51 protein-coding genes (2 of these 51 cut by a window edge) are annotated in these 56939 nt (G+C 70.5%); 30 read left to right on the top strand and 21 right to left on the bottom strand.

The genetic code is table 11. The features are described from left to right. From ALI22I_RS29355 to ALI22I_RS29375, 5 genes are all read left to right on the top strand, one after another. Positions 1–35 carry the 3' portion of an EthD domain-containing protein gene (locus tag ALI22I_RS29355; protein ID WP_077008802.1) on the top strand. It extends 658 nt beyond the left edge of the window, so only the last 35 of its 693 coding nucleotides appear in the window; the start codon falls outside the window, past its left edge; it ends in the stop codon at positions 33–35. 76 nt (positions 36–111) lie between these two features. Then, entirely contained in the window at positions 112–534 is a 423-nt protein-coding gene (locus ALI22I_RS29360) for a nuclear transport factor 2 family protein (protein ID WP_083752098.1), read from the top strand. Positions 535–554: 20 nt separating this feature from the next. Continuing rightward, a complete protein-coding gene (locus tag ALI22I_RS29365; RefSeq protein WP_238598628.1) occupies positions 555–911 on the top strand; it encodes a bifunctional 3-phenylpropionate/cinnamic acid dioxygenase ferredoxin subunit in 357 nt (118 codons plus the stop codon). Further along, positions 908–2143 (top strand): NAD(P)/FAD-dependent oxidoreductase, encoded by a 1236-nt coding sequence (locus ALI22I_RS29370; RefSeq protein ID WP_077008804.1) that lies wholly within the window; start codon positions 908–910, stop codon positions 2141–2143. Before ALI22I_RS29365 ends, ALI22I_RS29370 begins: the two co-directional genes overlap by 4 nt. Positions 2144–2175: 32 nt before the next feature. Continuing rightward, positions 2176–3552 carry an FAD-binding oxidoreductase gene (locus tag ALI22I_RS29375; RefSeq protein ID WP_077008805.1) on the top strand — a complete coding sequence of 459 codons (1377 nt, stop codon included), beginning with the start codon at positions 2176–2178 and terminating at the stop codon, positions 3550–3552. 133 nt (positions 3553–3685) lie between these two features. Here ALI22I_RS29375 and ALI22I_RS29380 read toward each other — a convergent pair whose 3' ends face one another. Further along, positions 3686–4498 (bottom strand): SDR family NAD(P)-dependent oxidoreductase, encoded by an 813-nt coding sequence (locus ALI22I_RS29380; protein WP_238598629.1) that lies wholly within the window; start codon positions 4496–4498, stop codon positions 3686–3688. Between the two features lie 214 nt (positions 4499–4712). Here ALI22I_RS29380 and ALI22I_RS29385 point away from each other — a divergent pair, with 214 nt between their 5' ends. After that, positions 4713–5201: a cupin domain-containing protein gene (locus ALI22I_RS29385; protein ID WP_077008806.1), complete on the top strand. Its 489-nt coding sequence runs from the start codon at positions 4713–4715 to the stop codon at positions 5199–5201. Between the two features lie 152 nt (positions 5202–5353). Here the strand turns inward: ALI22I_RS29385 and ALI22I_RS29390 are convergent, their stop codons facing one another. After that, complete coding sequence (locus ALI22I_RS29390; RefSeq protein WP_077008807.1) at positions 5354–5956, bottom strand: TetR/AcrR family transcriptional regulator; 603 nt, start codon at positions 5954–5956, stop codon at positions 5354–5356. 147 nt (positions 5957–6103) lie between these two features. Between ALI22I_RS29390 and ALI22I_RS29395 the strand changes: the two genes are divergently transcribed. Together ALI22I_RS29395 and ALI22I_RS29400 are read left to right on the top strand one after the other, a co-directional pair. Then, positions 6104–7342: an MFS transporter gene (locus tag ALI22I_RS29395; RefSeq protein WP_077008808.1), complete on the top strand. Its 1239-nt coding sequence runs from the start codon at positions 6104–6106 to the stop codon at positions 7340–7342. Between the two features lie 95 nt (positions 7343–7437). Then, entirely contained in the window at positions 7438–8310 is an 873-nt protein-coding gene (locus tag ALI22I_RS29400) for an LLM class F420-dependent oxidoreductase (RefSeq protein ID WP_077008809.1), read from the top strand. Positions 8311–8377: 67 nt separating this feature from the next. On the opposite strand, the gene ALI22I_RS29405 is transcribed toward ALI22I_RS29400, so the two are convergent. Together ALI22I_RS29405 and ALI22I_RS51280 are read right to left on the bottom strand one after the other, a co-directional pair. Further along, the gene (locus tag ALI22I_RS29405) at positions 8378–9145 is read right to left on the bottom strand and encodes a DUF2306 domain-containing protein (RefSeq protein WP_077008810.1); all 768 of its coding nucleotides are present in this window, start codon (positions 9143–9145) and stop codon (positions 8378–8380) included. A gap of 128 nt (positions 9146–9273) precedes the next feature. Then, on the bottom strand, positions 9274–9573 hold the full coding sequence (locus tag ALI22I_RS51280; protein WP_077008811.1) for an antibiotic biosynthesis monooxygenase family protein: 300 nt from the start codon (positions 9571–9573) through the stop codon (positions 9274–9276). A gap of 256 nt (positions 9574–9829) precedes the next feature. Between ALI22I_RS51280 and ALI22I_RS51285 the strand changes: the two genes are divergently transcribed. Beyond that, positions 9830–10243 carry a GlcG/HbpS family heme-binding protein gene (locus ALI22I_RS51285; protein ID WP_179118407.1) on the top strand — a complete coding sequence of 138 codons (414 nt, stop codon included), beginning with the start codon at positions 9830–9832 and terminating at the stop codon, positions 10241–10243. A gap of 38 nt (positions 10244–10281) precedes the next feature. On the opposite strand, the gene ALI22I_RS29420 is transcribed toward ALI22I_RS51285, so the two are convergent. The 8 genes from ALI22I_RS29420 to ALI22I_RS29455 form a co-directional block, all read right to left on the bottom strand. Then, positions 10282–11475, bottom strand: coding sequence for a PP2C family protein-serine/threonine phosphatase (locus ALI22I_RS29420; RefSeq protein ID WP_077008813.1), 1194 nt, complete (start codon positions 11473–11475; stop codon positions 10282–10284). 14 nt (positions 11476–11489) lie between these two features. Continuing rightward, positions 11490–11924 (bottom strand): ATP-binding protein, encoded by a 435-nt coding sequence (locus tag ALI22I_RS29425; protein WP_077008814.1) that lies wholly within the window; start codon positions 11922–11924, stop codon positions 11490–11492. Continuing rightward, positions 11921–12241 carry an STAS domain-containing protein gene (locus tag ALI22I_RS29430; protein ID WP_077008815.1) on the bottom strand — a complete coding sequence of 107 codons (321 nt, stop codon included), beginning with the start codon at positions 12239–12241 and terminating at the stop codon, positions 11921–11923. The genes ALI22I_RS29425 and ALI22I_RS29430 overlap by 4 nt, the downstream gene beginning before the upstream one ends. Positions 12242–12247: 6 nt before the next feature. After that, positions 12248–14296 (bottom strand): glycogen debranching protein GlgX, encoded by a 2049-nt coding sequence (glgX, locus tag ALI22I_RS29435; RefSeq protein WP_077008816.1) that lies wholly within the window; start codon positions 14294–14296, stop codon positions 12248–12250. Positions 14297–14299: 3 nt separating this feature from the next. After that, complete coding sequence (locus ALI22I_RS29440) at positions 14300–16108, bottom strand: AGE family epimerase/isomerase (protein WP_202971095.1); 1809 nt, start codon at positions 16106–16108, stop codon at positions 14300–14302. A 170-nt stretch (positions 16109–16278) separates the two neighbouring features. After that, entirely contained in the window at positions 16279–16965 is a 687-nt protein-coding gene (locus ALI22I_RS29445) for a DJ-1/PfpI family protein (RefSeq protein WP_083752100.1), read from the bottom strand. Positions 16966–16975: 10 nt separating this feature from the next. Further along, entirely contained in the window at positions 16976–18586 is a 1611-nt protein-coding gene (locus tag ALI22I_RS29450; RefSeq protein WP_077008818.1) for a thiamine pyrophosphate-binding protein, read from the bottom strand. A gap of 36 nt (positions 18587–18622) precedes the next feature. Further along, the gene (locus ALI22I_RS29455) at positions 18623–19447 is read right to left on the bottom strand and encodes a type 1 glutamine amidotransferase domain-containing protein (protein WP_077008819.1); all 825 of its coding nucleotides are present in this window, start codon (positions 19445–19447) and stop codon (positions 18623–18625) included. Positions 19448–19738: 291 nt separating this feature from the next. Between ALI22I_RS29455 and ALI22I_RS29460 the strand changes: the two genes are divergently transcribed. The 7 genes from ALI22I_RS29460 (at position 19739) to ALI22I_RS29485 (ending at position 29598) form a co-directional block, all read left to right on the top strand. Further along, entirely contained in the window at positions 19739–21724 is a 1986-nt protein-coding gene (locus ALI22I_RS29460) for a maltotransferase domain-containing protein (protein ID WP_077008820.1), read from the top strand. Between the two features lie 4 nt (positions 21725–21728). Continuing rightward, on the top strand, positions 21729–23414 hold the full coding sequence (gene treS, locus ALI22I_RS29465; RefSeq protein WP_083752101.1) for a maltose alpha-D-glucosyltransferase: 1686 nt from the start codon (positions 21729–21731) through the stop codon (positions 23412–23414). Further along, positions 23411–24679 carry a maltokinase N-terminal cap-like domain-containing protein gene (locus ALI22I_RS29470; protein ID WP_077008821.1) on the top strand — a complete coding sequence of 423 codons (1269 nt, stop codon included), beginning with the start codon at positions 23411–23413 and terminating at the stop codon, positions 24677–24679. Before treS ends, ALI22I_RS29470 begins: the two co-directional genes overlap by 4 nt. Next, positions 24676–26811, top strand: a complete 2136-nt coding sequence (gene glgB / locus ALI22I_RS29475) for a 1,4-alpha-glucan branching protein GlgB (RefSeq protein ID WP_077008822.1) — start codon at positions 24676–24678, stop codon at positions 26809–26811. Before ALI22I_RS29470 ends, glgB begins: the two co-directional genes overlap by 4 nt. A gap of 182 nt (positions 26812–26993) precedes the next feature. Then, positions 26994–27161: a hypothetical protein gene (locus ALI22I_RS51290; RefSeq protein WP_179118408.1), complete on the top strand. Its 168-nt coding sequence runs from the start codon at positions 26994–26996 to the stop codon at positions 27159–27161. Positions 27162–27237: 76 nt separating this feature from the next. Continuing rightward, a complete protein-coding gene (locus tag ALI22I_RS29480) occupies positions 27238–27855 on the top strand; it encodes an alpha-ketoglutarate-dependent dioxygenase AlkB (RefSeq protein ID WP_077008823.1) in 618 nt (205 codons plus the stop codon). A gap of 159 nt (positions 27856–28014) precedes the next feature. Then, positions 28015–29598, top strand: coding sequence for a cellulase family glycosylhydrolase (locus ALI22I_RS29485; RefSeq protein WP_083752102.1), 1584 nt, complete (start codon positions 28015–28017; stop codon positions 29596–29598). 55 nt (positions 29599–29653) lie between these two features. On the opposite strand, the gene ALI22I_RS29490 is transcribed toward ALI22I_RS29485, so the two are convergent. Continuing rightward, positions 29654–30481: an ATP-grasp domain-containing protein gene (locus tag ALI22I_RS29490; RefSeq protein WP_077009288.1), complete on the bottom strand. Its 828-nt coding sequence runs from the start codon at positions 30479–30481 to the stop codon at positions 29654–29656. A 140-nt stretch (positions 30482–30621) separates the two neighbouring features. Between ALI22I_RS29490 and ALI22I_RS29495 the strand changes: the two genes are divergently transcribed. The 4 genes from ALI22I_RS29495 (at position 30622) to ALI22I_RS29510 (ending at position 34102) form a co-directional block, all read left to right on the top strand. Continuing rightward, positions 30622–31260 (top strand): phosphatase PAP2 family protein, encoded by a 639-nt coding sequence (locus tag ALI22I_RS29495; RefSeq protein WP_083752103.1) that lies wholly within the window; start codon positions 30622–30624, stop codon positions 31258–31260. 233 nt (positions 31261–31493) lie between these two features. Next, the gene (locus ALI22I_RS54830; protein WP_083752104.1) at positions 31494–32945 is read left to right on the top strand and encodes a sensor histidine kinase; all 1452 of its coding nucleotides are present in this window, start codon (positions 31494–31496) and stop codon (positions 32943–32945) included. A gap of 14 nt (positions 32946–32959) precedes the next feature. Beyond that, a complete protein-coding gene (locus ALI22I_RS29505; protein WP_077008824.1) occupies positions 32960–33613 on the top strand; it encodes a response regulator transcription factor in 654 nt (217 codons plus the stop codon). A 117-nt stretch (positions 33614–33730) separates the two neighbouring features. After that, positions 33731–34102: a DUF4345 domain-containing protein gene (locus tag ALI22I_RS29510; protein ID WP_077008825.1), complete on the top strand. Its 372-nt coding sequence runs from the start codon at positions 33731–33733 to the stop codon at positions 34100–34102. Here ALI22I_RS29510 and ALI22I_RS29515 read toward each other — a convergent pair. Further along, the gene (locus tag ALI22I_RS29515; protein ID WP_077008826.1) at positions 34053–34526 is read right to left on the bottom strand and encodes a winged helix-turn-helix transcriptional regulator; all 474 of its coding nucleotides are present in this window, start codon (positions 34524–34526) and stop codon (positions 34053–34055) included. The genes ALI22I_RS29510 and ALI22I_RS29515 overlap by 50 nt on opposite strands. A gap of 261 nt (positions 34527–34787) precedes the next feature. Continuing rightward, complete coding sequence (locus ALI22I_RS29520) at positions 34788–35966, bottom strand: AI-2E family transporter (RefSeq protein ID WP_077008827.1); 1179 nt, start codon at positions 35964–35966, stop codon at positions 34788–34790. A gap of 211 nt (positions 35967–36177) precedes the next feature. Between ALI22I_RS29520 and ALI22I_RS29525 the strand changes: the two genes are divergently transcribed. Then, on the top strand, positions 36178–38817 hold the full coding sequence (locus ALI22I_RS29525; RefSeq protein WP_077008828.1) for a glycoside hydrolase family 97 catalytic domain-containing protein: 2640 nt from the start codon (positions 36178–36180) through the stop codon (positions 38815–38817). A gap of 192 nt (positions 38818–39009) precedes the next feature. On the opposite strand, the gene ALI22I_RS29530 is transcribed toward ALI22I_RS29525, so the two are convergent. Then, entirely contained in the window at positions 39010–39615 is a 606-nt protein-coding gene (locus ALI22I_RS29530; RefSeq protein WP_077008829.1) for a maltokinase N-terminal cap-like domain-containing protein, read from the bottom strand. A 387-nt stretch (positions 39616–40002) separates the two neighbouring features. Here ALI22I_RS29530 and ALI22I_RS53990 point away from each other — a divergent pair, with 387 nt between their 5' ends. Beyond that, a complete protein-coding gene (locus ALI22I_RS53990; RefSeq protein ID WP_077008830.1) occupies positions 40003–40353 on the top strand; it encodes a hypothetical protein in 351 nt (116 codons plus the stop codon). Between the two features lie 294 nt (positions 40354–40647). Here the strand turns inward: ALI22I_RS53990 and ALI22I_RS51295 are convergent, their stop codons facing one another. Both ALI22I_RS51295 and ALI22I_RS54835 read right to left on the bottom strand, forming a co-directional pair. Next, positions 40648–40788 carry a hypothetical protein gene (locus ALI22I_RS51295; protein WP_179118409.1) on the bottom strand — a complete coding sequence of 47 codons (141 nt, stop codon included), beginning with the start codon at positions 40786–40788 and terminating at the stop codon, positions 40648–40650. Positions 40789–41186: 398 nt separating this feature from the next. After that, positions 41187–41309, bottom strand: coding sequence for a hypothetical protein (locus tag ALI22I_RS54835; RefSeq protein ID WP_274523003.1), 123 nt, complete (start codon positions 41307–41309; stop codon positions 41187–41189). Positions 41310–41491: 182 nt separating this feature from the next. Here ALI22I_RS54835 and ALI22I_RS29540 point away from each other — a divergent pair, with 182 nt between their 5' ends. Then, positions 41492–42451, top strand: coding sequence for a glutathione S-transferase family protein (locus ALI22I_RS29540; RefSeq protein ID WP_238598690.1), 960 nt, complete (start codon positions 41492–41494; stop codon positions 42449–42451). Here the strand turns inward: ALI22I_RS29540 and ALI22I_RS29545 are convergent. Further along, entirely contained in the window at positions 42448–43506 is a 1059-nt protein-coding gene (locus ALI22I_RS29545) for a LacI family DNA-binding transcriptional regulator (protein ID WP_077008832.1), read from the bottom strand. The genes ALI22I_RS29540 and ALI22I_RS29545 overlap by 4 nt on opposite strands. Positions 43507–43814: 308 nt before the next feature. Here ALI22I_RS29545 and ALI22I_RS29550 point away from each other — a divergent pair, with 308 nt between their 5' ends. From ALI22I_RS29550 to ALI22I_RS29580, 7 genes are all read left to right on the top strand, one after another. Next, a complete protein-coding gene (locus tag ALI22I_RS29550; protein WP_083752107.1) occupies positions 43815–46208 on the top strand; it encodes a glycoside hydrolase family 3 N-terminal domain-containing protein in 2394 nt (797 codons plus the stop codon). Continuing rightward, positions 46205–47194, top strand: coding sequence for an ABC transporter permease (locus ALI22I_RS29555; protein ID WP_083752108.1), 990 nt, complete (start codon positions 46205–46207; stop codon positions 47192–47194). The genes ALI22I_RS29550 and ALI22I_RS29555 overlap by 4 nt, the downstream gene beginning before the upstream one ends. Next, positions 47191–48126: a carbohydrate ABC transporter permease gene (locus tag ALI22I_RS29560; protein WP_238598630.1), complete on the top strand. Its 936-nt coding sequence runs from the start codon at positions 47191–47193 to the stop codon at positions 48124–48126. The genes ALI22I_RS29555 and ALI22I_RS29560 overlap by 4 nt, the downstream gene beginning before the upstream one ends. A 48-nt stretch (positions 48127–48174) precedes the next feature. Further along, positions 48175–49803 carry an ABC transporter substrate-binding protein gene (locus ALI22I_RS29565; protein ID WP_077008833.1) on the top strand — a complete coding sequence of 543 codons (1629 nt, stop codon included), beginning with the start codon at positions 48175–48177 and terminating at the stop codon, positions 49801–49803. A gap of 75 nt (positions 49804–49878) precedes the next feature. After that, the gene (locus ALI22I_RS29570) at positions 49879–51423 is read left to right on the top strand and encodes a GH39 family glycosyl hydrolase (RefSeq protein ID WP_238598631.1); all 1545 of its coding nucleotides are present in this window, start codon (positions 49879–49881) and stop codon (positions 51421–51423) included. Beyond that, positions 51420–52130 (top strand): DUF624 domain-containing protein, encoded by a 711-nt coding sequence (locus tag ALI22I_RS29575; protein WP_238598632.1) that lies wholly within the window; start codon positions 51420–51422, stop codon positions 52128–52130. The genes ALI22I_RS29570 and ALI22I_RS29575 overlap by 4 nt, the downstream gene beginning before the upstream one ends. After that, entirely contained in the window at positions 52127–54160 is a 2034-nt protein-coding gene (locus ALI22I_RS29580; protein WP_077008834.1) for a beta-galactosidase, read from the top strand. Before ALI22I_RS29575 ends, ALI22I_RS29580 begins: the two co-directional genes overlap by 4 nt. Before the next feature lie 91 nt (positions 54161–54251). Here the strand turns inward: ALI22I_RS29580 and ALI22I_RS29590 are convergent, their stop codons facing one another. Continuing rightward, positions 54252–56282 (bottom strand): alpha-glucuronidase, encoded by a 2031-nt coding sequence (locus ALI22I_RS29590; protein ID WP_077008835.1) that lies wholly within the window; start codon positions 56280–56282, stop codon positions 54252–54254. 158 nt (positions 56283–56440) lie between these two features. Next, a protein-coding gene (locus ALI22I_RS29595; RefSeq protein ID WP_077008836.1) for an SGNH/GDSL hydrolase family protein crosses the window boundary here: on the bottom strand, positions 56441–56939 show its 3' end. The gene runs 719 nt beyond the window's last position; only the last 499 of its 1218 coding nucleotides appear in the window; the start codon falls outside the window, past its right edge; the stop codon is at positions 56441–56443.

Below are 56939 nucleotides of genomic sequence, written 5' to 3' on the forward strand. Positions count from 1 at the left end.
GCGAGCACTGGATCATCGGGCCCGAGGCCCGGTAGCTCATCGGAACGGGCGCGGCCTCGTCCGGTGTCCCCGGCGAGGCCGCGTCCACTGTGGACTTTCAGGGAGTTCCCCATGCCAGGCTTGAGCCGCAACGTGCAGACGGTGCACGACTTCCTCCGACTGCTGGAGGAGAAGGACATCGACGCGTGGATAGAGCTGTGGGCCGAGGGCGCCGACCACTACTACCCGTTCGGCACCAAGATGTTCCCGCGCCACATCGTCGGCAAGACCGCCGTGTACTCGCGGTGGAAGGGCACCCCGGACCTGTTCGAGAGCTGGGAGTTCCCGATCACCGACGCCTGGGAGGACGGCGACACCGTCATCGCCCGGTTCGACGGCAACTGCCTGCTCAAAGGCGGGAAGCGGTACCGCAACACCTACCTGTCGATCTTCAAGTTCACCCCGTCCGGCCAGATCCACGAGTACCACGAGTTCTTCGACCCGATCATCGCGGCCGAGGAGTTCGGGCTCGCGGAGATCAACTACACCAGCTGACTTGCGAGGAGGAGCGGACCGTGGTGGACCAGCGGGATCAGCCGCAGAGCACAGGACACCGCGTCCTGGTGTGCGACGTGGACAACCTGCCCGACGGCGAGGTGATCCGCGTGCCGAGGGAGGAGACCGGCGCCGACGACGCCATCGCCGTGTTCAACGACGGCGGGCGTTTCCACGCTGTGAACGACACCTGCACGCATTCGAGCGCGTCGCTGTCGGAGGGGTGGGTGGAGGACGGGCACGTCGAGTGCCCCTTGCACGGCGGAACGTTCTGCCTGCGCACGGGCCGTGCGACGGGCGCGCCCGCCACCGTGGACGCCATCACGCACGGCGTGGAGGTGCACGAGGGCGCCGTCTGGCTGCTCCCCCGCCGATGAGCGGCGACGGGGCGTTGCGCAGCGTCGTCGTGGTGGGCGCCGGGCTGGCCGGCGTCACCGCGGCCGACGAGCTGCGGGCCAACGGCTACGACGGGCGCCTGGTGGTGGTCGGCGCGGAAGCCGAGCTGCCCTACGACCGGCCGCCGCTGAGCAAGGACGTGCTGCTGGGCAAGGCGACCCTCGCCGACGTCCGGCTGCGCCCGGAGTCCTGGTACGCCGACCGCGCCGTCGAGCTGCGGCTCGGCGTCGCCGTGCAGGATGTGCGGCCCGCCGAGCGGCGGGTGTTCCTGGGCGACGGGACCGCCGAGCACGCCGACGCGGTCGTGCTCGCCACCGGCGGCACACCGCGTGCGCTGACCGTGCCCGGCGCGGACCACCCGGCCGTGCTCACCCTGCGCACCGCGCACGACGTGGAACGGCTGAAGTCCCGACTCGCGCCCGGCGCGCGGGTCGCGGTGATCGGCGCGGGGCTGATCGGCGCGGAGGTCACCGCCTCGGCGGTGGCGCTGGGTTGCGACGTGACGCTGCTCGACCCGGTCGCGCCGCCGTTGGCCGCGGTCGTGGGCCCGGAGATCGCCCGGGTGCTGCACGCACAGCACGGGCAGCACGGCGTGCGGCTGGTGCACGGCGCGGTCGACCGCATCGACGGCCGCGGCGACCGGGTGCTGCTGCACCTGGGCGCCGTGGTCGTCGAGGCCGACGTGGTGCTGGTCGGCATCGGCATCGAGCTCGACCTGGCCCTGGCCGACGCGGCCGGTCTGGCCACCGACCGCGGGGTGCTGGTGGACGAGGTGGGACGCACGTCCAACCCGCGCGTCTTCGCGGCGGGCGACGTGGCGCGGGCGGTGGGGCCGGGCGGGCCGCTGCCGCGGGTCGAGCACTGGGACGCCGCGCTGCGGGAAGGACAGGCGGCCGCGGCCGGCGTGCTCGGTCTCCCCGCGCCCGCGCCGAGGCCGCCGTGGTTCTGGTCCGACCGCTACGGCACGCACCTGGAGGGCGTGGGCGAGTTCGACCCGGTGGACCTCTCGGTCGTGCGCGGCGACATCGCGGCCCTGGACTTCACCGCCATCGCGGTGCGCGGTGGACGCCCGACGGGCGCCGTCGCGATCAACCGCCCCAACGAGATCAAGGCGTTGCGCAGGCTGATCGAGCGCGGCACGCCGGTCGACCCCGGTCGACTCGCGGACCCGTCGGTCGACCTGCGGTCGCTGGCCCGCGGCGCGAGTGCCTGAGGGCCGACCCACCACTGCTGGAGGAAACCCGAATGACATCCACGACATCGGTGTCCGCCCAGGCCGCCGCCGCGCTCAGCGAGCTGCGGGCGGCGCTGATCGGCGACGTGCTCGTGTCCACCGATCCCAACTACGACACCGTGCGCCGGGTGTGGAACGGCGCGGCCGACCACCACCCGGCCATGATCGCCCGGTGCGCGACCGAGCAGGACGTCGCGCTGGCCGTGCGGATCGCCCGGGAGAACGGCCTGCCGATCTCCGTGCGCGGCGGCGGCCACGACTGGGCCGGCCGCGCGGTGCGCGACGGCGGCGTGGTCATCGACCTGCGTTTCCTGCGCGCGGTGACCGTCGACCCGTACTCGTCGTCCATCGACGCCCAGGGCGGCACGACCGCGGGCATCGTCGGCGCGGCGGCCGACCGGCACGGGCTGGTCGCGGTGACCGGCACGGTCAAGGCCGTCGGCATCACCGGCCTGACCCTGGGCGGCGGGTACGGCCTGCTGGCGGGCAAGCACGGTCTGGCGCTGGACAACCTGCTGTCCGCGCGGGTGGTGCTGGCCGACGGCTCCCAGGTCACCGCGAGCCAGGTGGAGAACCCGGACCTGTTCTGGGGACTGCGCGGCGGTGGCGGCAACTTCGGCGTGGTCACCCGCGCCACCTACCGGCTGCACCCGTTGCGGCGGGTGCTGTCGGGCATGGTGCTGTTCGGGCTGGACCAGGCCAGGACGGTGCTGCGGGGGTACCGCGAGCTGATCGCCGCCGCGCCCGACGAGCTGACCGTGATGACCGGGTTCTTCGCCGGTCCCGACGGTCAGGCGCTGCTGTACCTGCTGCCGTCGTGGAGCGGCGACCCCGGGCGGGCGCAGGGCCACGCCACGCGGATCAGCTCGCTGGGCAAGCCCATCTCGGCGCAACTGGGCCCGATGACGCCGTTCGAGGCGCTGGGGCTGCTCGACGCGGTCGTGGTGGACGGCCGGCACACCACCGCGGCCAACCGGCAGGTGACCGAGGTGACCGACGAGGTGGCCGAGGTGCTGGTGGACGCGGCGGCCCGGATCACCTCGCCGTTCTCCGGCGTGTTCGTGCACCACTTCCACGGCGCCGCGGCACGGGTGCCGGTCACCTCCACCGCGTTCGGCCTGCGTCGCGACCACAACCTGATCGAGGTCGTCGGGACGTGGCAGGACCGGCCCTCGGACGACGGCTCGGCGCACCGCGCGTGGACCGCGGCCCTGGACGGGGCTCTCGCGCCGCACGCGCTGCCCGGCGGCTACCCGAACCTGCTCGGCCCCGAGGAGCACGACCGGGTGCTCACCGCGTACGGCCCCAACGCTTCCCGGCTGATGGCTCTGAAGCGCCAGTACGACCCGGAGAACGTCTTCCGCGCGGTGCCCACGTTGACGCCCTGACCGGCACGGATGTGGTGATGGGCCAGGAGCTCGGTGCTCCTGGCCCATCAGCGCACCCGTGCCGACCGACACCGCACACGCCAAAGGGGGCACGCCCGGCAGGACCGGGCGTGCCCCCCATCACCGCGGGGTGTCACATGTTGGTCATCAGGCCGCCGTCGACGTAGTAGTCGGCGCCGACCACGTTGCCGGCCCGCTCGCTGGCCAGCAGCAGCACGACGTCGGCGACCTCCTCGGGCTTGCTGAACCGCCCGCTGGCCGCCCGACTCGCGACCTCCTTCATGAACGCGTCACCGTCGACGCCGGTGGCCCTGGTGAACGCCGAGGCGATGCCTTCCTCGCTGGTCCACATGTCGGTGACGGTGGGACCGGGGCTGACCGTGTTGACCCGGATGTTGCGCGGGCCGAACTCCTTGGACAGCGCCTTGGAGAAGTTGGTCAGCGCGGCCTTGGACGCGGTGTAGTCGTAGACGTCCGGGTCGGGCAGGTAGGCCATCACCGAGCTGACGTTGACGATCGAGCCCTTGCCCCGCTCCAGCAGGTGCGGCACGGCCGCGCGGCACACCCGCACCGCGGCCATCAGGTTCATGGTCAGGCTCCAGTCCCAGTCGGCGTCGGTGATGGACAGGAAGCCCTCGTTGCGCCGGACCACGCCGCCGAGGTTGTTCACCACGACGTCCAGGCCGCCGAAGCGCGCCACCGCGGCGTCGACCAGCTTGGCCGGGCCCTCGGGCGTGCTCAGGTCCACCGCGACCGGGTGCACCGTGGGGTGGGTGGCGGCCAGGTCGGCGAGGGCGCCGGAAGTCCCCCGCGCGCCCGCCGCGACGTGCACCCCCTCGTCGGCGAGCGCCCTGGTCACCGCGAGCCCGATACCGCGGCTCGCCCCGGTCACCACGGCGACTTTCCCGGACAGGTGCAGGTCCATGTTCTTCTCCTTCTTCGTCAACGGGTGCCGGACGGTGCCCAACGTATTGTCAAAGAATTCCGCTGCGTTTCCCGAGCCTACTGACCACCTCGGCTGCCAACCCTCCGACCAGGGCGGAACGCCCGCACTTCGTGCGATGCGGGCCGCACTTAACGTTGCTCCGGACGGTGGCCGGAATCGCTTCTCCGGAATTCGTCGCGGCGCTAGTCTCGGCGGCGGACGAAAGGAGTTATCCATGCCGGAAGTCATTCACCATTCCGCTGGAAAAGGCCCCTCGGTGTGGTTCGGCGACGCCGTCTACACGTTCAAGGCGACCACCGCGACCACGGGCGGCTCGTTGACCTTCGCCGAGGCGACCGTGCCGCCCGGCGGCGGTCCGCCCCCGCACGTGCACCCGTCCACCGACGAGGCGTTCTTCATCCTCGGTGGTGAGCTGGAGTTCCTGAAGGGCGAGGAGACGTTCCTCGCGGGCGAGGGCGATTTCGTGTGGGTGCCGCGCGGCACCCGCCACCGCTTCCGCAACGTGGGGCTGCACAACTCGCGGATGCTGTTCCTGTTCACGCCCGCCGCGGGTATGGAGGGGTTCTTCAACGCCATCGGCACGGAGGCCAAGCCGGGCGTGGCGCCCGCGCCGCTGACCCCCGAGCAGATGCGGCAGATCGTCGAGCTGGCCCCGCAGTACGGGATCATGCTGTCGCCGCCTCCTCCCGGTCGCGCCGCCTGAGCACCCGGCACAGCCGGGTGTGCCCCGAAGCGGTCAGGGCGGGACCCGACCGCGGGGCGATTCCGGAGGGCACCGACGCGACTTCGCGTCGGTGCCCTCCGACTTTCCCGGCACAGGCACGGGCACCGCAGGCCGCGGCGTACCGGACGCCGTCACGGCCCGGTCGACTTCGGAGCCACCGACTTCGGAGCCACGGCCGACAGGACCGCCTCGGCCAGCCGCCGGGCGTGCTTCGCCGGACCTTGCGCGCCGAGCGACTGGCTCGACGCGTGCAGCCCTTCGAAGATCAGCGTGAGCTGGTCGGCGAGCGCGGCCGGGTCGTCGACGCCGAGCCGCGCGGTCAGCTCACCGAGGCGGTCCCGGATCCAGACCTTCGCCGCCACCGCGTTGCGGTGCGCGGACAGTTCCGGGTCGGGGAACTCGGCCAGCGTCATCAGGAAGGCGCAGCCGCGGCACTGGTCCGACGCGACCTGGGCGAAGATCTCGTCGAACAGCGCCAGGATCTGGTCGCGCGGGTCGTTCCCGGCGGCGGTGACCACCGACCGGAACAGTGCGCGGAACTCGTCGTCCGCCTGTTGGACGTACGCGCCGACCAGCTCGTCCTTGGAGGCGAACAGCCGGTAGAGGGTCGTCGGGGCGACGCCCGCCTCGGTCGCCACGAGATCGACACCGGTGGCCCTGATACCCCGCCAGTAGAACAACTGCTGAGCCACCCGCAGCACGTGCGACCGGGTCTCAGCTGCGGTGCGTTGCACAAAGCCCCCTCGCGGTTGCGATGTTAGGGAAGGTTCCCTATAGTCTAACTCGGCGACGGCACCCTTGGCCACAACGGGTTGGGGCGAGCCAGTAGCCGACGGTCGGTTCGTTGGCGGAAAACCAAGCAAGACCTAAGGAAGGTGCACATGAGTACCCAGCAACCGGCGTTGAGCCCGGGCCGGACCAACCTGGCCCTCGCGACGCTGTTCCTCGGCACGTTCGTGCTGGGCAGCGCCGAGCTCCTCGTCGTCGGCGTTCTCAACTTGATCGCCAACGACCTACAGGTCTCCATCCCCGCCGCCGGTTACCTCGTGACCGCGTACGCGCTGGGCCTGACGATCGGCGGTCCCATCCTGACCGCGCTCACCATCAAGCTGAACAAGCGGACCATCCTGCTCGGCGCACTGGTCCTGTACATCCTGGGGAACCTGATCCCGGTGTTCAGCGCGAGCTACGGGCTGTTCATCGTGGCCCGTGCGTTCACCGGCTCGATCCAGGGCCTGTTCGTCGGCGTCGCGATCGTCGCGGGCATCTCGATCGTCCCGCCGGAGCGCATGGGTCGCGCGATCTCCGTGGTCATCGCCGGTTTCGCGGTGTCGGCCGCGCTGGGCGTGCCACTGGGCACGCTGGTCGGCCAGGCGCTGGGCTGGCGCGGTTCGTTCGTCGCGGTGGTCGCCCTCGGTGTGATCGCGCTCGTCGCCACGCTCGCGCTGGTTCCGTCCGTGCCGAGCATGGGCGGCGGCGCGGGCAACCAGGCCAAGTACGCGTTCGCCCCGCGGGTGCTCGCCGTGCTGTTCCTGGTCTTCCTGGTGATGGCGGCGCAGTACTCGGCGCTGACCTACATCGTGCCGTTCCTGGAGAACGTCACCGGCGTCTCCGGCTCGATGCTCAGCGTGTTCCTGCTCGCCTACGGCGTGGCCACCGCGGTGGGCACGCTCGGCGGCGGCCGGTTCGCCGACAAGAACGCCGGGCGCACCCTGATCGTCGCCTCGATCGGCGTCGTCATCGCACTGGGCGCGCTCTACCTGATCGGCGCGTGGGCGATCCTGGTCATCGTGGCGCTGCTGGTCTGGGGCGTCTTCGGGTTCGGCATGGTGCCCTCGTTCCAGTACCGGGTGGTCAGCCTCGCCGGTCCGGGTGGCGCGCTGGCGTCCTCGCTGCCCGCTTCGGCGGTCAACGCGGGCATCGCGTTCGGCTCGATCGCGGGCGGCGTGGCGATCGGCAGCTTCAGCGCATCGTCCGCGGTGCTCACCGGCGTGATCATCGCGGTGATCGCGGTCCCGGTCGCCTGGGCCACCAGCTTCATCAAGCCGCCGGTGATCGACGAGGCGCCCGCCGAGGCTCCCGTCACCGCCGCCGCCACGCCCGCTCCCGAGCCCGCGTAGCGGTTCGTCCCGGCACCACACTCACGGCGGTGGCAGCGTTGGCGCTGCCACCGCCGTGACCCGTTCAAGCGACCCGTTCAAGCGATCGGAGCGACATGCGTATCGGAGCGGTGTTCCCGCACACCGAGATCGGTGACGACCCCGGTGTCGTCCGGGCCTGGGCACAGTCGGTCGAGGAGTTCGGCTACCACCACGTGCTCGCCTTCGACCACGTGCTCGGCGTCGGTGCCGGCACCCGCCCGGGGTGGCAGGGCTACACCAACGACGCGGCGTTCCACGAGCCGCTGGTGCTGTTCGGCTTCCTCGCCGGCGTCACCACGACGTTGGAGCTGACCACCGGCGTGCTGGTGCTGCCGCAGCGGCAGACGGCGCTGGTGGCCAAGCAGGCCGCGCAGGTCCACCTGCTCAGCGGCGGCAGGCTCCGCCTGGGCGTGGGCATCGGCTGGAACGAGGTGGAGTACGAGGCCCTGGGCCAGACGTTCGGCAACCGCGGGGTGCGCAGCGAGGAGCAGGTCGCACTGATGCGCGCGCTGTGGGCGCAGTCCACTGTGGACTTCGAAGGGCGGTGGCACCGGGTGGACGGCGCGGGGATCAACCCGCGGCCGGGTCCCGGCGCCATCCCGGTCTGGTTCGGCGGCTACAGCGAGCGGACCCTGCGGCGGGTCGGCAGGCTCGGCGACGGCTGGATGCCGCGCCGGTGGCCCGACGAGACCGCCCACGACATGCTGGAGCGCGTGCGGGCGTACGCGCGCGAGGCGGGCCGCGACCCGGCGACGATCGGCTTCGAGACCCGACTGACCCTGGCCCAGGTGCCGGAGGGCAACCGGGCCGAGTTCGTCCGCGGGTGGCGCGACATCGGGGCGACCCACCTGTGCGTCGACACCATGTCGATGGGTCTGTCCTCCCCCGAGCAGCACCTGGAAGTCCTGCGCGACACGCTCAAGCTCATCGAGTCGGCCCTCACCTGACGACAGCACGGGGATGCCCCCTTCGTCACCGGTGGGCCGGGACGAAGGGGGCATCCCCGTCGGGGTGTCAGCCGGTCGGTTCGGCGGCGACCGGCGTGCGCGCCTGGCTCGCCCGACGCGCGCGCCGCTTGGGGCGCAGCAGGTACCACTCGACGAAGACCAGGTGGATCATCATCGCGATGAACAGACCCATCGCCTCGGACAACACGAAGGTGTCGCGGCTGGCGGGGTAGGTGTCGGGCAGCAGCCAGCCGAGCAGCGCGACCTGGCCGTACACGAACGGGCGTGCGGTGGCGATGCAGGTGGTCAGCGCGACGCTGCGCAGCATCCAGCGGCGGTGGTCGTCGAACCGGCGCCCGCGCGCGGCCCGCAGGCCGGCCACCGAGCTGATCATCCACAGCACGCCCATCACACCCAGGACCATGCGCGGACCGTGGCCGGAGGTGGCCAGGAACGCCACCGGGAACGCCAGGATGCCCGACGGGAACACGCCCAGCCCGAAGTAGACGTAGCCGATTCTGCGGTGCCAGCGGGGATGGTTGTTGCGGAACCAGGGCCAGACCTGGACCCACGCGGTCGAGATGGCGATGGCACCGAAGATCACGTGCAACGCGATGATCGGGTACTGCCAGGGCAGCTCCGGGCGGGCTGGCGAGGCCAGCGAGATGGACTCGTCGAAGATGACGTAGCGCCAGCCGCCGGTGACCGCGAAACCGATGCAGTAGATGGCGAGCAGCAGCACCCACCACTGGCTGCGCCAGGCGGACCGGGTGCGCCCGCCACCCGACGCGGTGGCCGCGGGGCGGACGTCTTCCTGTTCGTCGAGGGTTGTCATGAATTCTCCGATCCGGCGCGGCCGGTAGTGCCGAGCGGTCAGTGGGGAAGACGGTGTTCAGGGCGGATCTCCGCGGGCGCGGAGATCCGCCGGGAATCGAGCGCGAGCCGCGCGGACGAGGCAGGTGGTCAGGACTGGTTGACCAGGGTGTAGCTGCCGGCGGCCACCGTGGTCTTGTCGACCGCGGCCAGGAACTCCTGCGTCTCCGGCGCGCCGAAGAAGCCGTTGATGGTGGCCTGGGCGTCCTCCGGGGTGGCCCAGAGCACGACCACGAACCACTCGCCTTCGGCGCTCACCGAGGACCAGCGGGACACGAAGCCGGGCTGCTGTGCCATGTACTCGAAGTGGACCTTCTTGTCGCGTTCCCGGAAATCGGCCTCGGTAACGCCGTCGATCAGCCGGAACCTGATGTTCTCGACAACACTCATCTGTTCTCGCACCTCAATTTCTAACCGGCATTGCAACTCTTTCGATGGCAGTCTTGAGCCGTGCCCAACGCTACCGATCGAGTGCCTTGTCGGATATTTATCGAGAATGCGAGGACTTCACTTCGTGAGGTTCTGCGCGGTAATTGACCGAATACCTCCCGGCGGCTCGCTTGCCCTTGCGCCGGGACGGTACTACGGTGGGCACCGGAACGGTAGGGATCGTTCCGTAACATTTTCTGGACGAACGAGGTTGCCCGTGACCACCACCCCGACCGTGTCCTTCCGACAAGCCCGCCGAGCGCTCGACGCGGCCGTCTCCCACGCGGAGGGCGTCGGTGCCCAGGTGGGCATCGCGATCGTCGACCAGGGCGGCCACGTCCGCGTGCTGGTGCGCCTGGACGGCGCGAACCTGATGGCCGCCGACTGGGCGCTGGGCAAGGCGCTGACCGCCGCGTACACCGGCATGGGCACCGACGACTTCGGCCGGTTCGCCGCGGGCAACCCCGCGGTGCTGGCCGCGGTGCACTCCAAGCCCGGGCTCAACGTGCTGCCCGGCGGCGTGCCGATCGTCGTCGACGGCGTCACGGCGGGCGCGGTCGGCATCGCGGGCGCACCCGGCCCGGTGGAACGCGCCATCGCCGAAGCCGCCATCGCCGCCCTGGGCGACTGACCTCGCCGCTCGGGTTCGCAGAGGTTCGCCCCCGCGGCTCAGGCGGCGAGGCGGTGCACGCCGAGCATGGTGATGTCGTCGGACTGCTCGGCGCCGTCGACGTGACGCCGCAGGGCGTCGTCCACGGTGTCGAGCAGGGCCTCGGCCGAGCGCGCGGGGCGGACCGCAGCGAGCATCGCGTCCGACCCGAAGCGCCGGCCGGCCACGTCCCGCGCCTCCACCACGCCGTCGGTGTAGACGAACAGCGAGTCGCCGGGGTTGAGGAACACCTTGCCGAGCTGGTAGCTGCTGTCGGCGAGCATGCCGATGGCCGGTCCGGTGGGCCGCAGGGACGTTCGGGTGCCGTCGGCGCGGACGACGACGGGCGGGTTGTGCCCGCAGTTGATGTAGACCAGGCCGCCCGACAGCGGGTCGAGCACGCCGAAGAAGACGGTCGCGAAGTAGCCCTGGCGCAGGTGGTTGTGCGCCAGGTAGCGGTTGGTGTCCTCGACTGCGTGCAGGAGCGGGCCAGCGCCGAAGGTCAGCCGCGGTGACAGGTCCGACGCGCCGTCGGCCGCACGGGTGGCGGGTGTGTGCTCGGCGCTGTGCCGCAGCAGGGTCCGGATCAGCGCCATGAACAGCGCCGCGCCGAACCCCTTGTCGCACACGTCGGCCACCACGAAACCCAGCCGGCGGCCGTCCAGCAGCTCGAACCCGTCGTAGAAGTCGCCGGACACCATGCGGGCCGGGCGGAAGCGGGCGGCGAGTTCCCAGCCCAACGGCTTGGGCAGCACGTCGGGCAGGAAACCCGCCTGGAGCTCGCCCGCCGCGGACAGGTCGCGCTCGTACTCGCTCACGGTCGCGTCGACCGCCCGCCGCTGCCCGGCGCTGGTCACCCGGCTGCGCTCCCACGACGAGCTCAGCCGCGTGCGCAACAGGACCGGCGAGTACGGCGGCGAGACGAAGTCGAATCCGGCGCGCACGCACGACTCCAGCGCGCTCAGGTCACCGTCGTCGAACACGAGCGGGCTGTGCCGCGCGTCGAGCTCGGCCAGCCGCCGGCTCAGCTGCGACACCCGGCGCAGCCCGAGCGACGCCGCCAGCAGCACCACGTCGGCGCGGTCATCGTCACCGCTCTCCCCCACCTCCCCCGGTTCCCGCAAACGGACCACGAACCCGGCCGCCACCAGCGCGTCGACCAGCGGCGGCCGTCCCCTGGCGACCACGAGCACCTCCAGGGTCCACTCAGACACCGCGAGTCGCCCGTTCAGACGTCCTGAGTCCCACGTTCGGTCTCCCCCGGTTCCCGGCGCACGACCATGGTGTTGCGGTTGCGCCCGGCGACGTGCTCGTAGTGGAACTCGTCCAGCCCGGCCATCGCCACGTACAGGCCGAGGCCCCCGGGGTCGCGGTCGGCCGGGTGCGTGGCCAGCACGGCGCCGGCGCAGTGGGTGCGCGGGTCGAATGGCGGCGCGCGGTCCTCCGTGCGCACCCACACGCGGTCGTCGTCGACGCCGCCGCACACGGCCACGACACCCGTGCCGCCGTAGCCGTGCTCCACGATGTTGGTCGCGATCTCGTCGGCGGCCAACCGCAGCCGGTAGGCCTGCCCGCGGGTCAGCTCGGCGCACTCGGCCAGGCCGCGCACCAGGTCCGCGACCCGCGGGCCCACCGCGTCCGGTGTGGACACCTCATCGGTCATGCCCCGGTCGGCTCCTGCATCACCACGCTGCGGTCGAACCCGGTGAGCCGGATCGTCTCGGCCACCTCGGGCAGGGCGCCGACCAGCACGATCTCCACGCCCCGGCCCAGCTTCTGGTGCGCGTACACCAGGCTGCGCAGGCCCGCGGACGACAGGTAGGTCAGCTGGTCCATCAGCAGCACCATCCGGTGCAGCTCCTGCGTCGCCACCTCCTCGATCACCCGGTTGAGACGGCCGGCGGACTTGGACTCCAGCTCGCCGCGCAACCGGATCGTGGCGATGCCGTCCCACACGTGGCTCTTGGCTTCGAAACTCATCGTCCCTCACTCCTGTAACGTCGGACGGGAGGTCAGCACCACCACCGACCGCGGTCCCGCCCACAGCCGCGACCGGTCGGCCAACGGCGGTTCGTGCCCCGGTTCGGCCACCACGCCCGCGCCCGTGTCGGCGAACAGGCGCCAGTCGATCCCCTCCGGCAGCGCCAGTTCCACGCCCTCCCAGTGCGCGTTCGCCGCCACGTACACGTGGTCGTCACCGAAGACCACCGACGCGGCGAGCAGCCTGCTGTCCGGCGACCAGTCGGGTTCGCCGACCCGCGTGCCGTGCCACGTCACGTCGTGCCCGCCGACCAGGTGGCCACGGCGGCGCAGCGCCGGGTGCGCGGCCCGGAACGCGATCACCCGGCGGGTGAACTCGAACAGCTCCTCGTTGCGCTTGACCAGGTCCCAGTCGAACCACGACAGCTCGCTGTCGTGGCAGTAGGCGTTGTTGTTGCCGCGCTGGGTGCGGCCGACCTCGTCGCCCGCGAGCAGCATCGGCACGCCCTGGCTGGTGAGCAACAGCAACAACGCGTTGCGCACCTGCCGGTCGCGCAGCGCCAGGACGTCCGGGTCGTCGGTGGGTCCTTCGACGCCGCTGTTCCACGAGTGGTTGCCGGAGTCGCCGTCGCGCCCGCCCTCGCCGTTGGCCTCGTTGTGCTTGTCGTTGTAGGCGACGAGGTCGGCGAGGGTGAACCCGTCGTGCGCGGTGACGAAGTTGACCGACGCGGCGGGCTCACGGTCGCCGTACAGGTCGGGCGAGCCGACGAACCGGGTGGCCATCTCCCCCACGACGTCGTCGTCACCCTTGACGAACCGGCGCAGCGCGTCGCGGTAGCGGCCGTTCCACTCGGCGAACCGCCGGTAGCCGGGGAAGCTGCCGACCTGGTAGAGCCCGGCGGCGTCCCAGGCCTCGGCTATCAGCTTGCAGTCGCGCAGCACAGGGTCGCCGGCCAGCGCCTCCACCAGCGGCGGGTTGGCCAGCACCGAGCCGTCCGGACCCCGGGAGAGGATCGCGGCCAGGTCGAACCGGAACCCGTCGACGTGGAACTCCGAGGCCCAGTACCGCAGGCAGTCCAGCAGGAACCCGCGCACGACCGGGTCGTTGCAGTTGACCGTGTTCCCGGTGCCGCTGAAGTTGAGGTAGTCGCCGTCCGGGGTGAGCATGTAGAACGTGCGGTTGTCCAGGCCGCGGAAGGAGATCGTCGGCCCCCACTCGTTGCCCTCGGCGGTGTGGTTGAACACCACGTCGAGCACGACCTCGATACCGGCCTTGTGCAGTTCCCGCACCAGCGCCTTGAGTTCGTCCACAGCGGACGGTCCGGCCGCGAAGGACGCCTTGGGGGCGAAGAACCCCACCGTGCTGTAGCCCCAGTAGTTGTACCACCAGGTGTCGGTGGCCGGGTCGTGGCGGGAGTTGGTGAACTCGTCGAACTCGAACACCGGCATCAGCTCGACGCAGTTGACGCCCAACCGTTGCAGGTAGGGGATCTTCTCCACCAGGCCCGCGTACGTGCCGGGCCGGTCGACGCCGGAGTTCGGGTGCCGGGTGAAGCCGCGCACGTGCGCCTCGTAGACGACCAGGTCCTCCTGCGCGATGCCGGGCCGCCGGTCGTCCTGCCAGTCGAACTCGTCGCGCACCACGCGGGAGCGCCACGCGGTCTGCTCGTACAGCCCCGGCCGCACACCCCACTCCTCCGCGCCCGCCAACGCCTTCGCGTACGGGTCGGCGATCACCACCGTCGGGTCGAACCGGTGCCCGGCGTCCGGGTCGAACGGCCCGTCCACCCGGTAGCCGTAGTCCACGTCGTCGGCGTCCACGCCGAGCACGGTCATCGCCCACGCGCCGCCGACCCGGAAGTCCTCCGGGAACGGCAGCTCGGCCAGCATCTCCGGCTCACCGCGCCGGAACAGCACCAGGGTCACGGCGGTGGCGTGGTTGGACGACACCGCGAAGTTCACGCCGCCGGGGACCGGGGTGGCGCCGAACGGCAGCTGCCGCCCGGCACGCACCTCGAAACCGGCGATCCACCGGGTGGACAGGTCCGCGGTCACCGCTCACCCCTCGGCGGGCGCCAAGTGGGCCCGCACGGTCAGGTCGTGATCGGAGTCGGGCAGGTTCACCGTCATCGCGACCGGGTCGAAATCGGCGTAGGGCCGTCCGTCGACCTCCACCCACTCCAGCTGCGCCGAACCCGGGGGCAGCGCGTCCGGCGCCACCCGCAGCACGCGGTCCTTGAACCCGTCCGCGCGCGGCTTGAACCACAGCGACAACGGTCCGCCGCCCAGCAGCAGCCGGCCGTACACAGTGGACAGGAACGCCAGCTCCGCCGCGTGGTACATGGACATCGAGTGGCTGCCCTTCAGCCGTTCGGTGCCCAGCAGGTACGGGTGGCCGTCGGCGAGGACGTTGAAGTACACGCCGCCCTCGTCGTGGTCGAGGAAGAAGGCGTTGTAGAACGCCTGCGCCTCGCGGCCGTGCTTCAGGAACTCCTGGTCGCCGGTGGTGCCGGCGAGGATCAGGTAGGCCAGGATGGCCTGCTCCTGCTGCCACCACGCCTTGCGGTCGTGCCACACCAGCCGGTGCCGGTCCTGGCCCACGCCCAGCACCCGCTGCACCACGTCGTACCAGCCGCCGCGCTGCCGGTCCGCGCCGAACGCGGGCAGCGACCGGGCGATCCGGTCGGCCAGCACCGAGTACGAGTCCTTGGCCTTGATCGCGTTCATCCTGGTCAGGTTCCACGCGATCTTGAGGTTGTGGCCGACCACCGCGCGGTCCTGCTGCCAGCCGTGGGTGCGGTCGGGTGACCAGTCGCCGTGGAACCGCTCCTGCACGAACGGGCTCGTCGCGTCCGGGAAGTGGTCGACGATCATGTCGAACGTCTCCTCCAGCATCCGCGCGTGCCGCTCTTCACCGGTGGCCAGGTAGAGGTTGATCAGGTACGCGGGGGCGTGGTCGCCGATGGAGTTCCAGTTCTTGCGCGACCGGTTCGGGCCGAGGGACTCGTGGTGCGGGCTGAGCAGGATCGGGTCGATGTGCGAGTAGTAGCCGCCGCGCACCGGGTCCTTGAAGAACCGGTCGAACAGCCGCAGCGTGCCGTCGATGTCGGAGGCGATGCGCGGGTCGCCGGTGATCCGGTAGGTCTGGGTCGGCCCGACCAGGGCGTAGATCTGCTCGTAGGCCGGGATGGACTGCGAGTCGTCGCTGAACTCCGACGCGAAGCACCGCGACTGGATGCCGTCGCGCACGTCGATGCCGTGGTACCAGTACACGACGTTCTCGTCGCGGTCCACGAACCGCATGTTCTCGCGCAGGTACTCGGTGCCGCGCTCGGCGACGCCGAGGAAGTCCTCGTCACCGGTGAGCATGTACGCGCTGGCCATGCCGTACACCAGGCGGGAGACGGTGTCGGTCTCCTGGACGTGGTCGTCCGCCTTGTCGCCGCCCAGGCGCAGCACGGTGCGGTAGTCGGCGAAGTCGACCGGGTTGGTGGCGCCGAACTGGGCGTGCCGGTAGAACCGGGCGAGCTCGGCCAACTGCCGGGGCCACCAGTCGGTCTCCTCGAACCGGTAGCCCTCACCCGGCCCGACCAGCACGACCCGCTTGGCGTCGAACGTGGTGGCGCCGCGCTCCGGGTAGAACAGGCCGTGCACGAACACGTGCCGTCCGGGGCGGAGCAGCTCGACCATCGGCTCCGACACGCCGACGGGCCGTTCACCGAGGTTGCGGATCATCTCCGCGTAGGTGTCGCGGGTGATCTTCGCCCGCACCGGGCGGCCGTCGCTGGTGCGCAGGTCGAGCGCGCCCCGAGTGGGGTCGTACCCGACCACGTACCCCGCCACCAGGTCGGAGAACACGAAATCCATAGCGTTGTCCATTCTGAATTGCCGCTGCTCCGCAGACGGCGGCGAGGTCGCCTGGAAGTCGGTCGTTCGCGCCTGATTTTCCGACGATCGAAAAGCGTGATCGCCGGAAAATCAGGCACGAACGACCGACGCGACCTCGCGGGGCGGGCGTTCGGTTCAGCGGCGTCCCGCTACGCCCGGTCTTCTGCGGCGTGGCGAGGGGAGGGGGGCATTCCGATGCCGCGGAGCATCCGCTGGCGGCTGCGCATGGTGCCGACTGGGGTGCGGGCGGCGATGAGGTCGATCAGGGTGCGGGCGAAGAGGTGCGCGGCGTCGGCGCTGCGGCCGGTGACCAGGTCGCCGTCCACCACCACGTCCTGGTCGGTGTAGACCGCGCCCATGTTGCGCACGTCCCCGATCAGGTTGTTGTGGCAGGTGACCCGGCGACCGGCCACCACCTCGGGGATCGGCGCGACCAGCCACATGCCGTGGCAGATGATGCCCTTGAGCACGCCGGGTGTGGCGAACGCGCGTTCCAGCAGCCGCACCGCGGGCGCGTTGGTGTTGACGTCCTCGCTGTAGCGCAACCGGTCCGACACCATCCCCGAGGGCACGATGATCGCGTCGTAGCTCTTCAGCCTGGCGTCGTCCACCGCCTCCAGGTCACCGGTGACGGTCATCGGCACCTGGTACTCGTGGCCGGTGAAGGTGATCGACTCCTGACCCCACAGCCGGGTCAGGTAGTCGATCGTGGCGCCCTCCTCGGCGAACCTCCGCTCGTAGTAGGCGATTTCCGGTTCGACGTAATCGGTTTCCATCAGGATCGCGATGGTGCGGCCGGCCAACTGGCCACTCTCGCGACGCGCGAGGGTCGGCATGTCTCCCCCGCTACTTCGTGACCAGGTCGACCAGGAACGGACCGGTGGCGGTGAGCATGCGGCGCACCGCGCCCGCCACCTGGCTCGGCTTCTCCACCCGCATGCCGTCCACGCCCAGCGCTCGGGCCAGCTCGACGAACCCGATCTCCGGCTTGCCCAGGTCGAACCCGGACGGGTACTCGTGCCGGTCGATGCCGCGTTCGCGCCAGTACTGCTCGATGTTGAGGTCCAGCAGCTCGTAGCGGTGGTTGTTGCAGATGACGAACTTGGCGTTGACGCCTTCCCGGGCCGCGGTCCACAGCGCCTGGATGGTGTACATGCTGCCGCCGTCGCCGGTGAAGCCGATGACCTCGGCGTCGGGCCGGGCCATCTTGGCGCCGATGGCGCCGGGGATGCCGATGCCCAGCGAGCCGCCGCGGGTGGAGAAGTAGTTGCCGGCCACGCGCGGCGGCAGGTACTTGGTCAGGCCCGGCGAGGCGGTGAGCGCCTCGTCGAACACGACCAGGTCGCTGCCGCCCTGCTCGGCGAGTTCGGCCGCGAACAGCTCCATCATCGGCGCGTTCTGCTCCGGCCGGGGTCTGCGCCACACGGCGGAGGATCGGGCGGTGGGCCTGCGGCCGGCGGCGAAGAGCCGTTCGGCCAGGGCCGCCAGGGTGTGCTTGGGATCGGCGGCCAGGGCCACGTCCACCGGGTGGTTCTTGGCGATCTCGTAGGTGTCCAGGTCGACGTGGACGATCTTGGCGTCGGCCCGGAACGGGTTGTGCAGCGAGGGGAACACCTCGGGGAACACGTAGGTGCCCACGATCAGCACGGCGTCCGCGTCGGCGACTTGCCGTTCGCTGTTGGCGCCGAACATGTGCCCGAGTTGCCCCTGCCACAGCGGGTGGGTGTTGTCCATGTTGAGTTCGGAGGAGTCCAGGCCCCACACCGGCGCGTCGAGCAGTTCCGCGACGCGGGTCAGCTCCTCCTGGGCGCCGGAGACCGACACGCCGTCACCCATGAGGATCACGGGGTGGTACGCGCCGGTCAGCGCGGCGGTCGCCCTGTCCAGGTCCTGTGGGACAGGGACGACCGCCTGGCTGGGGATGGTGCTGGGCCACACCGGCTCGGTGTTCTCCGCGTCGAGCACGTCCATCGGCAGCGCGACGAAGACCGGGCCGCGTGGCGCGGTCATGGCGGTCTTCACCGCGCGGCGCAGGGTGCGCAGCAGCGACGAGGGGTGGGTGACCCGGGTGGCCCACTTGGTCACCGGCGTCGCCATCGCGACGAGGTCGGTGGCCATCTGCGAGTCCATCGCGTCGTACCGCACCCCGGCCTCGCCCGCGATGACCACCAGCGGTGAATGACCGCGCATGGCCTGGTACAGCATGCCGATGCCGTTGCCGAGCCCCACTCCGGTGTGCAACTGGACCAGTGCGGGGCCCGCCGTCGCCCTGGCGTAGCCGTCGGCCATCGCGATCGCGACGGTCTCCTGCAACGCCAGGACGTACTCGAAGCCCGGCACGCCCTCCAGGATGTCCAGGAATCCTTCTTCGACGGTTCCCGGATTCCCGAACATCCGGGTAAAGCCATCCGCGACGAACTGCTCGAAGATGGCTACCTTTCCCGGCCTTGCGGTCATGACCGATTTCCTTCCCGGTTGGTAGTGGCTAGCGGGTCACCAGCCGAATCGGCGCAGACCCGACTCCAGGACTTCGACGAGCTTTTCGCCGGCCGGGAACGAGTCCGGCGTGGAACGCGCGGTGATGAACGGGAAGTCCACGATCACCGACACTTCCTTGCCCACGTTGCCGTGGTAGCCGCCGTCCGGGCCGGTGGCGTCGCGGAGGATGTACTCCAGCGGGTACGGCGGCGGACCCATGTTGAAGTCGACGCCGATGAATCCGGTGCCGTCCTTGTAGTCGTACTCCTTGCAGTGGCCGGTGACGTGCTTGCCCCAGATGATCGACTTGCGGTCCTCCCAGTCGCGGGCGAAGGCCAGCGGCGCGACGCCGTAGCACTCGCCGACGACAGGCTTGTCCGCGCGGATGAACGCCAGGATCAGCTCGTGCAGCCGCTCGTTGTTGGCCAGATCCACGATCGGGCCCGAGCCGCCGACGATCACCAGCGCGTCGAACTGCCTGATGTCGTCGTCGAGGTTGCCCAGCTCACGGTTGTAGGCCTCGATCTTGCGCAGGAAGTCCGGCTCGCTGAAGTACGGGCGGTCGGGAATCCACTCGGACAGGCTGATGGGGTTGTCGAGCCGGGACGACTCGTCCAGTTCCTTGGCCGCGACCGCGACCTCGGGCGTGGTCACCGACCGGCCCAGGGGCGGGTCGATGTAGCCGGGGTCCAGGCTCGGCGGGAGGGCGCGGGCCCGCGCGCCGGTGGGCGTCGCGAAGACCGACTGGTAGCCCTGCTCGTCGAACGTGGCGACCGGGCCGAGCAGTTCCTCGCCCCAGTAGCCGTATTCCGAGAGGACGATCAGAATCTTCTTCGTCATCGTTTCTCCGTCACTGGTGTCGGCAGTGTTGAATTCGTCTGCCGGGAGCAAGTTGACCAGCGCGGCCGGTTGACGACAAGGAGCCGGGTGACCTGCGGCGTCACTCCGTGCAGTGCGCCGAGGAGTTAACGCGAAAGCCCGGCCGGACGGTCCGCGCACACTTCGTCAGCTCACCCCTGGACAAGGCCGTCGTCGCTGGTCACGAACTTTCCGAACCGATCGAGCAACGCTTATCGCGGCGTTGGCGGTGCGGCATCCTTTTGTTTGATCCACCGAGAAAGGACGGCAGCGATGTCCGGCCGAATCTATGTCGAAGATGTTATGCCGGTGGTCGCCGCAGGACGTTATCCCGCGAAAGCTGTGGTGGGAGAGCACGTACCGGTGACGGCGGCGATCTGGCGAGAAGGGCACGACGCGGCGGGCGCGACCGTGGTGTGGCGCGGACCGGGCGACCGGCTGGCGCGGCAGACCCGCATGGTGCTGGTCGACCCGGGCGCGGACCGCTGGGCGGCCTCGATAGCGCCGGACGTGCCCGGCGCGTGGACCTTCCGCGTGGACGCGTGGTCCGATCCGTGGGCCACCTGGGTGCACGCGGTGCGGGCCAAGCTCGACGCGGGCCAGGGAGCGGCGGAGCTGGCGAACGACCTGGCCGCGGGCGTGGACCTGCTGCGGCGGGCGACGCTGGTGAAACGGCCGCGCGAGGAGCGGACGGCGCTGCTGGACGCGGCGCGCGTGCTCGCCGACCCGTCGTTCCCGCCGGGCAGGCGGGTCTCGGCGGCGCTGGCCGACGTGGTCGCGCGGGCGATGCGGGAACGCCCGGTGCGCGAGCTCGTCAGCCGCGGCGAGACCCACCAGCTGTGGGTGGACCGGACCCGTGCGGTGTTCGGCTCCTGGTACGAGTTCTTCCCCCGGTCCACCGGGGGGTGGGACGCGGAAGGCAGGCCCGTGCACGGCACGCTCGCCACCGCCGCCGACGCGTTGGAGCGCATCGCCCGGATGGGGTTCGACGTGGTGTACCTGCCGCCGATCCACCCGATCGGTGTGGTGAACCGCAAGGGCCGCAACAACTCCCTGACCCCCGGCCCTGACGACGTCGGCTCGCCGTGGGCGATCGGGTCGCGCGACGGCGGCCACGACACCGTGCACCCCGACCTGGGCACGCTGGTCGACTTCAAGGCGTTCGCGGACCGGGCGCACGAGCTGGGGCTGGAGATCGCGCTGGACCTGGCCCTGCAATGCGCGCCGGACCACCCGTGGGTCACCGAGCACCCCGAGTGGTTCACCACGCTCGCCGACGGCACCATCGCCTACGCGGAGAACCCGCCGAAGAAGTACCAGGACATCTACCCGCTCAACTTCGACAACGACCCCGAGGGGTTGCGCGCCGAGGTCCTGCGGGTCGTGCTGCACTGGGTCGGCCACGGCGTGAAGATCTTCCGGGTCGACAACCCGCACACCAAGCCGCCGGACTTCTGGCACTGGCTGATCTGGCGGGTCAAGCACCAACACCCGGACGTGCTGTTCCTGGCCGAGGCGTTCACCCGGCCCGCGCGGCTGTACGGGTTGGCGCGCCTGGGTTTCGACCAGAGCTACACCTACTTCACCTGGCGCGACACCAAGGCCGAGCTGACCGAGTTCGGCGCCGAGATCGCCGCGCACGGCCACGAGGCCCGCCCGAACCTGTTCGTGACCACGCCGGACATCCTGCCGACGAGCCTTCAACTCGGTCTGCCCGCGATGTCCGCGCTGCGCGCGACCCTGGCCGCCACCCTCGCCCCGACCTGGGGCGTCTACTCCGGTTTCGAGCTGCACGAGCACGAGGTGCTGCGCGAGGGCGGCGAGGAGTTCCTGGACTCCGAGAAGTACGAGCTGCGCCCGCGCGACTTCGAGGGCGCTCTGCGTCAGGGCCGCTCCCTGGAGCCGTGGCTGACCAGGCTCAACGAGCTGCGCCGCGCCCACCCCGCGCTGCGCCAGCTGCGCGAACTGCGCTTCCACGACGTCGACAACGACGCCCTGATCGCCTACTCCAAGACCGACCCGGCCTCCGGCGACACCGTCGTGTGCGTCGTGACCCTCGACCCGCGCGAGCCCCAGGAGGGCACTTTGCGGCTCGACCTGGCCGCCCTCGGACTCGAAGAGCGGTTCACCGCGCACGACGAGGTGACCGGGCAGACCTGGCGCTGGGGCCGGGAGAACTACGTCCGCCTCGACCCCGCCGTGGCGGTGGCCCACATCGTCGACGTCGGCCACCCCGCACGTCGCAGCGAAGGAGCGTGACCCCGTGCCCCTCATCAACGGCAGAGCCCTGGCAGACGACGCCGGCGACGCGGACTGGTTCAAACGCGCGGTCTTCTACGAAGTGCTGGTCGGCGCGTTCGCCGACGGCAACGGCGACGGCATCGGCGACCTGGCCGGCTTGGAGTCCAAGCTGGACTACCTGGAGTGGCTGGGCGTGGACTGCGTCTGGCTGCCCCCGTTCTACGCCTCGCCGATGAACGACGGCGGCTACGACATCAGCGATTTCCGCGCCGTGCGGCCCGAGTTCGGCGACCTGGCCGACTTCGTCCGGCTGCTGGACTCCGCGCACCGCCGCGGCATGAAGGTCATCACCGACCTGGTCATGAACCACACCTCGTCGGCTCACCCGTGGTTCCAGGAGTCGCGCCGCGACCCCGACGGCCCGTTCGGCGACTTCTACGTGTGGAGCGACACCGACCAGCGCTACGACGAGACCCGCATCATCTTCGTCGACACCGAGAAGTCCAACTGGACCTGGGACACCGAACGCGGCCAGTTCTACTGGCACCGGTTCTTCTCCCACCAGCCCGACCTCAACTACGACAACCCCGCCGTGCAGAGCGCCATGCTCGACGTGCTGCGGTTCTGGCTGGACCTGGGCATCGACGGGTTCCGCCTGGACGCGGTGCCGTACCTGTTCGAGCGCGACGGCACCAACAACGAGAACCTGGCCGAGACGCACGACTTCCTCAAGCTCGTGCGCAAGGTCGTCGACGACGAGTACCCCGGCCGGGTCCTGCTCGCCGAGGCCAACCAGTGGCCCGCCGACGTCGCCCACTACTTCGGCGACCCCGAGGTCGGCGGCGACGAGTGCCACATGGCGTTCCACTTCCCGCTCATGCCGCGGCTGTTCATGGCGCTGCGCAAGGAGTCCGGCTTACCGGTGTCGGAGATCCTGGCCCGCACGCCCGGCATCCCGTCCAGCGCGCAATGGGGCATCTTCCTGCGCAACCACGACGAGCTCACCCTCGAAATGGTCAGCGACGAGGAACGCGACTACATGTACGGCGAGTACGCGCCGGACCCCCGGATGAAGGCCAACGTCGGCATCAGGCGCCGCCTCGCGCCCCTGCTGGACAACGACCGCGCCCAGCACGAACTGCTCACCGCGATCCTGCTGTCCATGCCGGGCTCCCCCGTCCTGTACTACGGCGACGAGATCGGCATGGGCGACAACATCTGGCTGCCCGACCGCGACGGCGTGCGCACCCCGATGCAGTGGACCCCCGACCGCAACGCCGGGTTCTCCACCGCCGACCCCGGCCGGCTGTGCCTGCCGGTCGTCAACGACATCGTCTACGGCTACCAGGCCGTCAACGTCGAGGCCCAGTTACCCGTCCAGGCGTCGCTGCTGAACTGGACCCGCCGGATGCTCGCGGTGCGCCGCGAACACGAAGCGTTCGGCCTCGGCACATTCGCCGAAGCCGACGTCTCCAACACCGCCGTGCTCGCCTACCTGCGCCGACACGGCGACGAGACGCTGCTGTGCGTCTTCAACTTCTCCCGCCACCCGCAACCGGTCGAGGTGAAGCTCCCCGGCCTCGACGGCGCCGTCCCGGTCGAACTCACCGGCGGCGTGCGGTTCCCCGCGATCGGCGCCGAGCGCTACCAGCTCACCCTCCCCGGCCACGGCTACTACTGGTTCCGACTCGAAGGCGGTGTGTCATGACGACCGCGGTGGACACCCTCACCGGCGCGCTCGCCGGCTGGCTGCCCCGACAGCGCTGGTACGCGGGCAAGGACCGGGCGCCGGGAACGGTGCACGTCGAACGCGTCACCCCGCTGCTGCACGGCGACCCGGCACTGCTGCACGTCCTCGTGGCGGTCGACGGCGAGCGGTACCAGGTGCTGCTGGGCAGGCGGTCCTCCTTGCCCGCCGACCTCGCCGACGCCGCCATCCTGGACACACCCGGCGGAGTCGTCTACGCGGCCACCCACGACGGCGAGTTGATGTCCCGCCTCCTCGGCTGCCTCCAGGGCACCGCCGATGGACCCGTGTTCGACACCGAACCCGGCGCCCGCGTCGCGTTCGACCTGCCCGCCCGCATCCTGCCCGTCGAGCAGAGCAACACCTCGCTGATCTTCGGCGACCGGTACATCCTCAAGCTGTTCCGCCGCGTGCTGCCCGGCGCGCACCCCGACGTCGAACTCCACCGCGCCCTGCACTCCGTGGGCGCCCGGCACGTCGCCAGGATGCTCGGCAGCCTCACCGTCGAGGTCGACGGCATCCCCGCCGCGCTCGGCATCCTCCAGGAGTTCCTGCCCGACGCCCAGGACGGCTGGACCCTCGCCACCACCGACCGGGCCGCGTTCGCCGGTGAGGCCGCCGAACTCGGCCGCTCCGTCGCCACCGTGCACAACGCCCTGTCCAGCGCGTTCGGGCCGCGCAACATCGCCGTTGACGACCTCGCCGACACCGCCGACCGCCTGCACCTGCGGTTCGCCGCGCTCGCCGACGGCATCCCCGAACTCGCGCCGCACGAGCGCGCCCTGCGCGAGGCGTTCGACCGGGTCCGCACCGCACGCGGGCCGTTCACCCTGCAACGCGTGCACGGCGACCTGCACCTGGGGCAGGCACTGCGCTCGGGCGGCCGGTGGACGTTGATCGACTTCGAAGGCGAGCCCGGACAGCCCCTCGCCGAACGCAACGCGCCGCGCCACCCGTTGCAGGACGTGGCCACGATGCTGCGCTCGTTCGACTACGCCGCCCACCACGGCGGCGCGGCTGACGTGGCCTGGGCCCAACGGATGCGTGACGCGTTCTGCGACGGCTACGCCGAGATCCTGGACGACCCACGTGACCAGCCCGTGCTGCTGCACGCCTTCGAGCTGGACAAAGCCGTCTACGAAGTCGCCTACGAGCGGGCACACCGCCCCGACTGGACGTCCATCCCGCTCGGCGCGATCACCCGCATCCTCGGTGCCGCGTCATGACCGCCGTCCTCCCGCCCCTCGAAGAGGTGGATCGGCTCCTCGTCGGCGACCACCGGGACCCGCACGCAGTCCTCGGCGCGCACCCGGCCGGATCTGACACCGTCGTGCGGACCGTGCAACCCGGCGCGCACGCCGTCACCGTCGTCGCCGACGGCGTCCGACACGAACTCACCGACCTCGCACACGGACTGTTCGCCGGCTTCGTCCCCGGACGCGTCACCGACTACCGATTCGAGGTCGAACACGGCCACGAACTGCGCGTGGTCGAAGACCCCTACGCGTGTCCACCGACCGTGTCACCTGCCGACTTGGACCTCATAGCCCGAGGTGAACACCCCCGGCTGTGGGACGTGCTCGGCGCCCACCCGCGTGACGGCGGAGTCGCGTTCGCCGTGTGGGCGCCCAACGCCCAGGGCGTCCGCGTCGCCGGCGACTTCGACTCCTGGGTCGGCCGCGGCACACCCCTGCGCCACCTCGGCGCGGGCGTCTGGGAGGTGTTCGTACCCGGCGTCCGGCCCGGCTGCCGCTACAAGTTCCGCATCCTCGGCGCCGACGGCGGCTGGCACGAACACGCCGACCCGATGGCGTCCGCCACCGAGGTCCCGCCCGCCACCGCCTCCGTCGTCACCACCACCCACCACGAGTGGCACGACCACGACTGGGTCGCACGCAGGCCTTCCGTCGACTGGCAACGCGCCCCGATCAGCATCTACGAAGTGCACCTCGGCTCGTGGCGCGTCGGCCTCTCCTACCGCGACCTGGCCGTCGAACTCGGCGACTACGCGCAGGAGATGGGCTTCACCCACGTCGAACTCCTCCCCACCACCGAACACCCGTTCGGCGGCTCGTGGGGGTACCAGACCACCTCCTACTACGCGCCCACCGCCCGCTTCGGCACCCCCGACGAGTTCCGCCACCTGGTCGACCACCTGCACTCGCTCGGCATCGGCGTCATCCTCGACTGGGTCCCCGCCCACTTCCCCCGCGACGCCTGGGCGCTGGCCCGCTTCGACGGCACGCCCCTCTACGAACACCCCGACCCGCGCCGGGGCGAACACCCCGACTGGGGCACCCTCGTGTTCGACCTGGGTCGCCCGGAAGTGTGCAACTTCCTCGTCTCCTCGGCCCTCTACTGGCTCACCGAATTTCACCTCGACGGGTTACGGGTCGACGCCGTCGCCTCCATGCTCTACCTCGACTACTCCCGCCCCGACGGCCAGTGGCTGCCCAACGAGCACGGCGGGCGGGAGAACCTGGAGGCCGTCGCGTTCCTGCGCACGCTCAACGAGACCGTCGCCACCCGGTGCCCCGGCGTGCTGGTGTTCGCCGAGGAATCCACCACCTGGCCCGGCGTGACCAGCGACGACGGCCTCCGGTTCGATTTCAAGTGGAACATGGGCTGGATGCACGACACGCTGCACTACCTGCGCCACGACCCCATCCGGCGGGCCCACCACCACGGTGAAATAACTCATTCGATCGAGTACGCGTGGAGCGAGAACTACCTCCTGCCGCTGTCCCACGACGAAGTCGTGCACGGCAAGGGCTCCCTGTGGCAGCGCATGCCCGGTGACGACCAGCGCAAAGCCGCCGGCGTGCGTGCCCTGCTCGCCTACCAGTGGGCCCACCCCGGCAAGAAACTGCTGTTCATGGGCGGTGAGTTCGGCCAACCGCGGGAGTGGGACGCCGACGACTCGCTGGCCTGGTGGCTGCTCGCCGAACACGGCGGCATGAACTACCACCGGGGCATCCAGCGGATGGTCGCCGACCTCAACGAGGTCTACCGGCGTGAACCGGCCCTGCACACGCTCGACGGCACACCCGGCGGGTTCTCCTGGATTCGCGCCGACGACGCGGCGAACAACGTCATCGCGTTCCAGCGGCACGGCGCGGACGGCTCGGTGCTCGTGTGCGTGGTCAACTTCGCCGGTGTGGCCCACCACGACTACCGGCTCGGCCTGCCGCGCACGGGCCGGTGGCAGGAGGTGCTGAACACCGACCTGACGGACTACGGCGGGACGGGCGTGGTCAACGGTGCGGTGGAGGCGGTCGCCGAACCGCTGGACGGCCTGGCCGCGACCGCCGTGCTGCGACTGCCCGCGAACGGGGTCGTCTGGCTGACCCCGGCGTGAGCGCGTGGGGCCCGGCCTCGCCTGGTCCGCTCGGCCTCTCCCGGCCTGATCCGGGTCTGCTCCGGGTCTGATCTGGGCGAACCGGGCCCCACCCGATCGGCGTCGATCGTTTTCGCAACCCTGGCCGTACCTCTCCCTGAACACGCGTGTAACTTCCGTCCAAACGGGGTAGAGGATTTTCCATGAGCAGCACACCTATCTACGACGAGCTGGCCGCCATCCTGCTCGCCGACCACGCCGCCGCGCCCGAATCCGCGGTCGCCGGCAAGCAACAGGCCGAGCCGGTGGACGAGGCCTCCAAGCAGGTCCGCACCGGTGGTCGACGGCGCAAGCCCGAACCGGATGCTTGATCTTTAAATCAACACTGAAGCCATAGAGCCCATCATGGGTCGAACGCGTGTTCGACCCAAGCGTTATGCTGCCGTCATGCAGGTGTCGCTGTTCGACGACGGCGCGCAGACGCCCGCCTTGCGCCCGCTGACCGGCGTGCGACGGACGGTGCTGGGTGACGGCGCGTGGGTCGACGTGCTCCCCGGCTGGCTGACCGGCGCGGACGCGCTGTTCCAGCGCCTGGCCGCCGAGGTGCCCTGGCGTGCCGAGCGCAGGCAGATGTACGAGCGCGTGGTCGACGTCCCGCGCCTGCTCTGCTTCTACGACGAGGACGCTCCCCTGCCGGACCCCGTGCTGACACGGGCCCGCGACGAGTTGAGCGCCTGGTACGCCGAGGAGTTGGGCGAACCGTTCCGCACCGCCGGGCTCTGCTACTACCGCGACGGGCGGGACTCCGTGGCCTGGCACGGTGACACGATCGGGCGAGGCTCCACTGAGGACACGATGGTGGCGATCCTGTCCGCCGGCACACCACGCGCGCTGGCGTTGCGCCCGCGCGGAGGCGGCGCGACGGTGCGGTACGCGTTGGGCCACGGCGACCTGATCGTGATGGGCGGTTCGTGCCAGCGGACGTGGGAGCACGCCATCCCCAAGGCGACCAAGCCGGTCGGACCGCGGATCAGCATCCAGTTCCGGCCACGCGGCGTGCGCTGACCCGTTCGGCGCAGCGATCTCCGGGCCCTCCCGGCGAACCGGACGTCGTCGCTGGTAGTGCCCCGAATTCTGGTCCTTGTAGACCATCACCGCCGTCACTACTCTCCCGCCTGGGAGCGCTCCCAGAATGCGTTGCGAACATCCTCAAAGGAGAGCGGTATGCGGCAACGGAGATCGATTCTCGGCACCCTGCTCACGGCCGCGGTGGCCGTCAGCGGTGTCGTCGCGATCGCCACGGCGGGACAGGTCACGGCCGCCCCGGCCGGTGGTTACCTGCACACCGCGGGCAACAAGATCGTGGACAGCACCGGCGCGACGGTCCGGCTGACCGGCATCAACTGGTTCGGCATGGAGACCGACAACAAGACCTTCCACGGGCTGTGGTCCAACCGTACATGGAAGCAGCAGCTCGACCAGATGGCCTCGCTGGGCTACAACACCCTGCGCGTGCCCTTCTCCAACGACGCGCTCAAGCCCGGCGCGACGGCGTCCGGTGTCAACGACTTCGTCAACCCCGACCTGGTCGGGCTGTCGCCGTTGCAGATCCTGGACAAGGTCATCGACTACGCGGGCCAGAAGGGGATGCGCATCATCCTTGACCGGCACCGGCCGACCAGCGCCGGGCAGTCCGCGCTCTGGTACACCGCGACCGTTCCGGAAACCACCTGGATCAACGACTGGAAGATGCTCGCCCAGCGGTACGCGGGCAACACCACGGTGATCGGCGCCGACCTGCACAACGAGCCGCACGCCGAGGGCACCAACCCCAACGCCACCGGCGCGTGCTGGGGCTGTGGCGTGGTGGAGCGCGACTGGCGGCTGGCCGCCGAACGAGCGGGCAACGCGATCCTGTCCGTGCAACCGAACTGGCTGATCTTCGTCGAGGGTGTGAGCTGCCCGAGCGGCGGGCTGTCCAACGTCTGGGACAACGACCCGTCCAACGACGAGGACTGCGGCTGGTGGGGCGGCAATCTGTCCAAGGCCGGCGAGTACCCGGTGCGACTGAGCGTGGCGAACCGGCTGGTCTACTCGCCGCACGAGTACGCGACGTCGGTGTTCGAGCAGAAGTGGTTCAACGCGCCGGACTACCCGGCGAACCTGCCCGCGATCTGGGACAAGTACTGGGGCTACCTGTACAAGAGCGGCACGGCGCCGTTGATGATGGGCGAGTTCGGCTCGACGTTGGCCAACCCGAAGGACAAGATCTGGCTGGAGAACCTGATGGCCTACACCGGCACCGGGGTCAACGGCATGTCGTTCACCTACTGGTCGTGGAACCCGAACAGCGGTGACACGGGCGGCATCGTGGGCGACGACTGGACCACGGTGAACCAGGCCAAGCAGTCGATCCTCCAGTCGTACCTGATCCCACCGACGGGCGGTGGGACTACTACGACGACGACCACCACTACTTCCGGTGGCAACGGTCCTGGTGCGTGCAAGGCGGTGTGGCGGCAGGACAACGCCTGGCAGGGCGGTTTCCAGGGGTCGTTGACGGTGACGAACAGCGCCAGTGGTGCGGTCAACCCGTGGCAGGTCGTGTTCACGCTGCCCGCCGGGGTGACCATCGCCAGCGGGTGGAACGGCACGTTCAGCCAGAGCGGGACCACGGTGACGGTGACCGCGCCGTCGTACTCGCCGTCTTTGGGTGCGGGTGCGTCGGTGGCGCTCGGGTTCACCGCGAACGGCACGGCGGGCGCGCCTTCCGGCGTGACGCTGGGCGGGGCCGCCTGCACGGCGTGACCTGTTCGGAGGGTCGTGGCCTTCGCCTCCACGGCCCTCCGACGCGCCCATCGCGCTAACGCAGGATGGCGATCATCGTGTCGGCGGCGGTGGTGCTCGGCCGGTCGCTGACCTGGCCGTCGCCGAGTTCCACCACCCGCCAGACGCCGTCCCCGCGCCGGGCCAGGTCCACGGTGACGAACCGCAGGTGACGCACCAGCGGTCCGACCTCGGCCAGGTCCGGCGCGTCGGGCACCTCGTTCGGGGTGTCCGGGTGGGGGCCGATGAGCGCGCAGGAGCCGTCCACCCACCACGTGCGGACCTCGGTGGAGGTGAACGGTTCGAAGCGGCGCAGCACAAAGCCGCCGGTCGCGTCGTCGTCCCGCAGTTCGGTGAAGCGGCGGGCGACGTTCCAGGCGGCTTCGGCGTCGGCGAGGTCCGGGATGTAGGCGGCCTCGTGCCAGTGGTGCTTCATCGACTTCGTGTAGTCGCGGAGGACGGCGGGGCCTTCGTGCAGGCGTTCGCGGGCGTGCTCGAACCCTGTCCGGTCGAAGCCTTCGGTCCAGACGGACTCCGGGGTGAGGTCCTTGAAGTCGTCGTACCAGCCCGGGAGTTCGTGTGCGCTCCGGTATTGGTCGGCGGTGGTGCGCAGCACGGTACCGCGTTGTCCGAGGGCGTCGGCGAAGGCGGCGTAGTGCTCGGACCGCAGCATCCAGCCCCGGTAGACGGCGTCCTCGGCGGCGGGCACCTTCGCGACCGCGCGGGCCGCTTCGCCGCGGGCGAGGGCGTCGTGGTCGACCACCACGACCCGGTGTCCCGCGTCGCGTGCGGCGGCGGCCTCGGACGCGAAGTGCGCGTCCGGTCGGGTGGGGCGGAGCGGGTCCGCCGGCACCAACAGCATCATGGCCGTCATGGTGATCGGCCGTCAGCGCTATGGCCAGCGGATTTATCCGATCGGCAGGGTGTCACCCTTGTCTTTCGACAAGGGTGACACGTAGCTTCCGGCAGCGGATCACCCGCGGCGATCTTCGTACATTCGGTGCCATGGAAGAACTCGTTGTGGCACAGGAACTGTCAGAGCCATCGGACGCCGCCGTCTCGGTACCGGACGTCCCCGATGTGAGCGCCCGGTGGTACCTGGAGGTAATCGACCTGGCGGCGACGAGCCCGGACTTCGTGCAGTCGTTCACCGCATTCGCGACCGAGGCGGTGCTGGGCGTCTTCGCGGTGCTGTTCGCCGTCGTGTGGTGGCGGGCGCGCCACGGTCCACCCGAGCCTCGCCACCGAGCCTTCGCGGCACCGGTCGTGACCGTACTGGCGTACTTACTGAGCGAGTCCGTGAAGGGCGCCTGGCAAGAGGGCCGCCCGTGTCGTGTGCTGGGCGAGGTAGCGACCATCGTGCCGTGCCCGGAGGTGGGCGACTGGTCGTTCCCCAGCAATCACGCGACCATAGCCGGCGCCGCCGCCGTGGCCATCCTGTGGTCGAGCCGGGCCTTGGGCGCTCTGGCCTTGGCCTTCGCGATCCTGACCGCGGCATCGAGGGTCTTCGTAGGCGTCCACTACCCGCACGACGTCGCCGCAGGCCTCCTGTTGGGCGTGATGGCAGCCGCCCTCCTCCCACTGCTGACCCGCCTGACCACCGCTCTGGCGAGAACGCGCACCCACGCCAGAGCCGTCTCCTGACCCCTGCCCTGCCCTTCCCGCACAACCGCTCGACCACCGGCACGGTCTGGGCGGAGTACCCGACCTCATGCCGGGCGGGGCGGTTACGGTCGCAGGTGGGTGCGGCTGCGGTCCTGTTCGGACTTGCGCCGCTGCCGTCCGTCGATCGACCTAGTGGCGAAAGGATCTGGACCATCCAACCCAGGCCGAGACTGCGCGCACTGCTCCTCTGGTCCGCGACCTCCTTCCCGGTGATGTGGGCGGCGGGCACATCACGGCCGGAGCGTCTTGGGCGGTGGGAGACGGCGGCGTACCTGGTGGTGTTCTTCGGGCTGCTCGCGCTGGTGCGCTACCGGCCGATCACGGCACTCGGGCTGGCGATCGTCACGTGGCAGGTGAGTTTCTTCCTGCACTTCGAGACGGACACGACCATTGCCCTGCTCACGACGGCCGGCGGGATGGCGACGGTGAGTCTGATCGCCGGTCGGAACGCCGACGACGAACGGCGGGGTGTGATGGCGTTGGCCGTCGCGGTGGTCGGAACCGTGGTGGTGGCGGTTGCCGCGGGTGGTGGAGCGGACACCGTTGTCGCGGCGGTGGCGGCGGTCGGTGCGCTGGCCGTGGTGCCGTGGGCGCTCGGGCGGTACCGGCGCGGGTACACCGAGCTCATCGGGGCCGGGTGGGAGCGGGCCGCGTTGATGGAGCGGGACGCGGCGGAGGCGCGGGCGCACGAGCGGGCGCGGCTCGCCGCCGAGATGCACGACCTGGTGGGGCACGAGTTGGCGCACGCGGCGTTGCAGGTCGGGGCGTTGGAGGTCAGCCCGACGCTCCCGCCTGAGCACCGGGACGCGGTGCGTCAGGCACGGGCCGGGGTGACGGCGGCGGCCGAGCGGTTGGCGGATGTGGTGCGGCTGCTGCGTTCCGACTGGGGCACGGCGATCGAATCGGTGGAGGAGGTGGTGGAACGGGCCAGGCAGTCCGGGTTGCGGGTCGAGTTGGAGGTGCGGGGTGCGGTGGCACGTGATCCGGTCATCGCACGGACGATCCACCGGGTCGTCACCGAGGCGATCACCAACGCGATGAAGCACGCGTCGGGTGCGTCGGTGTCGGTCTCCGTCGACCGGTCCGACGGCGGCACCGAGGTGCGGGTGTCCAACGGGCCGGGCGACGCGGCGGTGCCTCGCACGGTCGGCGGCGGGCGTGGGCTGCTGGGGTTGGCCGAGCGGGTGGCGCTGGTGGGCGGGACGTTGACCGTGCGCTGGGTCGAGGACGGCGGGTTCGAGGTGGTCGCCCAAGTCCCGGACCGGCCCGCGTCGGAACGCCCGGTCGACACGTTGACACCGGTCCTGAAGCTGCGGGCGCAGGTGCGGGCCCGGCAGAACGCGCGGCGGACGGTGCGGCTCGCGGTCGGGGTGTCGGCGGTGATCGTGGTCGGCGTGGTCGGGTACCTGGTGTTCGACGCGGCCGCTTCGACGCTCACCCCCGCCCGGTTCGCCGAGTTGCGGGTGGGGCAGTCCGAGGCGGAGGTCGCCGACGTGCTGCCGCCCCGGACCCGGACGGACGACATCAGCGGGCCGGAGCGGTCGACGTGCCGGATCTACAGCACGCACCCGAACCCGTTCGACGAGCGCCGACTGGACCGTTACCGGGTGTGCTTCCGCGACGGCATGCTGGTGGCCAAGGACCTGCTGGCGCGCGACCCGTGAGGCAGGATGCCCGCATGATCAAGGTGGTGCTCGCCGATGACGAAGCGATCGTGCGGGTCGGGGTGCGGGCGGTGTTGGCGGCGGCCGACGACGTGGAGATCGTGGCCGAGGCGGACAACGGTCGGTCGGCGGTGGACCTGGTGTTGCGGCACCGACCGGACGTCGCGGTGCTCGACATCCGGATGCCGGGACTGACCGGGCTCGACGCGGCGGCGGAGATCAAGCGGGTCGGGAGCGGGACGGCGACGCTGATCCTCACCACGTTCGCCGAGGACTCGTACATCACCCGCGCGTTGGGCGAGGGCGCGAGTGGGTTCGTGCTGAAGACCGGTGATCCGCACGAGTTGATCGCCGGGGTGCGGGCGGTGGCGGCCGGGGCCGCGTACCTCTCCCCCTTGGTGGCGCGGCGGGTGGTCGACCACCTGTCGGGCAGCGGGCCGCGATTGCGGGCCGCCGAGCGCGTGGCGGTGTTGACCGAGCGGGAACGGGAGGTGCTGGGACTGGTCGGAGCCGGTCTGTCCAACGGGGAGATCGCGAAACGCATCCACGTCGCGGAGGGGACCGTGAAGGTGTACGTCAGCGCGATCCTCAAACGCCTCGACCTGCGCAACCGGGTCCAGGCCGCCATCGTCGCCTACGAAGCCGGGCTCATCCCGACGGACGTCTGAGCGGACGGCGCGGTGCTGCGGGACACGTCACACCCCGAACCGGCTGCTACCTTCCGACACTGGTCGCCGCGAAACGGCAAGCCGCAACCAACCCGGAGCGGAACAGGCGGTGTCGAGGTGAAGGTCTTCCAGGCGGTTCTGGTGGTGCTCGGGCTGTTCGTCGCGGGCACCGGTTTGATGGACGTCGTGTTCGGGCCGGCCGTGCTGCCCGGAGCCCCGGAGGCCGCGCCGACGCTGGACAGCAATTACCGGTTCTTCGCCGTGATGTGGCTGGCGATCGGCGTGGCGCTGTTGTCCGTGGTGCCCCGCGTCCGCGAAGCCACCACGGTGCTGCAGTTCGTCTGCGCCGCCGTGTTCGTCGGCGGCTTCGCGCGGATCGTGTCGTGGCTGGTCGCCGGGCAGCCGCACGGGTTGATGGTGTTCTTCATCGGCGTCGAACTCATCGTTCCGCCGGTCTTGGTGGTGTGGCAGCGCCGGCTGGCCGCCTGACCACTTTGGACGCGGGCAGCTGCTCCTCGCAGCACTCGCAGACCATCTGCGTGTGCACGGTGCCTCCGCAGCCGACGTGCTCCGCCACGTCCGTCGGTCCGGTCGGCGTCGACCCGTGACGGTTGCCCCACGCCGCGAGCGCCAGGATCACCGGCGTCAGCTCACGGCCCCTGGCGGTGAGCCGGTACTCGTGGCGCGGCGGCCGGTCCTGGTACTGCACCCGCTCCAAGACGCCGTGCTCGACCAGACCGGTGAGGCGGTCGCTGAGCACGTTGCGCGCGATCGGCAGGCAGGTGAGAAAACCGTCGAATCGGGTGACGCCCGCCAGGGCGTCCCGCACGATCAACAGCGTCCACCGCTCACCGACGACCTCCAGTGTGCGAGCGATCGAACAGACCTGGTCGTCGTAAGTGCGTCGGAGCATCCGCGCATGATAACCATGAGTTTCATAAAGAAACCTACTCATCCGGTGATCCGATCGCGGGCCGTCACCGCGCTGTCGCGATCAGCGACAGCGACCGCGACGGGCCCACCGCGACCCCTCCCGCACTGGGAGCGCTTTCATTCGTTCGTGTCGGTCCGGAGCCCGCGGAACAGCCACCACCGGGGCCACCGGACCTGACAAGTCAGCGGGGCCCGACCGCGCTCCCGGCGAACCGGTCGGCGTCCGTCGCCACGCGCCGGCTCACGCGCTGCCCGACGTCCCCGACCCTCCGGGCTCGATCCTGGGCACGGGTTCCGGCTCCGGCTCGTCCGGACGGTCCGGTGCGACGGGGCGCGGGGCGGAGTGCAGGTCGATCACCTCGCCCAGGTACCGCAGCACGACCGCGGCGGTGGCGACCACCGGCACCGCGAGGAACGCGCCCGCGATGCCGTAGAGGGTGCCGCCCGCCGTCACGGCGAGCAGGACGACCGCGGCGTGCAGGCGCAGGCTCCGCGCCTGGAGGACCGGCTGGAGCACGTTCCCCTCCACCTGCTGCACCACCAGCACGACCGCCAGCATGATCACCGCGGCTGTCAGGCCGTTGCTCACCAGCGCCACGAGAACGGCCAAGGCGCCCGCGATGAACGCACCGACGATCGGCACGAAGCCGCCGAGGAACGTCAACGCCGCCAGCGGAACGGCCAGCGGCACGCCCAGCACCACCAGCGCGAGGCCGATCAGCACCGCGTCGACCAGGCTCACGACCGCCTGCGTGCGGATGTAGCCGCCCAGCATGGTCCACACCCGGTCCAGCACGATCACCACGTGCCCGCCGGCGCGCTCGCCGATCACCCCGCGCAGCCACGGCGTGAACCGGGGCCCGTCCTTGACGAACAGGAACGCCAGCAGCAGCGCGAGGATGCCGGTGACGATGCCGGAGGTCACCGTGCCCACGCCGGTGAGCAAGCCGCTCGCGATGGAGCCGACGCTGGACTGCAACTGGTCGGTCGCCTGCTGGAGCATCGAGTCCAACTGGCTGTTGGCGAGGTTCAGCGGCGGACCGGCCAGCCACTCGCCGGCCTGCTGGAGGGCGGTGCTGGCGCGGTTGGCGATATCGGGGACACCGGAGACTATCGACGTCGTGATCAGCGCCAGCACCCCGCCGAGCACGGCCAGTCCGGCGAGCAGCACGATCGTCGCGGCCAACGCGGGCGGCACGCCGCGCGCGCGCAGCCACCTGGCGGGCGGCCACAGCACCGTCGTGATCAGCAGGCCGAGGAAGACCGGCATCACCACGACCCAGAGCTTGCCGATGAGCATCCACAGCAACACGAAGCCGACCGCGACCAGCGCCAAGCGGGTGCTCCAGCGGGCCATCCAGGTCACCGCGTGGCCGATGGCCTGACCGCGATCGGTCCAGCGGCGGTCTCCAGCGCTCACGTCTTCCCATCCCTCCACCGCGGCGCGTCCTGCGGCCGCCTGTGCGGCAGCCTGCCAGAGCCGGCCGCGGTAATCGTGTCGCCCCACCCCGTGTCAAGCCCCGCACCAGGACAAAACCTGTCCGGTCGATGACCTTGACCCGTCGCTCGACCGGCACTGAGGATGGTGGTCCAAACCATTCGAGCGCATCCGGCTCCGGGAGTTGACAACGATGTCATCGCTTCGCCGCGTCATCACAGGGCGGTTCGTGGTGCTGTCCGCAGTCTTGTGCGCAGCCCTGGCGACCGTGTTACCCACGCCGGCGGTGGCGGCGCCCGGACAGTGGCTGATCACCGCACCGGGCACCACGTCGGCGGCCGCCCAGGTGACCCTCGACCCCGCCACCGGCGGCCTGACGTTCGGCGTCTCCCTGCACGGTCGCACGGTGCTCGCGCCGTCGCCGATCGGGCTGCTCACGACCGACGCCGACCTGACCAAGGGCCTGCGGGCAGTCGGCCGCACGGACCGGGTCGTCACCGAGCGGTACACGATGACGACCGGCAAGCGGCTGAACCGGTACGCCCGCATGACCGAGACCACGCTGACGTTCGAAGGCGCGGGCAAGCGGCTCGACCTGGTGGTCCGTGCCGCACCGGACGGCGTGGCCTACCGGTACGCCGTGCCCGGCCCGGTCACGGTGACCGGCGAGGCGTCGTCGTTCAAGCTGCCATCGGACGTCCCGGCCTGGCTGCTGCCCTACAACGCCTGGTACGAGGCGAACCGCGTGCGCACCACGGCGGCCGGCGCGGCGGAAGGCGACTTCGGTTACCCGTCGTTGTTCCAGGTCGGCGAGGACTACGCCTTGCTCACCGAGTCCGATGTGGACGGCCGGTACGCGGGGAGCAAGCTGCGGCACGCCGCCGGCTCCACCGACTACCGGGTGGCACTCGCGGACGAGCGGATCACCTCGGCGGACGGTCTGCGCACGCCGTGGCGCACCGCGATCGTGGGCGACCTGGCGACGGTCAGCCAGTCCACCCTGGTGGACGACCTCGCGTCACCCGCCCGGTTCACCGACACGTCGTGGGTGCGGCCCGGCAAGGTCGCGTGGTCGTGGCTGAGCGAGCACTCCAGCCCCGGGAACTTCGAGCGGCAGAAGCAGTACGTGGACTTCGCCGCCCGCAACGGCTGGCAGTACGTGCTGGTCGACGAGGGGTGGCAGGAGGCGTGGGTGCCGGAGCTGATCCGGTACGCCCGCGTCAAGGGCGTCGAAGTGCTGCTGTGGTTCCGCTGGTCCGATCTCGACACGCAGGTCGAGCGCGACTCCGTGCTGCCCAAGGTGGCGCGCTGGGGTGCGCGCGGCGTGAAGCTGGACTTCATGGAGTCCGACTCCCAGGCCCGCTACCAGTGGTACGACGCGGTCCTCGCGAAGACCGCCGAGCTGCGGCTGATGGTGAACTTCCACGGCTCGACCATCCCGCACGGCCTGGCCCGGACGTGGCCGCACGTCCTGACGATGGAGGCGGTGCGCGGCGCGGAGAACTTCCCGTCCGCGGCGAACAACCCGGTGCAGTTCTTCGCCCGCAACGTGGTCGGGTCGATGGACTACACGCCGGTGTCGCTGGAGGTCGGCACGAAAGAGGCGTCGGTCGGGCACGAGGTCGCGCTGCCGGTGCTCTACGAGTCGGGGTGGACCCACTTCGCCGACAAGCCCGAGGCCTATGAGCGGTTCCCGGAGGCGTTGCGCTACCTGAACCAGGTGCCGACGGTGTGGGACGAGACCCGGCTGGTGGACGGTGCCCCGTCGGATCACGCGGTGGTGGCGCGCCGTTCCGGCGACCGCTGGTTCGTCGGCGCGGTGGCGGCCGGCGATCCGCGCACGCTGCGGGCGCCGTTGGGCTTCCTGGGCGGTGGCCGATGGCTGGTCGAGGTGGTGCGTGACGGCGAGGGCCGGGTCGACGTGCGACGCGACAGCCGGATCATGCGGTCGTCGGATGCCTTGGAGGTCGCGGTTCCGCGCAACGGCGGGTTCGCCGCGGTGATCTGCCCGTACCGGCCCGGTCTGCTGACGTGCGACCGGCCGATCGTCCCGGTGCCGGCGACCACGCTCACCGTGACGCCGACGGATCTCGTGGACGCGGCGAAGGGGTCGGCGTTCGAGGTCACCGGCAGCTTCACGCCCTCCGCCACGGTCGATAACGTCGTGCTGACGGCAGCCGCGCCGGCGGGCTGGACGGTGACCGGCGCCCCTGTCGAGAGGCGCACGCTGCGGGCGGGCGAGACCATCAACGGCCGGTGGACCGTGCGGGTTGGCGATGACAGCCCGGTCGGCACGGTCGACGTGCCGGTCTTCGCGGAGTTCCGCACGCCGGGACACCCTCGCGTCCACGTGGAGAAGGCCGTCCGCGCCTTCGTGCCACCGCCTGTGCCCGCCGGCAGCCCCCATGTGAGCGATTTGCCGTTCATGAGCGAGAGCAACGGCTGGGGCCCGGTCGAACGGGACCAGTCGAACGGCGAGACCTCCCGCGGTGACGGCAACCCGCTCACCATCGGCGGAGTCGTGTACGCCAAGGGCATCGGCGTGCACGCGCCGTTCGAACTGTCGGTCTACCTCGGCCGCGAGTGCGCGACGTTGACCGCGGTGATCGGCTTGGACGACGAGACCACGTCACCGGGTTCGGTCGTGTTCCAGGTCTTCGGCGACGACCGGCCGCTGTACGACAGCGGTGTGCTGCACGGCACCGACCCGGCCCGGTCGATCTCGGTGGACACCACCGGTGTCCGGATGCTCAGCCTCCGGGTGACCGACGGCGGCGACGACCGCAACTTCGACCACGCCGACTGGGCCGACGCCCGGTTGACCTGCGCGTGAGAAGGGCGTCGAGGATGCGGATCAACCGGAGGCAGTTGCTGCGCGCGGTGGGCGTCGGCCGTGCGCTCGCCCTGTCGCCCCAGCTCGCCCTGTCGCCACGCCAGCCCCGGCCCCGGCCCAGACGGATGTCCTGTCCGGAGCAACCTTGCGGGGTCCGGACCTACTTTGCGGCACCAGTTGCGGTGTTCGGGGCTAGGTTGCGGGACCCTGGATGACCGCCTTGACGAGGGTGAGGCATCCGCTGATCGCGGACGTGTCCGGCCCGTCGGGGTACCAGATCCCCGTCACCAGCCCGACGGTGTCCGGTCCAGAGTCGGGAGTCCCAGGCTTCGGTACGCGCACCAACTCCACTCGCACCTCGTTCGCCAACGGTCCCGACGCGAGCCACTCGCCCCGCGCCAGAGCCGGACCCACGCCCTTGCGGTTGCTCGACTCGGAAACACCCCCGGTGCGGACCATGTCCAGTACGCACTCGCGCCATACCGGGTCGGCCTCGCCGTCGTAGATCCACCGGGTGCCCAGCACGCTGTGCTCCGCAGTGGCGACCAGTGCGCCTGGCCCTGCCTCCACGAGGGGAGCACCCCGGTAGGTCATCGGGACCTGGTACAGCACGGCCCCGTCCGACACCAGGTGCGTCTCGACGCCGACCTCACCCGCAGGGTCCTCGAAGCGGAAGAACCCGACCGGCGCCAGGACCGGCACCCCCGTGCCCTGGTACCACGGCTGCCGCGCCACCCAGGGCGCCAGAAACTCGCGGAAACCCGGCGTCAGCGTCGCGCCCGCATGGATCTTCACCACAGGACAACACGCTACCCAGCCAACACGGCGCCCGCAGCCGTCCTGGGCAACGCGGTCCTGCTGACCAGGGGGCACCTACGACGCGAACAGCACAGGTGTGGCGAAGTCGGTGCTGCACGCCCACCGTCGACACCATCCGGCACTTCGCCGCGAGCAACGTGCTGCCGGGCGGCTCGGAGTGGGGCAAGACCCTGTTCTGGGACACCACGCTCCAGTCGTACTTCGTCCTCGCCGCGCGCCTGCTCTGGGCGGACCTCGACCCGGCGACGCGGACCGCCGTGGACACCATCGCCCGTGGCCAGGCCGCGTACACCGCCGCGCTCGGCACGGGCAACGACCCGAGGTCCGGCGACTGGACGCCGAACGGCCTCTCGGGCGGCCACCGCGGTGACACCAAGCTGCGACACCAAGCTGGCGGAGATGGGCGTCTACGCGCAGGCGCTCGCACCGGGGTTGGCGTCGGCGGCCGACGACCCGGACGCCGACGCGTGGCGGGAGGCGGGCGCGTGGCGGGAGGCGTTCGGTCGGTGGAGCCGCAACGAAGCTGGGCTGCCCGCCGCCGGCTTGGCCAACCCGTCGGCGGTGGACGGTGCGGCGGTGTCGGCCAACACCGCGGCGAATCTCTACGACACGTTCATCACGTCCATCGTCGAGAACCACGGCTCGTACGGCTGGTTGCTCGGGCTTCCTCTTCGTTTCAACCGACGTTTCAATGAAAAAATAACAGCGTTTCCGTAGGTCGTTGGGCGATGTTCACTCGATTGTGTCGCGGATGATCATGGTGGCCGTGCCGGAGATTAGCGGCCGTTGGCGGGTGCCGCCAGTTGAACGCGCAGGTCACGTCAGTGCGTCAGGTCGCGCGCCCACCGGTGCACCGACTCGCGAAGTTCTCCGGTGGGCGAAGTACGAGCCGGAGGCACGGGCCGAGTTGGCGATCAGCTACCTGCTGCACGAGTGGCGCACCCGCACCGGTCCGGCCGTGACGCCGGTGTCTGCGGAGGAGTTCTTCTCGCGGACGGCGGCGACCACGGATTACGGCGTCGAACCCGGCCTGGTGGCGCACCAGTCGACCCACGCCTGGGCGGGCACGGTGACCAAGGCCGGGTTCACGAAGTTCGCCTGGCAGCCGTCGCACGACGACTGGCTGTTCGTGATCAGCGGGACGACGCCCATGCTGTTGCCTTCGACGTCGTTGGCCGGGCGCGCACGTGACGCTGGCCGGCGCGCCGTCCGGCCCGGTGGCACGGCTGGTGGTGGGTGCCGACGGCGGCCGGGTGCCGATCACACTGCCCGCACGTGTGCGCCGGGACATCACCATGCCGGACACGCCCATACCCGCTCGACGACCTGGCGCTCGACCGGACGACCTTCCCCACCTCTCCCCCGCCGCCCGGCATGTCCGACCCGTCCGCCGCCGTCGACGACAACCCGTACACCGCGTGGACACCGGGGCCGGCGGGGTCGGATGGTGGTGGACCTCGGCACGGCACACCACGTCGGACACGTCGAACTGACGTGGACGGCAGGCCGGTCCCCGATTGCACCATCACGACGAGCACCGACGGCCGCACCTACGGACCGCCGGTGACCGCATCCCGCCACCACTGGGCCCGCGTCGCCCTCGACACCACCACCAGGTACATCGCGGTGACGACTCCTGGCTGACGCCCACGCCAGGCCGCGCTGACCAGCATCTCGGTGCACCCCGCGTGACAGCGGAAGAGCAGCGCACATCGCACCGGGGGCCGTTGGAGGACGTAGGCTCACGAAGGTGAGTGAGACTTCAACATCTGTCGAGAACGGCGGGAATCCCGAGCACGACCGGGGTGGGACGTATTCGGTCAAGGGCAAGGAGTTCACCCGCGACACGCGGTACATCACCACGCGGGTCACGGCCGACGGGCGGGACGGGTTCGCGGTCGAGCCGGGGCGGTACCGGCTGGTGGCGGCGCGGGCCTGCCCCTGGGCCAACCGGGCGATCATCGTGCGCCGGCTGCTGGGGTTGGAGGACGTGCTCTCACTGGGGCTGCCCGGACCGACCCACGACGCGCGGTCGTGGACGTTCGACCTCGATCCGGACGGGCGTGATCCGGTGCTGGGCATCGAGCGCCTCCAGGACGCGTACTTCAAGCGCGACCCCGACTACCCGCGTGGCATCACGGTGCCGGCCGTCGTGGACACCACGACCGGCGCGGTGGTGACGAACGACTTCGCGCAGATCACCCTGGACCTGTCCACCGAGTGGCGGGAGCACCACCGGGACGGCGCGCCGGACCTGCTGCCCGACGCGCACCGCGACGAGATCGAGGCGGTCAACCGGCGGGTGTTCACCGAGGTCAACAACGGTGTGTACCGGTGCGGCTTCGCGGGCTCGCAGGAGGCGTACGAGGACGCGTACGCGCGCCTGTGGACCGCGCTCGACTGGCTCGAAGACCGGCTGGGCGACCAGCGCTACCTCGTCGGCGACACGATCACCGAGGCCGACGTCCGCCTGTTCACCACCCTGGTCCGCTTCGACCCGGTCTACCACGGCCACTTCAAGTGCAACCGGAACAAGCTGTCCGAGATGCCGGTCCTGTGGGCCTACGCCCGCGACCTGTTCCAGACGCCCGGATTCGGTGACACGGTCGACTTCCGGCAGATCAAAGAGCACTACTACATCGTCCACAAGGACATCAACCCCAGCGGGATCGTGCCCGTCGGGCCGGACCTGTCCGGGTGGGTCACCCCGCACGGGCGGGAGGCGCTGGGCGGGCGGCCGTTCGGCGACGGCACGCCGCCCGGTCCCGTCCGCGAGGGCGAACGGGTGGACCCGGCACACACGCCGCTGCGCTAGAGCTGCCGCGGCGGGCAGGTGCTCTCCCGCACGACGAGTTCGGTGGCGAGGTCTATGCGCTCGTTCGGCGGGCGGTCGCCGCGGGCCAGGCTGAACACCATCTGCGCCGCCGTGGTCGCCATCTCGCGCAGCGGTTGGCGCACGGTGGTCAGTTGCGGCCCTATCCACTCGGTGACCGACAGGTCGTCGTAGCCGACGATGGACAGGTCGTCCGGAATGGACAGTCCGAGCTCGCGGGCCGCCCGCATGACGCCCAGGGCCTGGAAGTCGGAGCCGGCGAAGATGGCGGTGGGTCGGTCGGGTCGGTCGAGCAGGTCCAGGCCGTGCCGGTACCCGCCCTTGACGTAGAAATCGCCGTACCGCACGAGATCCGGGTTCACGATGATGTCCGCGTCCTCCAGCGCGCTGCGGTAGCCGTCCACCCTGGCACGGCTGCACAGCATGGTCGTGGGCCCGGAGATGACCGCGATCCGGCGGTGTCCGAGCGCCAGCAGGTGCCGGGTGGCGGCCAGGCCGCCGGCCCAGTTCGCCGATCCCACGGTCGGCACGCCGGGCGGCGGCTCGCCGGCGGTGTCCACGAACACGAACGGGATGTTGCGCGTGGTGAGCTGACGGCGCTGCTCGGTGTCCAACCCGGCCAGCACGAGGATGACGCCGAGCGGTCGGCGGGCCAACAGGTCGTCGAACCACTCCCGGCGCGGCCGGTGTTCGCCGCCCAGTTCGGACAGCACGACGGCGGCGCGCTCGTTCGCGGCGGCCAGTTCGACCCCGCGGATGATCTCGGTCGACCACGCCGAGTGCATCTCGTGGAAGACGAGGTCGATGAGCGCGGGCCGGGACGACTGGCGTGCCCGTCGTCGTCGATACCGGTGCTGCTCGATGATGCTCTCGACCCGTGCGCGGGTGTCCGCGGCGACGTCCGGCCGTCCGTTGAGGACCTTCGAGACGGTCGGGATGGACACGCCCGCCTCGGCCGCGATGGACGAGATCGACGCCGCGCCCTTCACGGTCTTCTCCGGCACGGCGCCCGCATCCGGCTCCGTCGACGAACTCATGCTGCCCCCTGTTCGCGCCGCTGCCCGCACGCCGCATGCCGGACTAAAGTTTCGATAGTCGAGCGTAAATGTTCGACCTTCGGATCACCAGCATGCCAGCCCCCAGGGTGACTGTTCCTCACAATCGGTCCAGTAACGCAGCGGAGTCCGGACCGACGCCGCGTCGATGAACTGGGAAGACATCTGACAGCTACGGGCTGTTGACGTAGTGCTGCGATGCCCCTACGGTCTCCCCACCGGATCGGCATGTCGGAAGTTACATCGATAGTTTCGGTCTTCACGAGGACGTGAGCGGGGGTGCCTGGTCGATGACGAACAGGACGACGGACGCCGTGGCGGCGCCGGCAGGCGACGCCGATCGGACTACCGCCGGCCGGATAGGCGCTGCTTGGCAGGACGTCGGCCTGCCGGTGGCCGAACGGGTCGAAGCACTCGTCGCCGCGATGACGTTGGACGAGAAGCTGGCCCAACTCGTCGGCGTCTGGGTCGGCGCTGACCCCTCCGGCGCGGGCGTCGCTCCGCACCAGAACGACATGACCGGCGACCCGGTGATCTGGGCGGACGTCATCGCGTCCGGCCTCGGCCAGCTCACCCGCCCGTTCGGCACCAAGCCGGTCGACCCGGTGGCCGGCGCCCGTTCGCTGGCCGCGTCGCAGCAGCAGGTGGCCGCCGCCAACCGGTTCGGCATCCCGGCGCTCGTGCACGAGGAATGCCTCACCGGTTTCGCCGCGTGGCAGGCCACCGCCTACCCCGCGCCGCTGGCGTGGGGCGCGTCGTTCGACCCCGCGCTGGTGGCCGAGATGTCCGGCCTGATCGGCGGCTCGATGCGCGCGGCCGGCGTGCACCAGGGGTTGGCGCCGGTCCTGGACGTCACGCGCGACTACCGCTGGGGCCGCACCGAGGAGACGATCGGCGAAGACCCGTACCTGGTCGGCACCGTGGGCACGGCCTACGTGCGCGGCCTGGAGGAGTCCGGGATCGTCGCCACGCTCAAGCACTTCGCCGGCTACTCGGCCTCACGGGCCGGGCGCAACCTCGCCCCGGTGGCCATCGGCCCGCGCGAGTTCGCCGACGTGGTGCTGCCGCCGTTCGAGATGGCCATCCGCGACGGCCGGGTCCGGTCGGTCATGCAGTCCTACACCGAGATCGACGGGCTGCCGTCCGCCGCCGACGCCGGGCTGCTCACCACGCTGCTGCGCGACACCTGGGGCTTCGACGGCACCGTCGTCGCCGACTACTTCGCGGTCAAGTTCCTGGAGACCCTGCACGGGGTGGCCCGGGACGAGGAGCACGCCGCCGCGCTGGCCCTGGCCGCCGGCGTGGACGTGGAACTGCCGACCGTGCGGTGCTACGGCGGGCCGCTGCTGGAGGCGGTCAAGCGCGGCGACGTGGACGAGGCCCTGGTCGACCGCGCGTTGCGGCGCGTGCTGCGGCAGAAGATCGAACTCGGTCTGCTCGACCCGGACTGGTCGGCCCTGCCGGAGAGCCTGGAGGACCTGCGGCTGGACTCGCCGCACGCGCGGGAAGTCGCGCTGCGCCTGGCGCAGGAGTCCGTGGTGCTGCTGGCCAACGACGGTGTGCTGCCGCTGCGGCCCGGCCTCCGGCTGGCCGTGGTCGGTCCGCTCGCGGACGATCCGATGGCGATGCTCGGCTGCTACTCGTTCCCCGCGCACATCGGCGTGCACCACCCGGACGTGCCGCTGGGCCTGGAGATGCCGACCGTGCTCTCCGCACTGCGCGGCGCGGTGGGCGGCACCATCATCCACGCCCGGGGCTGCGAGATCATGACCGGGACCGACCCGGAGGACATCGCCGCGGCAGTGGCCGCCGCGGCGGAAGCGGACGTCTGCGTCGTCGCCGTCGGCGACCTGGCGGGCTTGTTCGGGCGCGGTACGTCGGGCGAGGGGTGCGACGCGACCGAACTCGTGCTGCCCGGGGCGCAGGCGGACCTGGTCCGCGCGGTCCAGGCCACCGGCACGCCGGTCGTGCTGCTGCTGATCACCGGGCGGCCGTACGCGATCGGCGAGCTGGCCGACGGCGCGGCGGCGGTCGTGCAGGCCTTCTTCCCCGGCCAGCTCGGCGGCCGGGCCATCGCCGACGTGCTGACCGGCGCGGTCTCGCCGTCGGGCCGGCTGCCGGTCGGCATCCCGGCCGACCCTTCCGGCCAGCCCGGCACGTACCTGTCGGCGCCGCTCGGCCGGCGCAGCGGCGTGTCGAACATCGATCCGACGCCGGTGTTCCCGTTCGGCCACGGCCTGGGCTACGACACGTTCACCTGGTCGTCCGCGCGCGTGGTGTCGGCCGACCCGTGGACCACGGACGGCGAGGTCGAGCTCGAACTCGACGTGCGCAACCCCGGCACCCGGCCCGGCGCCGACGTGGTGCAGCTCTACCTGCACGACCCTGTCGCACAGGTCACCCGGCCCGTGGTGCGGCTCGTCGGCTACGCGCGGGTCCCGCTGGACGGCGGCGCGTCGGCGCGCGTCACGTTCCGCGTCCCGGCCGACGTCACGTCGTTCACCGGTCTGGACGGACGCCGCGTGGTGGAACCGGGCGCGGTGCAGCTGCGCGTGTCCCGGTCCAGCGCGGACGTGCACGAAGCCGTGGACCTGGAGCTCGTGGGTCCGCTGCGCGAAGTCGACCACACGCGGCGTTGGCTCACCGCCGTGTCGGTCACCCCCGAGGAGGTGGAACCGGCATGACCACCCAGATCCGCGAACCGGCGGCCGAAGCCGCCCCGAACCGATCGAAGAAGATCCCGAAGAACCCGAAGCCGCCCCGGTACAAGAACACGTGGCGCAAGGCGTGGAAACGCGACTGGCAGCTCTACACCCTGGTCATCGTCCCGCTGCTGTTCTTCCTCGTCTTCCGCTACCTGCCGATGCTCGGCAACGTCATCGCGTTCCGCCGCTTCGTGCCGGGCGGCAGCATCTACGGCGAGTCGTGGGTCGGCCTGCGCTACGTGAAGCTGTTCATCAGCGACCCGAACTTCTGGGAGGTGTTCGGCAACACGCTCGCTCTGGGCGCGCTGACCCTGCTGTTCTGCTTCCCGTTGCCGATCGTGCTGGCCCTGCTGCTCAACGAGATCCGCTCGCGTTACTTCAAGCGGTTCGTGCAGACGGTGTCCTACCTGCCGCACTTCCTGTCCATCGTGATCGTCGCCGGCATGGTCATGCAGCTGACCTCGCTGGAGGGCACGGTGAACCAGATCGTCGGCGCGTTCGGCGGCGACAAGATCTCGTTCATCCAGGAGCCGGGCTGGTTCCGCACGATCTACGTCTCCTCCGAGGTGTGGCAGACCGTCGGCTGGGGCACGATCCTCTACCTCGCGGCGTTGACCACGATCGACTCGCAGCTCTACGAGGCGGCCCGGATCGACGGCGCCAACCGCTGGCAGCAGACCTGGCACGTGACGCTGCCGGGCATCCGCCCGACCATGATCACGCTGCTGATCCTCAACATCGGCACGTTCATGGCGGTCGGCTTCGAGAAGGTCCTGCTGCTCTACAACCCGCTTACCTACCCGACCGCGGACGTCGTCTCGACCTACCTATACCGGGTCGGCCTGGTGTCCAACAACTTCAGCTACGCCGCGGCGATCGGCCTGTTCGAGTCGATCATCGGCCTGGCGCTGGTCCTGTCCGCTAACGCGATCTCGCGTCGAACAGTGGGGACGAGCCTGTGGTGACCACCGACCCGACGCAGCTCATGGAGCGGATGGCCAAGCCCGCCGCGCCCCGCCGCACGTCGCTCGACGACTCGCGCGGCTACCGGATCTTCCGGGTCGTCAACGTGGTCGTGCTGCTCGGCGTGGTCGCGGTGACGCTGTACCCGTTCGTCAACATCGTCGCGCAATCGTTCAGCAGCGAGCTCTACATCCGCACCGGCCAGGTGAACCTGTGGCCGCGCGGGTTCAACCTGGACACCTACAAGCTCGTCGCGGCCGACCCGGTGTTCTGGAACAGCTACCTCAACACCGTGATCTACACGGTGACCGCCACCGCGATCTCGATCGTGCTCACCACGATCTACGCGTACGTGCTGTCGAAGCACCGGCTCAAGGGCCGCAACCTGCTCATCGGCATCGCGGTGTTCACCATGTTCTTCAACGGCGGCCTGATCCCGAACTACGTGCTGGTGAACGGTCTCGGGATGACCAACACGATCTGGGCGATCGTGCTGCCGAACGCGATCAGCGTGTTCAACCTGCTGGTGATGAAGGCGTTCTTCGAGAGCCTGCCGGCGGAGCTGGAGGAGGCCGCCGCGATCGACGGCCTGAACACCTACGGCATCCTGCTCAAGATCGTGCTGCCGCTGTCGAAGGCAGTGCTGGCCACGATGATCCTGTTCTACGCGGTGGCGAACTGGAACTCGTGGTTCCAGGCGTTCATCTACCTCGACCGGTCCGAGCTGTTCCCGGTGACCGTGTACCTGCGCAACATGATCGCCGGCGCCTCCTCCGTGACAGCGGTCGGCGCGGTGGAGTCCAACGCGCTGGCGATCTCCGCCAACATCAAGGCCGTGACGATGGTGCTCACAGTCCTGCCCATCGTCGTGGTCTACCCGTTCATCCAGCGCTATTTCGTGTCGGGCGTGATGCTCGGCGCGGTCAAGCAGTAGCGCGCCCCTCCGAGTTGACGACGGTGTCACACACCTGAGGAGAGCACGATGCGAACGAAATGGAAGCGCACGCTTCTGACTCTCGTGGCCGGCAGCCTCGTGGTCGGCACGGCGGCGTGCAGCGACGACAGCACGGGCGCGGGCGGCGTCGACCTCGAAGGCAAGAAGGTCGCCGCGATGGCCGACTACAAGGCGGGTGACCAGTTCAAGGCCACCGAGCCGCTGGACGTCAGCCTGCTCTACCTCGACCAGGCCCACTACCCGTTGAAGAACGACTGGCTGCTGTGGTCGGAGATCACCAGCCGGACCAACGTCAAGATCCAGCCGACGGTCGTGCCCTACAGCGACTACGACCAGAAGCGCGGCCTGGTGATCAGCTCGGGCAACGCGCCGACGATCATCTCCAAGACCTACCCGGGTCAGGAGGAGCCGTTCGTCTCGTCCGGCGCGATCCTCCCCGTGAGCGACTACCTCGACCTGATGCCGCACTTCAAGGAGAAGATCGAGAAGTGGAAGCTCCAGCCGGAGCTGAACACGCTGCGCCAGGCGGACGGCAAGTTCTACCTGCTGCCCGGCGTGCACGAGGCCGTGTGGCAGGACTACACGCTGGCGTTCCGCACCGATGAGCTGACCCGCCTCGGCCTGTCCGCGCCGAAGAACTGGGACGAGGTCTACACCGTCCTCAAGGCGATCAAGGCCGCGCACCCGGACAGCTACCCGCTCTCCGACCGCTTCGAGGGCAAGGCCATCCTGAACTACGCCGGCCAGACCTTCGGCACCCAGGCCGGGTGGGGCTACGTCAAGAACACGACCTGGAACGAGTCCGGGCAGAAGTTCGACTTCACCGGTGTGACGCCCGAGTACAAGCAGCTCATCGAGTACTTCCGCAAGCTCGTCGCGGAAGGGCTGATGGACCCGGAGAGCTTCACCCAGAAGGACGACGCGGCGATCCAGAAGTTCGCCAGCGGCAAGTCGTTCGCGATCAGCAGCAACGCGCAGACCATCATCAACGACTACCGCCCCAACCTCGGCAACATCCCCGGCGCGACCGTCGCCAAGATCCCCCTGCCGGCCGGGCCCAAGGGTGACGTGATCCGCGGCCAGCGCACGGAGAACGGCATCATGATCTCGGCGAAGGCGGTCGAGAGCGACAAGTTCGTGGCGACGATGCAGTTCATCGACTGGCTCTGGTACTCCGACAAGGGCCAGGAGTTCGCCAAGTGGGGCGTGGAGGGGACGACGTTCGAGAAGGACGCCTCCGGCAAGCGGAAGCTCAAGCCGGAGGTGGCGTTCGGCGGGATGAACGTCGGCGCTGCCAAGAACCTCCAGCGTGACTTCGGCTTCTCCGGTGGCGTCTTCGCCTACGGCGGCCCCACCGAACTGCTCCAGTCGACGTTCACCGAGGAAGAAATCGCCTTCCAGAAGACGATGGCCAACAAGAAGGTGCTCCCGCTGGCCCCGCCGGCGCCGTTCGACGAGCTGGAGCGCGAGCGGGCCACGCTCTGGGAGACCCCGCTGAAGGACTTCGTCCTGCAGTCGACGCTCCAGTTCATCCTCGGCAGCCGTGACATGTCCACTTGGGACGCCTACGTCAAGGAGTTGGACGCCAAGGGCATGACCGAGTACATGGAGCTCGTTAACAGCGCTTACAAGCGGTACAAGGAGAAGAACGGCTGAGTTGTCCCGGGCCCGGTCGCGGTTGACGCGACCGGGCCCGGACCCGTTGTCCTGCACCACGTTCCAGGAGTGCCAGTGTCGTTCGCGAGTTCACGCCCCATCGTCGTCCCCGGCGTGCCGATCGGCCGCCTGTCCGAGTCGTGGCGCCACTGCGTGGGCACCGGGCGGCTCAACCTCGCGCTGCGCGCCGACTACCAGGAGTCCCTGGCCCGCGTGCAGCGCGACATCGGTTTCCGCTACATCCGCGGCCACGGGCTGTTGTCCGACGACATGGGCGTGCACCGGCTTTCGGAGGGCATCACCCGGTACTCGTTCACGTACGTGGACCAGGTGTTCGACCGGTTCCTGGAGCTGGGCATCCGGCCGTTCGTGGAGCTGGGGTTCATGCCGACCGCGCTCGCCTCGGGTGACGACACGGTGTTCTGGTGGAAGGGCAACATCACCCCGCCGAAGGACTGGGACGAGTGGGCCGCGCTGGTCCGCGCCGTGGTCCGGCACCTGGTGGACCGCTACGGCGTGGACGAAGTGCGCACCTGGCCGATCGAGGTGTGGAACGAGCCGAACCTCGTCAACTTCTGGAAGGACGCCGACCAGGAGGCGTACTTCCGCCTGTACGAGACGACCGCGCGGACCGTCAAGGACGTGGACGCCGGGCTCCAGGTCGGCGGTCCGGCGATCTCGCCCGGCTCGGACCAGTGGTGGGAGCCGTTCGCCGAGTTCGTCACCCGCCGCGACGTGCCGATCGACTTCGTCAGCAGGCACGCCTACTCGTCCGGTCCGGCGCAGCACGTGCCGTTCGGCACCTACCAGGCGCTCGGCGCGCCGGAGACGCTGCTGGACCAGTTCGACGCGCCGCGCAAGCACCTGGCGGGCACCGCGCTGGCCGGGCTGCCGGTGCACATCACCGAGTACAACAGCTCCTACCGGCCGGACAACCCGATCCACGACACGGCCTACCACGCGGCCTACCTGGCGCCGGTGCTGACCGGCGGGACGGAGTTGGTCGACTCGTACTCCTACTGGACGTTCTGTGACGTGTTCGAGGAGGACAACGTGCCGACTTCGTTGTTCCACGGCGGTTTCGGCCTGCTCACGCACCGGCAGGTGCCGAAGCCGACCTACCACCTCTACACGTTCATGGCCCGGATGGGGTCGCACGTGCTGGCGCGTGGGGACGACCACCTGGTGTGCGCCTTCGATGACGGCCGGGTGACCGTGCTGGCCTGGCAGCCGGTCGGCGGCACCGACGGGCCTGCTGCCTCTGAGCGGCACGACGTGCGGCTGTCGGTCCCGATGACCGGTCCGCGTGCGTTCGTGCGGCGGGAGCGGGTCAACGAGCACGACGGCAACGCGTTCGGCGCGTGGCGTGAACTGGGTCGGCCGCGCTCCCCTGACCAGCGGACGATCGAGGTGCTGCGCGACTGCGCCCGCCCGGCCGTGGAGCACCGGTCGCAGGTGGTTTCCGATGGGCGGCTCGTGCTCGACCTGGCGTTGTCGCGGCACGAGGTCACGTTCGTCGAGCTGACCCCGGTGCACGAGGAGGAGCACGTCGGGTTGGACGACCGGCGGCTGCTCGGGGTGTCCGACGACCGGCTCGTCGCACCGCACGAGCGGACGTGACCACCGTGGCCGAACGTCGAGGCGATCGTCGGGGTGATCCCGCAGCCGAGATCGGCGCCGGCGTCCTGTCGCGCGTCGCGTCCGTCGTGTACTGGTTCGTGGTCATCGAGGCGCTGCTGGTGCTGACGACTGCTCCGGGGCTCGTCGCGCTGGTGTTCCTGGCCGGGGATGCGGGCAACGCGCCGTTGATCGGGCTGTGCTTCGCGCCGGTGGGTCCGGCGCTGTCCGCGGCCATCTTCGCCTGGCGGGTGTTCCTGAACGACCGGGACCTCTCCCCCGCCCGGCACTTCTGGCGCGGCTACCGGCTCAACTGGCTCGATGTGCTGCGCTGGTGGCTGCCCGCGCTGGCGGTGCTCACCGTCATCGGGTTCTCGCTGGCGAACCTGGGTCTGGCGGGTGTGCCCGCCGGATACGGTCTGGTGCTGATCGTGATCGCGGTGGCGGTGCTGGTGTGGTCGGCCCAGGCACTCGTGCTGTCGTCCACGCTGGCATTGCGCACGCGCGACACCGCGCGGCTGGCGTCCTACTACCTGGGCGCCCGACCGGCGAGCGCGCTCGGTTTGTTGTCGCTGCTCGTGGCGGCCGGCGGGCTCGTCGTGCTCACGTCGGACTGGGTGCTCGCGCTGCTCGCCTCCCCGTTCACCCTCGCACTCCTGCGCAACGCCGACCCTGTCCTGCGCGACGCGACCGAGAGGTTCACGGCATGACCAGCCAGATCGGTTACGGGGGCGACTACAACCCCGAGCAGTGGCCCCAGGAGGTCTGGAACCAGGACTACGCCGCGTTCTCGTTGGCGGGTATCGACACGGTGACGCTCGGCGTGTTCGCGTGGGCGCACCTCCAGCCCGCGGAGGACCGGTACGACTTCTCGCGGTTGGACGCGATCGTGGAGCGGGCGACAGCCGAGGGGATGCGGATCGTGCTGGCCACGCCGAGTGGCGCGATGCCGCCGTGGCTGGCGCACAAGTACCCGGAGGCGTGCCGGGTGGACTTCGAGGGGCGTCGGCACGTCTACGGGCAGCGGCACAACGCGTGTCCGTCGTCGCCCGATTTCCGCCGGCTCTCGGTCGACCTGGCGGGGCGGCTGGCCGAGCGGTACGGGGACAACCCGGCGATCGTGGCGTGGCACGTCGGCAACGAGTACGGCGGCGCGTGCTGGTGCCCGCGGTGCGGTGAGGCGTTCCGCGACTGGTTGGGCAAGCGCTACGGCGACCTCGACCGGCTCAACGACGCGTGGAACACCACGTTCTGGTCGCACATCTTCACCGACTGGGCGGAGATCCAGCCGCCGAACGCGTTGTCCGAGCACTGGCGGGGGCCCAACCACACCGCGTTCCAGGGCATCACGTTGGACTACAAGCGGTTCATGTCCGACGCGCTGTTGGGCGGGTTCGTGGCGGAGAAGGCGGCGATCCGCCGGCACTCGCCGCACGCGCCCGTGACCACCAACATGATGGGCCTGTACCAGCCGATCGACTACCACCGGTGGGCGCCGCACCTGGACTTCGCGTCGTGGGACAACTACCCGCCGGCGGACCCGTCGGCCTCCCGCACGGCCGCGCGGATGGCGTTGGCGCACGGGTTGATGCGCGGGTTGCGCGACGGCGAACCGTTCTGGGTCATGGAGCAGACGCCGTCGGTCACCGCGAGCCGGGACGTCAACCCGGTCAAGCGGCCCGGCGTGTTGCGGTTGTGGTCGTGGCAGTCCGTGGCGCACGGCGCGGACGCCGTCCTGTACTTCCAGATGCGCCAGTCGCGCGGCGCGTGCGAGAAGTACCACGGCGCGGTACTCGACCACGCGGGCCGCACGGACACCCGACTGTTCCGGGAGGTGGCCGAGGTGGGCGGCGAGTTCGCCCAGGTCGGTGACGCGCTGCTCGGCGGTCGCACGCCCGCACGGGTCGCGCTGCTGATCGACTGGGACAGCTGGTGGGCCGTCGAGATGTCCGACGGTCCCAACCGCAACGTCGGCTACATGGCGGAGCTGACGGCGTACCACCGGGCTCTGTGGCAGGCGAACGCGCAGCTGGACGTCGTACCGGTGACGGCGGATCTCTCCGGTTACGACGTGGTCGTGGCCCCGTTGCTGCACATGGTGAAGGGCGACCTCGCGGACCGGGTGACGGCGCTGGTCGAGCGCGGCGGCACGTTCGTGACCACGGCCCTGTCCGGCCGGGTGGACGAGGACGACAACGCGTTCCTGACCGACGTGCCGGGGCCGTTCGCCTCACTGCTCGGGTTGCGGGTGGAGGAGACCGACGCCCAGGCGCCCGAGGTGGTGAACCCGGTGGCGCTCGGCTCGGAGGTGCACGAGGCGCGGCACGTGTTCGAGGTGATCATCCCCGAGGCCGGTCCGACCGGACCGGCGGCGGAGGTACGCGGCACTTACGGCGCCGACTTCTACGCCGGGACGCCGGCCGTCACCAGGTCGGTGCGCGGGAGCGGGAGTGCCTGGTACGTCGGCACGCTGCTCGACGACGCGGGTGTGGCGGCGGTCGTGCGCGAGGCGCTGGACGAGCACGGCCTCGTGGGACCGCTCGCCGACGTGCCGGATGTCGAGGTCGCCGAACGCGTCACACCGGACGGCGTGCGACACCTGTTCGTGCTCAACCACGGCGAAGCCCGGACCGTAGCCGCGCCGGCGGACGGCACGGACTTGTTGAGCGGACGAGACCTGCACCTCGGCGACGAGCTTGATCTCCCACCCACGGCGGTCCTGGTGCTCCGCTGTCGGTAATCTCGCCACGGTCGCCGGGCCTGCGGGTTCGGCCGCCGTGGCTCGGTGCGCATTCGACTGTTAATCGAAGGGTTACTGGTTCGAGTCGGCGTCAGTGGATCAGGCGACCGTGGGCGTCCGGCACGCCGGACTTGCGCCAGAAGTACGTGTTCACCTGATCACGCCACTCCGCCGCACACCGCAACTGCTCCTTCAACAGCCCGGCGACCCGGCCGAACACCTCGGGCGGCACGCTGCCCTCCAGCCGCGCCCATGTCCCGACCATGCGGGACACCTCCTCCGGGCCGGCGAAGTGGGTGTCGTAGATGTGCTGGATCACCGTGGTGCCCGAGTGCAGGACGTGGTCGTACGGGACGTGGTGGAAGAACAGCAGCAGTTCGTCCGGGCACGTCCCGGTCGATTCGTACAGGTCACGCCACGGCGCCGGGTACTGGCCGGTGAAGCCGGTCCCTGTCGCGCGCGTGCGGTCCACGCCCACGCCGTCGCGGTCGGCGAAGTGGTAGGTGCCCCACGGCGAGTACTCGTAGCCGTCGACGTCCGGGCCGTAGTGGTGGCCCGGGCGCACCATGAAACCGACGCCCAACGGGGCCGTGTAGCGCTCGTAGGTGAGCCACGAGCCGTCCATCAGCTCGTGCAAAGGCGCGCGCACGGCGGGGTCGGGGAAGGTGAGGCTGATCCACTCGTCCAGCACCGCCGCCGGCTCCAGGCGGTCGTCCCACGCCAGCCGGCCGAAGCCGAACAGGTTGGCCTGTGCCAAGGGGTGTCCGGTCCAGAACGCGTCGTCGCCGACGTTCGACACCGCGACCACACCACCTGCCGGCGCGTCGGCGCGGCCGCCGGCGATGTCGGCCACGGTCGGCTCGTCGTCGCCCCACGGCTGGAAGCCGAGCATTTCGCGCCACTGCGGCACGAGGTGGCACACGTGCTTCTGCTGCCCGGTGTACTCCTGCGTGACCTGCAACTCGACCGCGAGGCGGGTGCGGGGCATGGCGGCGATCACCGGGGAGACCGGTTCGCGCACCTGGAAGTCCACCGGGCCGGCCTTCACCTGCACCACGACGTTCGGGTCGAACGCGCCGTCGAGCGGGGCGAAGTTGTCGTACGCGGCACGGGCGCGGTCGGTGCTGCGGTCGCGCCAGTCCTGGCGGTGGTTGTAGACGAACGCACGCCAGAACACCGTGCCGCCGAACGGTGCGAGTGCGCGGGCCAGCACGTTCGCCCCGTCGGCGTGGTCACGGCCGTAGGCGAACGGACCCGGCTGGCCCTCGGAATCCGCCTTGACGACGTACCCACCGAAGTCCGGGATCGCCGCGTACACCTCGGCCGTGGTGCGCGCCCACCAGTCCCGCACCGCCGGGTCGAGCGGGTCGGAGGTGAGCAGGCCGCCGAGGGTGATCGGCGCGGCGAAGCTCACCGACAGGTGCACCCTGATGCCGTGCGGGCGGAACACCTCGGCCAGCCGCACGACGTCCGGCAGCAGGTCGGTGAGCAGGCGGGCCTCGGTGCGGTGCACGTTGACGTTGTTGAGCGCCACCCGGTTGACGCCGATCGAGCCGAGCAGCCGCGCGTAGGCGCGGGCACGGGTCAGGTCGGCGCGCACCGCGCCGTCGGCGTAGAAGATCGAATCGCCCGCGTACCCGCGTTCGACCTGGCCCATCACCGGGTGCACGTCCACGTTGTCCCAGTGGTCGAGCATCCGGACGGGCTGCCGGGGCGCGTGCAGCTGCGGCTTCAGGGCGTCGGTGAACGCCGCCTCGCCCCGCCGGACCACGTGGTGGAAGCCGTAGAGCAGACCCACGCCGTCGACGGCGTGGACCATGGTGGTCGTCCCGGTGCGTGCCAGCAAAAACGCCTCGGGATCGGCCTCCCCGTCGTCCGGCGCGCACACCAGCTCCAGGTCCGCCGGGCCGTGGTCGACCAGCGCACCGCCGTGCTCGGCGACGGCCGCCTCGACCTCACCGCGCACGGTGGCGACCACCAGACCGTCACCGACGACCCGGACCCGCCGTGAACCGACCGCCCGCAGCGCGGAGGCGGGCAGCCACGCCGGGTGCACGCCCGCCTGCAACGGCACGACCGGTGTCCGGTCTTCGAGGACTTCCGGTGACGTCGCGCCGACCATGGCGTGGCCCCTTCCGATTCGGGCTCGGTCACACCAACCTATGTCGATTCCGGTTCCACGGCAAGGAAAACACCCGACCGAGCGTACGTCCACTTTCGACACACGGGCCCGACCGGGTCACGAAACTTTTGCGTGGCAACGCCTCCCGCACCGGGCACCTACAGGCGCGGCGCGAACAGGTCCACCGGGACGGCGTCCGCGAGCGCCTGGTAGCCGGCCGGGTTCAGGTGCAGGTGGTCACCTTCGTCGTACGCCGCGAGCAGGCGTCGGGGCTCCTCCGGGTCGCGCACCGCCGCGTCGAAATCGATCACCGCGTCGAACGCGCCGCTGGTGCGAATCCACTCGTTGACCGTCTGCCGGGTCGCCTCACGCAACCCCTCCCGGTCGTCGTAGGCCTCATTGCCGCCCAACGGCGCCAACGTCGCCCCGTACACGCCGATGTCGTGGGCGTGGGCGCGCACCACGATCTGCTCATAGGCCGCGCAGAGGTCGTCCACGACCTGCTTCTGCGTCACGGGCGTCGCGTCGGCGGTGCAGATGTCGTTGATCCCCTCGAACACCACCAGCCACGCCACGCCGCTCTGCGCCAGCACGTCCCGGTCCAGCCGGGCCAGCGCGCTCGGGCCGAGCCCGTCGGTGAGCACCCGGTTCCCGCCC

This window comes from Saccharothrix sp. ALI-22-I (genome assembly GCF_001984175.1).
GTDB lineage: Bacteria > Actinomycetota > Actinomycetes > Mycobacteriales > Pseudonocardiaceae > Actinosynnema.

Bases quoted from the DNA above. Each gene is read 5' to 3' on its own strand.
- ALI22I_RS29360 (WP_083752098.1), top strand. From the start codon at position 112: ATGCCAGGCTTGAGCCGCAACGTGCAGACGGTGCACGACTTCCTCCGA.
- ALI22I_RS29370 (WP_077008804.1), top strand. From the start codon at position 908: ATGAGCGGCGACGGGGCGTTGCGCAGCGTCGTCGTGGTGGGCGCCGGG.
- ALI22I_RS29375 (WP_077008805.1), top strand. From the start codon at position 2,176: ATGACATCCACGACATCGGTGTCCGCCCAGGCCGCCGCCGCGCTCAGC.
- ALI22I_RS29385 (WP_077008806.1), top strand. From the start codon at position 4,713: ATGCCGGAAGTCATTCACCATTCCGCTGGAAAAGGCCCCTCGGTGTGG.
- ALI22I_RS29395 (WP_077008808.1), top strand. From the start codon at position 6,104: ATGAGTACCCAGCAACCGGCGTTGAGCCCGGGCCGGACCAACCTGGCC.
- ALI22I_RS29400 (WP_077008809.1), top strand. From the start codon at position 7,438: ATGCGTATCGGAGCGGTGTTCCCGCACACCGAGATCGGTGACGACCCC.
- ALI22I_RS29405 (WP_077008810.1), bottom strand. From the start codon at position 9,145: ATGACAACCCTCGACGAACAGGAAGACGTCCGCCCCGCGGCCACCGCG.
- ALI22I_RS51280 (WP_077008811.1), bottom strand. From the start codon at position 9,573: ATGAGTGTTGTCGAGAACATCAGGTTCCGGCTGATCGACGGCGTTACC.
- ALI22I_RS29425 (WP_077008814.1), bottom strand. From the start codon at position 11,924: ATGACCGATGAGGTGTCCACACCGGACGCGGTGGGCCCGCGGGTCGCG.
- ALI22I_RS29430 (WP_077008815.1), bottom strand. From the start codon at position 12,241: ATGAGTTTCGAAGCCAAGAGCCACGTGTGGGACGGCATCGCCACGATC.
- ALI22I_RS29440 (WP_202971095.1), bottom strand. From the start codon at position 16,108: ATGGATTTCGTGTTCTCCGACCTGGTGGCGGGGTACGTGGTCGGGTAC.
- ALI22I_RS29445 (WP_083752100.1), bottom strand. From the start codon at position 16,965: ATGCCGACCCTCGCGCGTCGCGAGAGTGGCCAGTTGGCCGGCCGCACC.
- ALI22I_RS29450 (WP_077008818.1), bottom strand. From the start codon at position 18,586: ATGACCGCAAGGCCGGGAAAGGTAGCCATCTTCGAGCAGTTCGTCGCG.
- ALI22I_RS29455 (WP_077008819.1), bottom strand. From the start codon at position 19,447: ATGACGAAGAAGATTCTGATCGTCCTCTCGGAATACGGCTACTGGGGC.
- ALI22I_RS29460 (WP_077008820.1), top strand. From the start codon at position 19,739: ATGTCCGGCCGAATCTATGTCGAAGATGTTATGCCGGTGGTCGCCGCA.
- ALI22I_RS29470 (WP_077008821.1), top strand. From the start codon at position 23,411: ATGACGACCGCGGTGGACACCCTCACCGGCGCGCTCGCCGGCTGGCTG.
- glgB (WP_077008822.1), top strand. From the start codon at position 24,676: ATGACCGCCGTCCTCCCGCCCCTCGAAGAGGTGGATCGGCTCCTCGTC.
- ALI22I_RS51290 (WP_179118408.1), top strand. From the start codon at position 26,994: ATGAGCAGCACACCTATCTACGACGAGCTGGCCGCCATCCTGCTCGCC.
- ALI22I_RS29480 (WP_077008823.1), top strand. From the start codon at position 27,238: ATGCAGGTGTCGCTGTTCGACGACGGCGCGCAGACGCCCGCCTTGCGC.
- ALI22I_RS29485 (WP_083752102.1), top strand. From the start codon at position 28,015: ATGCGGCAACGGAGATCGATTCTCGGCACCCTGCTCACGGCCGCGGTG.
- ALI22I_RS29490 (WP_077009288.1), bottom strand. From the start codon at position 30,481: ATGATGCTGTTGGTGCCGGCGGACCCGCTCCGCCCCACCCGACCGGAC.
- ALI22I_RS29495 (WP_083752103.1), top strand. From the start codon at position 30,622: ATGGAAGAACTCGTTGTGGCACAGGAACTGTCAGAGCCATCGGACGCC.
- ALI22I_RS54830 (WP_083752104.1), top strand. From the start codon at position 31,494: ATGTGGGCGGCGGGCACATCACGGCCGGAGCGTCTTGGGCGGTGGGAG.
- ALI22I_RS29505 (WP_077008824.1), top strand. From the start codon at position 32,960: ATGATCAAGGTGGTGCTCGCCGATGACGAAGCGATCGTGCGGGTCGGG.
- ALI22I_RS29515 (WP_077008826.1), bottom strand. From the start codon at position 34,526: ATGCTCCGACGCACTTACGACGACCAGGTCTGTTCGATCGCTCGCACA.
- ALI22I_RS29525 (WP_077008828.1), top strand. From the start codon at position 36,178: ATGTCATCGCTTCGCCGCGTCATCACAGGGCGGTTCGTGGTGCTGTCC.
- ALI22I_RS51295 (WP_179118409.1), bottom strand. From the start codon at position 40,788: ATGGGCGTCGTCCCGCTGATCACGAACAGCCAGTCGTCGTGCGACGGC.
- ALI22I_RS54835 (WP_274523003.1), bottom strand. From the start codon at position 41,309: ATGCTGGTCAGCGCGGCCTGGCGTGGGCGTCAGCCAGGAGTCGTCACC.
- ALI22I_RS29545 (WP_077008832.1), bottom strand. From the start codon at position 43,506: ATGAGTTCGTCGACGGAGCCGGATGCGGGCGCCGTGCCGGAGAAGACC.
- ALI22I_RS29550 (WP_083752107.1), top strand. From the start codon at position 43,815: ATGACGAACAGGACGACGGACGCCGTGGCGGCGCCGGCAGGCGACGCC.
- ALI22I_RS29555 (WP_083752108.1), top strand. From the start codon at position 46,205: ATGACCACCCAGATCCGCGAACCGGCGGCCGAAGCCGCCCCGAACCGA.
- ALI22I_RS29565 (WP_077008833.1), top strand. From the start codon at position 48,175: ATGCGAACGAAATGGAAGCGCACGCTTCTGACTCTCGTGGCCGGCAGC.
- ALI22I_RS29580 (WP_077008834.1), top strand. From the start codon at position 52,127: ATGACCAGCCAGATCGGTTACGGGGGCGACTACAACCCCGAGCAGTGG.
- ALI22I_RS29590 (WP_077008835.1), bottom strand. From the start codon at position 56,282: ATGGTCGGCGCGACGTCACCGGAAGTCCTCGAAGACCGGACACCGGTC.